52 protein-coding genes and 3 pseudogenes (1 of these 55 only partly in view) are annotated in these 56,415 nt (G+C 62.9%); 32 read left to right on the top strand and 23 right to left on the bottom strand.

Features of this window, described 5'->3' with window-relative positions:
- Positions 1 to 67: 67 nt before the first annotated feature.
- The 4 genes from relA to CW305_RS10265 all read right to left on the bottom strand — a co-directional run bounded on the left by relA (position 68) and on the right by CW305_RS10265 (position 5,767).
- Positions 68 to 2,311, bottom strand: a complete 2,244-nt coding sequence (gene relA, locus CW305_RS10280) for a GTP diphosphokinase (protein ID WP_003303988.1) — start codon at positions 2,309 to 2,311, stop codon at positions 68 to 70.
- A 106-nt stretch (positions 2,312 to 2,417) separates the two neighbouring features.
- Positions 2,418 to 3,770 (bottom strand): 23S rRNA (uracil(1939)-C(5))-methyltransferase RlmD, encoded by a 1,353-nt coding sequence (gene rlmD, locus CW305_RS10275; protein ID WP_104097826.1) that lies wholly within the window; start codon positions 3,768 to 3,770, stop codon positions 2,418 to 2,420.
- Positions 3,771 to 3,855: 85 nt separating this feature from the next.
- A complete protein-coding gene (gene cysM / locus CW305_RS10270; RefSeq protein ID WP_045666620.1) occupies positions 3,856 to 4,758 on the bottom strand; it encodes a cysteine synthase CysM in 903 nt (300 codons plus the stop codon).
- A gap of 115 nt (positions 4,759 to 4,873) precedes the next feature.
- A complete protein-coding gene (locus CW305_RS10265; protein ID WP_104097825.1) occupies positions 4,874 to 5,767 on the bottom strand; it encodes an HTH-type transcriptional regulator ArgP in 894 nt (297 codons plus the stop codon).
- Positions 5,768 to 5,907: 140 nt separating this feature from the next.
- Here CW305_RS10265 and CW305_RS10260 point away from each other — a divergent pair, with 140 nt between their 5' ends.
- The 5 genes from CW305_RS10260 to CW305_RS10240 all read left to right on the top strand — a co-directional run bounded on the left by CW305_RS10260 (position 5,908) and on the right by CW305_RS10240 (position 13,027).
- Complete coding sequence (locus CW305_RS10260) at positions 5,908 to 6,534, top strand: trimeric intracellular cation channel family protein (RefSeq protein ID WP_003283735.1); 627 nt, start codon at positions 5,908 to 5,910, stop codon at positions 6,532 to 6,534.
- A 91-nt stretch (positions 6,535 to 6,625) separates the two neighbouring features.
- Complete coding sequence (locus tag CW305_RS10255; protein ID WP_181063878.1) at positions 6,626 to 9,382, top strand: response regulator; 2,757 nt, start codon at positions 6,626 to 6,628, stop codon at positions 9,380 to 9,382.
- Between the two features lie 71 nt (positions 9,383 to 9,453).
- Positions 9,454 to 11,436: a bifunctional tRNA (5-methylaminomethyl-2-thiouridine)(34)-methyltransferase MnmC2/FAD-dependent 5-carboxymethylaminomethyl-2-thiouridine(34) oxidoreductase MnmC1 gene (mnmC, locus tag CW305_RS10250; protein WP_104097824.1), complete on the top strand. Its 1,983-nt coding sequence runs from the start codon at positions 9,454 to 9,456 to the stop codon at positions 11,434 to 11,436.
- Positions 11,437 to 11,540: 104 nt separating this feature from the next.
- Positions 11,541 to 12,098 (top strand): Tll0287-like domain-containing protein, encoded by a 558-nt coding sequence (locus tag CW305_RS10245; protein WP_014820024.1) that lies wholly within the window; start codon positions 11,541 to 11,543, stop codon positions 12,096 to 12,098.
- Positions 12,099 to 12,271: 173 nt separating this feature from the next.
- Positions 12,272 to 13,027: a sulfite exporter TauE/SafE family protein gene (locus CW305_RS10240; RefSeq protein ID WP_023447116.1), complete on the top strand. Its 756-nt coding sequence runs from the start codon at positions 12,272 to 12,274 to the stop codon at positions 13,025 to 13,027.
- Here the strand turns inward: CW305_RS10240 and CW305_RS10235 are convergent.
- On the bottom strand, positions 13,021 to 13,257 hold the full coding sequence (locus tag CW305_RS10235) for a DUF1127 domain-containing protein (protein WP_104097823.1): 237 nt from the start codon (positions 13,255 to 13,257) through the stop codon (positions 13,021 to 13,023). The two genes, CW305_RS10240 and CW305_RS10235, sit on opposite strands and share 7 nt — an antisense overlap.
- Before the next feature lie 96 nt (positions 13,258 to 13,353).
- Between CW305_RS10235 and CW305_RS10230 the strand changes: the two genes are divergently transcribed.
- Positions 13,354 to 14,208, top strand: coding sequence for a LysR substrate-binding domain-containing protein (locus tag CW305_RS10230; RefSeq protein WP_003303972.1), 855 nt, complete (start codon positions 13,354 to 13,356; stop codon positions 14,206 to 14,208).
- Positions 14,209 to 14,220: 12 nt separating this feature from the next.
- On the opposite strand, the pseudogene CW305_RS10225 reads toward CW305_RS10230, so the two are convergent.
- Positions 14,221 to 14,481, bottom strand: a pseudogene (locus CW305_RS10225) (transcriptional regulator); the annotation flags it as partial.
- 119 nt (positions 14,482 to 14,600) lie between these two features.
- Here CW305_RS10225 and CW305_RS10220 point away from each other — a divergent pair.
- Positions 14,601 to 14,897, top strand: coding sequence for a hypothetical protein (locus CW305_RS10220; RefSeq protein ID WP_046621168.1), 297 nt, complete (start codon positions 14,601 to 14,603; stop codon positions 14,895 to 14,897).
- A gap of 16 nt (positions 14,898 to 14,913) precedes the next feature.
- Here CW305_RS10220 and CW305_RS10215 read toward each other — a convergent pair whose 3' ends face one another.
- Positions 14,914 to 16,245: a DEAD/DEAH box helicase gene (locus CW305_RS10215; protein WP_104097865.1), complete on the bottom strand. Its 1,332-nt coding sequence runs from the start codon at positions 16,243 to 16,245 to the stop codon at positions 14,914 to 14,916.
- 149 nt (positions 16,246 to 16,394) lie between these two features.
- Here CW305_RS10215 and CW305_RS10210 point away from each other — a divergent pair, with 149 nt between their 5' ends.
- A complete protein-coding gene (locus CW305_RS10210) occupies positions 16,395 to 16,829 on the top strand; it encodes an anti-virulence regulator CigR family protein (RefSeq protein WP_046621169.1) in 435 nt (144 codons plus the stop codon).
- 46 nt (positions 16,830 to 16,875) lie between these two features.
- On the opposite strand, the gene CW305_RS10205 is transcribed toward CW305_RS10210, so the two are convergent.
- Positions 16,876 to 17,196 (bottom strand): hypothetical protein, encoded by a 321-nt coding sequence (locus CW305_RS10205; protein ID WP_023447110.1) that lies wholly within the window; start codon positions 17,194 to 17,196, stop codon positions 16,876 to 16,878.
- Between the two features lie 61 nt (positions 17,197 to 17,257).
- Between CW305_RS10205 and CW305_RS10200 the strand changes: the two genes are divergently transcribed.
- The 3 genes from CW305_RS10200 (at position 17,258) to CW305_RS10190 (ending at position 19,269) form a co-directional block, all read left to right on the top strand.
- Complete coding sequence (locus tag CW305_RS10200; protein WP_014820018.1) at positions 17,258 to 18,166, top strand: LysR family transcriptional regulator; 909 nt, start codon at positions 17,258 to 17,260, stop codon at positions 18,164 to 18,166.
- 28 nt (positions 18,167 to 18,194) lie between these two features.
- A complete protein-coding gene (locus tag CW305_RS10195; RefSeq protein WP_003303960.1) occupies positions 18,195 to 18,749 on the top strand; it encodes a peptidylprolyl isomerase in 555 nt (184 codons plus the stop codon).
- Between the two features lie 97 nt (positions 18,750 to 18,846).
- A complete protein-coding gene (locus CW305_RS10190; RefSeq protein WP_014820017.1) occupies positions 18,847 to 19,269 on the top strand; it encodes a DUF6306 domain-containing protein in 423 nt (140 codons plus the stop codon).
- 9 nt (positions 19,270 to 19,278) lie between these two features.
- Here the strand turns inward: CW305_RS10190 and CW305_RS10185 are convergent, their stop codons facing one another.
- The 3 genes from CW305_RS10185 to tcdA all read right to left on the bottom strand — a co-directional run bounded on the left by CW305_RS10185 (position 19,279) and on the right by tcdA (position 22,761).
- Positions 19,279 to 20,409 carry a GNAT family N-acetyltransferase gene (locus CW305_RS10185; protein ID WP_104097822.1) on the bottom strand — a complete coding sequence of 377 codons (1,131 nt, stop codon included), beginning with the start codon at positions 20,407 to 20,409 and terminating at the stop codon, positions 19,279 to 19,281.
- 84 nt (positions 20,410 to 20,493) lie between these two features.
- On the bottom strand, positions 20,494 to 21,783 hold the full coding sequence (locus tag CW305_RS10180; protein WP_104097821.1) for an OprO/OprP family phosphate-selective porin: 1,290 nt from the start codon (positions 21,781 to 21,783) through the stop codon (positions 20,494 to 20,496).
- A 168-nt stretch (positions 21,784 to 21,951) separates the two neighbouring features.
- Positions 21,952 to 22,761 (bottom strand): tRNA cyclic N6-threonylcarbamoyladenosine(37) synthase TcdA, encoded by an 810-nt coding sequence (gene tcdA, locus CW305_RS10175; RefSeq protein ID WP_104097820.1) that lies wholly within the window; start codon positions 22,759 to 22,761, stop codon positions 21,952 to 21,954.
- 127 nt (positions 22,762 to 22,888) lie between these two features.
- On the opposite strand from tcdA, the gene dapE reads away from it, so the two are divergent.
- The 3 genes from dapE to CW305_RS10160 are packed head-to-tail and all read left to right on the top strand — an operon-like array spanning position 22,889 to position 25,265.
- On the top strand, positions 22,889 to 24,037 hold the full coding sequence (gene dapE / locus CW305_RS10170) for a succinyl-diaminopimelate desuccinylase (protein ID WP_104097819.1): 1,149 nt from the start codon (positions 22,889 to 22,891) through the stop codon (positions 24,035 to 24,037).
- Entirely contained in the window at positions 24,031 to 24,837 is an 807-nt protein-coding gene (locus tag CW305_RS10165) for a putative RNA methyltransferase (RefSeq protein WP_023447104.1), read from the top strand. The genes dapE and CW305_RS10165 overlap by 7 nt, the downstream gene beginning before the upstream one ends.
- A gap of 56 nt (positions 24,838 to 24,893) precedes the next feature.
- Positions 24,894 to 25,265 carry a hypothetical protein gene (locus CW305_RS10160; RefSeq protein ID WP_003303949.1) on the top strand — a complete coding sequence of 124 codons (372 nt, stop codon included), beginning with the start codon at positions 24,894 to 24,896 and terminating at the stop codon, positions 25,263 to 25,265.
- Between the two features lie 99 nt (positions 25,266 to 25,364).
- Here CW305_RS10160 and CW305_RS10155 read toward each other — a convergent pair whose 3' ends face one another.
- The 4 genes from CW305_RS10155 to CW305_RS10140 form a co-directional block, all read right to left on the bottom strand.
- Positions 25,365 to 25,574, bottom strand: a complete 210-nt coding sequence (locus CW305_RS10155) for a cold-shock protein (RefSeq protein ID WP_003283763.1) — start codon at positions 25,572 to 25,574, stop codon at positions 25,365 to 25,367.
- A 204-nt stretch (positions 25,575 to 25,778) separates the two neighbouring features.
- Complete coding sequence (locus CW305_RS10150; RefSeq protein WP_104097818.1) at positions 25,779 to 27,614, bottom strand: GldG family protein; 1,836 nt, start codon at positions 27,612 to 27,614, stop codon at positions 25,779 to 25,781.
- Positions 27,615 to 27,623: 9 nt separating this feature from the next.
- Complete coding sequence (locus tag CW305_RS10145; RefSeq protein ID WP_104097817.1) at positions 27,624 to 28,355, bottom strand: ABC transporter permease subunit; 732 nt, start codon at positions 28,353 to 28,355, stop codon at positions 27,624 to 27,626.
- Complete coding sequence (locus CW305_RS10140; RefSeq protein ID WP_104097816.1) at positions 28,352 to 29,275, bottom strand: ABC transporter ATP-binding protein; 924 nt, start codon at positions 29,273 to 29,275, stop codon at positions 28,352 to 28,354. The genes CW305_RS10145 and CW305_RS10140 overlap by 4 nt, the downstream gene beginning before the upstream one ends.
- Before the next feature lie 270 nt (positions 29,276 to 29,545).
- Here CW305_RS10140 and CW305_RS10135 point away from each other — a divergent pair, with 270 nt between their 5' ends.
- From CW305_RS10135 to plsB, 3 genes and pseudogenes are all read left to right on the top strand, one after another.
- A complete protein-coding gene (locus CW305_RS10135) occupies positions 29,546 to 30,910 on the top strand; it encodes a serine hydrolase domain-containing protein (RefSeq protein ID WP_104097815.1) in 1,365 nt (454 codons plus the stop codon).
- A gap of 19 nt (positions 30,911 to 30,929) precedes the next feature.
- A pseudogene (locus tag CW305_RS10130) lies at positions 30,930 to 31,489 on the top strand (GNAT family N-acetyltransferase).
- A gap of 550 nt (positions 31,490 to 32,039) precedes the next feature.
- The gene (gene plsB, locus CW305_RS10125) at positions 32,040 to 34,538 is read left to right on the top strand and encodes a glycerol-3-phosphate 1-O-acyltransferase PlsB (RefSeq protein ID WP_104097814.1); all 2,499 of its coding nucleotides are present in this window, start codon (positions 32,040 to 32,042) and stop codon (positions 34,536 to 34,538) included.
- Between the two features lie 5 nt (positions 34,539 to 34,543).
- On the opposite strand, the gene CW305_RS10120 is transcribed toward plsB, so the two are convergent.
- The gene (locus tag CW305_RS10120; RefSeq protein ID WP_104097813.1) at positions 34,544 to 34,972 is read right to left on the bottom strand and encodes an N-acetyltransferase; all 429 of its coding nucleotides are present in this window, start codon (positions 34,970 to 34,972) and stop codon (positions 34,544 to 34,546) included.
- Positions 34,973 to 35,162: 190 nt separating this feature from the next.
- On the opposite strand from CW305_RS10120, the gene CW305_RS10115 reads away from it, so the two are divergent.
- Positions 35,163 to 35,834, top strand: coding sequence for a DUF4197 domain-containing protein (locus CW305_RS10115; RefSeq protein ID WP_014819999.1), 672 nt, complete (start codon positions 35,163 to 35,165; stop codon positions 35,832 to 35,834).
- A 25-nt stretch (positions 35,835 to 35,859) separates the two neighbouring features.
- Here the strand turns inward: CW305_RS10115 and CW305_RS10110 are convergent, their stop codons facing one another.
- Together CW305_RS10110 and CW305_RS10105 are read right to left on the bottom strand one after the other, a co-directional pair.
- Positions 35,860 to 37,476 carry an ATP-binding protein gene (locus CW305_RS10110; protein WP_104097812.1) on the bottom strand — a complete coding sequence of 539 codons (1,617 nt, stop codon included), beginning with the start codon at positions 37,474 to 37,476 and terminating at the stop codon, positions 35,860 to 35,862.
- Between the two features lie 11 nt (positions 37,477 to 37,487).
- Positions 37,488 to 38,204 (bottom strand): winged helix-turn-helix domain-containing protein, encoded by a 717-nt coding sequence (locus CW305_RS10105; RefSeq protein WP_041013615.1) that lies wholly within the window; start codon positions 38,202 to 38,204, stop codon positions 37,488 to 37,490.
- A 706-nt stretch (positions 38,205 to 38,910) separates the two neighbouring features.
- On the opposite strand from CW305_RS10105, the gene CW305_RS10100 reads away from it, so the two are divergent.
- The 7 genes and pseudogenes from CW305_RS10100 to CW305_RS10070 all read left to right on the top strand — a co-directional run bounded on the left by CW305_RS10100 (position 38,911) and on the right by CW305_RS10070 (position 46,864).
- Complete coding sequence (locus tag CW305_RS10100; protein ID WP_104097811.1) at positions 38,911 to 41,790, top strand: ribonucleoside-diphosphate reductase subunit alpha; 2,880 nt, start codon at positions 38,911 to 38,913, stop codon at positions 41,788 to 41,790.
- Positions 41,791 to 42,282: 492 nt separating this feature from the next.
- Positions 42,283 to 43,530, top strand: a complete 1,248-nt coding sequence (locus CW305_RS10095; RefSeq protein ID WP_101274155.1) for a ribonucleotide-diphosphate reductase subunit beta — start codon at positions 42,283 to 42,285, stop codon at positions 43,528 to 43,530.
- Between the two features lie 107 nt (positions 43,531 to 43,637).
- Entirely contained in the window at positions 43,638 to 44,504 is an 867-nt protein-coding gene (locus CW305_RS23195) for a hypothetical protein (RefSeq protein WP_146067145.1), read from the top strand.
- 176 nt (positions 44,505 to 44,680) lie between these two features.
- Positions 44,681 to 44,824: pseudogene (locus CW305_RS23970) on the top strand (REP-associated tyrosine transposase); the annotation flags it as partial.
- Positions 44,825 to 44,997: 173 nt separating this feature from the next.
- Positions 44,998 to 45,672, top strand: coding sequence for a hypothetical protein (locus tag CW305_RS10080; protein ID WP_104097809.1), 675 nt, complete (start codon positions 44,998 to 45,000; stop codon positions 45,670 to 45,672).
- Between the two features lie 33 nt (positions 45,673 to 45,705).
- Complete coding sequence (locus tag CW305_RS10075; RefSeq protein ID WP_281257274.1) at positions 45,706 to 45,981, top strand: restriction endonuclease; 276 nt, start codon at positions 45,706 to 45,708, stop codon at positions 45,979 to 45,981.
- Positions 45,982 to 46,171: 190 nt separating this feature from the next.
- The gene (locus tag CW305_RS10070; protein ID WP_104097808.1) at positions 46,172 to 46,864 is read left to right on the top strand and encodes a phospholipase D family protein; all 693 of its coding nucleotides are present in this window, start codon (positions 46,172 to 46,174) and stop codon (positions 46,862 to 46,864) included.
- Positions 46,865 to 47,314: 450 nt separating this feature from the next.
- On the opposite strand, the gene gcvA is transcribed toward CW305_RS10070, so the two are convergent.
- Entirely contained in the window at positions 47,315 to 48,220 is a 906-nt protein-coding gene (gene gcvA / locus CW305_RS10065) for a transcriptional regulator GcvA (protein WP_104097807.1), read from the bottom strand.
- Between the two features lie 117 nt (positions 48,221 to 48,337).
- On the opposite strand from gcvA, the gene CW305_RS10060 reads away from it, so the two are divergent.
- The 4 genes from CW305_RS10060 to CW305_RS10045 all read left to right on the top strand — a co-directional run bounded on the left by CW305_RS10060 (position 48,338) and on the right by CW305_RS10045 (position 50,935).
- The gene (locus CW305_RS10060) at positions 48,338 to 49,063 is read left to right on the top strand and encodes an FMN-dependent NADH-azoreductase (RefSeq protein ID WP_104097806.1); all 726 of its coding nucleotides are present in this window, start codon (positions 48,338 to 48,340) and stop codon (positions 49,061 to 49,063) included.
- Between the two features lie 81 nt (positions 49,064 to 49,144).
- Positions 49,145 to 49,495, top strand: a complete 351-nt coding sequence (locus CW305_RS10055) for a TfoX/Sxy family protein (RefSeq protein ID WP_104097805.1) — start codon at positions 49,145 to 49,147, stop codon at positions 49,493 to 49,495.
- A 106-nt stretch (positions 49,496 to 49,601) separates the two neighbouring features.
- The gene (locus CW305_RS10050) at positions 49,602 to 50,297 is read left to right on the top strand and encodes a GNAT family N-acetyltransferase (RefSeq protein ID WP_104097804.1); all 696 of its coding nucleotides are present in this window, start codon (positions 49,602 to 49,604) and stop codon (positions 50,295 to 50,297) included.
- Positions 50,298 to 50,491: 194 nt separating this feature from the next.
- Positions 50,492 to 50,935: a DUF2846 domain-containing protein gene (locus CW305_RS10045; protein WP_104097803.1), complete on the top strand. Its 444-nt coding sequence runs from the start codon at positions 50,492 to 50,494 to the stop codon at positions 50,933 to 50,935.
- 78 nt (positions 50,936 to 51,013) lie between these two features.
- Here CW305_RS10045 and CW305_RS10040 read toward each other — a convergent pair whose 3' ends face one another.
- The 3 genes from CW305_RS10040 to CW305_RS10030 all read right to left on the bottom strand — a co-directional run bounded on the left by CW305_RS10040 (position 51,014) and on the right by CW305_RS10030 (position 53,131).
- On the bottom strand, positions 51,014 to 51,757 hold the full coding sequence (locus CW305_RS10040; protein WP_104097802.1) for a class I SAM-dependent DNA methyltransferase: 744 nt from the start codon (positions 51,755 to 51,757) through the stop codon (positions 51,014 to 51,016).
- Positions 51,758 to 51,922: 165 nt separating this feature from the next.
- Complete coding sequence (locus CW305_RS10035; RefSeq protein ID WP_104097801.1) at positions 51,923 to 52,369, bottom strand: SRPBCC family protein; 447 nt, start codon at positions 52,367 to 52,369, stop codon at positions 51,923 to 51,925.
- A 129-nt stretch (positions 52,370 to 52,498) separates the two neighbouring features.
- Positions 52,499 to 53,131 carry a TetR/AcrR family transcriptional regulator gene (locus CW305_RS10030; RefSeq protein ID WP_181063877.1) on the bottom strand — a complete coding sequence of 211 codons (633 nt, stop codon included), beginning with the start codon at positions 53,129 to 53,131 and terminating at the stop codon, positions 52,499 to 52,501.
- 73 nt (positions 53,132 to 53,204) lie between these two features.
- On the opposite strand from CW305_RS10030, the gene CW305_RS10025 reads away from it, so the two are divergent.
- From CW305_RS10025 to CW305_RS10015, 3 genes are all read left to right on the top strand, one after another.
- Complete coding sequence (locus CW305_RS10025) at positions 53,205 to 54,308, top strand: DUF2855 family protein (RefSeq protein WP_104097799.1); 1,104 nt, start codon at positions 53,205 to 53,207, stop codon at positions 54,306 to 54,308.
- Positions 54,309 to 54,412: 104 nt separating this feature from the next.
- On the top strand, positions 54,413 to 54,799 hold the full coding sequence (locus CW305_RS10020; protein ID WP_104097798.1) for an ester cyclase: 387 nt from the start codon (positions 54,413 to 54,415) through the stop codon (positions 54,797 to 54,799).
- A 182-nt stretch (positions 54,800 to 54,981) separates the two neighbouring features.
- Positions 54,982 to 56,292, top strand: a complete 1,311-nt coding sequence (locus CW305_RS10015) for a methyl-accepting chemotaxis protein (RefSeq protein WP_104097797.1) — start codon at positions 54,982 to 54,984, stop codon at positions 56,290 to 56,292.
- Positions 56,293 to 56,330: 38 nt separating this feature from the next.
- On the opposite strand, the gene CW305_RS10010 is transcribed toward CW305_RS10015, so the two are convergent.
- Positions 56,331 to 56,415, bottom strand: the 3' end of a protein-coding gene (locus CW305_RS10010) for an NAD(P)H-dependent oxidoreductase (RefSeq protein ID WP_104097796.1). The gene runs 698 nt beyond the window's last position; 85 of the gene's 783 nt are visible here — the last part of the coding sequence; its start codon lies off the right edge, out of view — the gene reads right to left on this strand; the stop codon is at positions 56,331 to 56,333.

Below are 56,415 nucleotides of genomic sequence, written 5' to 3'. Positions count from 1 at the left end.
CATCGTAGGGTGGATGACGCTTCAACCATCCACCATGGCGCAGTAGGCGCCGCCGCTGTGCTGCGCCTTACGTGGCTCTTTGGCGCTTGGCTTCGATGATGTTCGGCAGCTGCGAAATACGGCTGAGCAAGCGACCCAAGGCATTCAGCCCCGGAATCTCGATAGTCAGCGTCATCTGCGCGGTGCTGTCTTCCTTATTCGAGCGGGTGTTCATCGACAGCACGTTGATGCGCTCGTTGAGCAGCATCTGCGAGATGTCGCGCAGCAGGCCGGCGCGGTCGTAGGCACGGATCATGATTTCCACCGGATAGGTCTTCTCCGGTACCGGCCCCCAGCTGACCTGGATAATCCGCTCCGGCTCGCGCCCGGCCAGTTGCAGCACCGACGGGCAGTCCTGACGGTGGATGCTGACACCGCGGCCCTGGGTGATGTAACCGACGATGGGGTCGCCCGGCAGCGGCTGGCAGCAGCCGGCCATCTGCGTCAGCAGGTTGCCGACGCCCTGGATCTGCACGTCACCGCGCTTGCCCGGCTTGTACGGTGCCGAACGCCGCGGAATCAGCTCCAGCTGGTCGTAACCGCGCTCCGGCTCGACCAGCTGTTGCGCCATGTTGACCAGGTGCGCCAGGCGCAGGTCGCCAGCACCCAGCGCGGCGAACATGTCCTCGGCGTTCTTCAGGTTGGCTTTTTCGGCCAGCTTGTCGAAGTCCACCGGCGGCAGATCCAGACGGCCCAGTTCGCGCTCCAGCAGTGCCTTGCCGGCGGCGACGTTCTGGTCACGAGCCTGCAGTTTGAACCAGTGGACGATCTTCGCCCGCGAGCGCGAGGTGGTGATGTAACCCAGGTTCGGGTTCAGCCAGTCGCGGCTCGGCGAGCCGTGCTTGCTGGTGATGATTTCCACCTGCTCGCCGGTCTGCAGGCTGTAGTTGAGCGGCACGATGCGCCCGTTAATCTTGGCGCCGCGGCAGTTGTGGCCGATCTCGGTATGCACCCGATAGGCGAAGTCCAGCGGCGTAGCGCCCTTGGGCAGGTCGATGGCATGGCCGTCCGGGGTGAACACGTAGACCCGATCCGGCTCGATATCCACCCGCAGCTGGTCGGCCAGGCCACCGATGTCGCCGAGCTCTTCGTGCCATTCGAGCACCTGACGCAACCAGGCGATCTTCTCCTCGTAATGGTCGGAGCCGGAATTGACATCGGTGCCCTTGTAGCGCCAGTGCGCGCAGACGCCCAGCTCGGCCTCTTCGTGCATGGCGTGGGTGCGAATCTGCACCTCCAGCACCTTGCCCTCCGGGCCGATCACCGCGGTGTGCAGCGAGCGGTAGCCGTTCTCCTTGGGGTTGGCGATGTAGTCGTCGAACTCCTTCGGAATGTGCCGCCACAGGGTATGCACGATCCCCAACGCGGTGTAGCAATCGCGGACTTCCGGCACCAGCACGCGAACGGCGCGAACGTCGTAGATCTGGCTGAACTGCAGGCCCTTCTTCTGCATCTTTCGCCAGATGGAATAGATGTGCTTGGCACGCCCGTCGATGTCGGGCTGGATGCCGGTCGCAGTCAGTTCGTCCCTGAGCTGCTGCACGACGTTCTGGATGTACTGTTCGCGATCGAGGCGACGCTCGTGCAAGAGCTGGGCGATCTGCTTGTACTGCTCGGGCTCGAGGTAGCGGAAGGACAGGTCCTCCAGCTCCCACTTGATATGGCCGATGCCCAGGCGATGGGCCAGCGGCGCGTAGATATCGAAGACTTCGCGGGCGACCCGTTGACGCTTCTCGTCGTCGGCCAGCTTCACCGCGCGAATGGCACAGGTGCGTTCAGCCAACTTGATCAGCGCGACGCGCACGTCATCGACCATGGCCACCAGCATCTTGCGCAGATTTTCCACCTGCGCCTGGGAGCCGAGCACGAGCGATTCGCGTGGGTTGAGACTGGCGCTGATCGCCGCCATGCGAAGCACGCCTTCGACCAGCTTGGCCACCACCGGGCCAAAACGCTGGTTCACATCGGCCAGCTGGATCTTGCCTTCACGCACGCCACGGTAGATAACGGCGGCGACCAGGCTGTCCTGGTCCAGCTTGAGGTCGGCGAGGATCTCGGCGATCTCGAGGCCGATCTGGTAGCTGGAGGTGCCTTCACTCCAGAGGTTCTGCGCCGCATTGGCCTGTTGTTCCGCCTCGCGGGCAAACTCGCAGGCCTCCTTAAGAGCCGCGCGGTCGAGTGCCGGGTCCATCCCCAGCACATGATCGAGCCAGCCATCCAGGTTGATACTACCGTCCGTATTGATCGGCTGAAGCGCTCTGACCTGTACCATCTAAACCTTCCCTTCTGCGCAGCTAATGCGCCATGAACGCCGGCATTCTGCGTGCCGGTCGGTTGAACCACAGGCAATTCGCCTGTCAAGAATGCAGCGTCGAGCGCTAACCCCGCTCGAACAACGCCATGGCCTCGACGTGGGCGGTCTGCGGGAACATGTCCAGCACACCCGCACGCTTCAGGCGATATCCCTGGCTGGCCAGCTCGCGCGCATCGCGCGCCAGGGTGGCCGGATTGCATGAAACATAGACCACGCGCCGCGCCTTCAGCTTCGACATTTGTCGAACGATTTCCAGCGCGCCGTCGCGCGGCGGATCGAGCAGCACCGCGGCAAAATCATTGCGCGCCCAGGGTGCGTCAGCCAGCGGCTTCGACAAGTCGGCCCGATAAAAGTGCGCGTGCGCCAGAGCATTGCGACGGGCATTTTCCTGCGCCCGCGTAACCATCGTCTCTACACCCTCGACACCCACTACTTGAGCGCCCGAGCGCGCCAGCGGCAGGCTGAAATTGCCTAGCCCGCAGAACAGATCAAGCACTGTCTCATCCTGGCCGACGTCCAACCATTCCAGAGCCTGAGCGACCATCGCATCATTGACCGGCGCGTTGACCTGGACGAAATCGCCCGGACGCCAGGCCAGCTCCAGATCCCAGGCATCCAGTCGGTAACCCAGCGTCGCCGCGGGATCATCCGATTCAGGCTCACCTTCGCCCTGCCACCAGAGCTGCGCTCCATTGTCGGTGGCGAAGCTGCGCAACCGTGCCACGTCTGTTTCCGACAAGGCTGCGGTGTGGCGGATCAGCACCGCCTCGGCCGTACCACTGAAGAGTTCGACGTGGCCGATAACCTGCGGCTTGCTCAGATCATGTAATGCGGCCAGCAATGCCGGCAGCAGCGACTGCAAGGGCTGTACCAGAACCGGGCATTCACTGATGGAGACGATTTCCTGGCTGGCGCTGGCGCGGAAACCGATGTCCAGATGCTTGCGCTTGATGTCCCAGCGCACCGCCAACCGAGCGCGACGGCGATAGCCGAAAGCCGGTCCCACCAGCGGCTCGGTCCATACCTCCGGCTGCAGATCGGCCACCCGCGCCAATTGCTCGGCGAGCGTGTGCTGTTTCAGCGCAAGCTGATCGGCGACGGGCACATGCTGCAGGTTGCAGCCGCCACATCGGCGAGCATGCGGACAGGGTTCGGCCCGACGCTGCGCACTGGCCTGGAGCACGCGCTCGCAGCGCGCTTCGACGATCTGACTGCGCGCAGCCAGCACGCGCGCCTCGACCTCTTCGCCAGCCAGCGCGCCTTCGACGAACCAGGTGCGCCCCTCGATGAAGGCAATGCCGCGCCCATCATTGGCCAGTCGCTCGATAATCAGGCGCTGCTTCTTGCCGACCGGCACCTGGGGCTTGCGCTCGCCGCCGCTAGGTTGAAAGCGCAGAGCGCCGTTACGTTTGGCCATCAGCTGAAACCTGCGCTGTTGTGTTCGTTGAAAATGTCATGGGCGACGCAATGCGGCGCGTGGGAGCGCACCGCTGATGCGCGAGTCAATTGGGCGCGTCATACACACCGGTCGACAGATAGCGGTCGCCGCGGTCGCAGATGATCGCCACGATCACCGCGTTCTCGACCTCCTGCGACAGACGCAACGCCGCGGCAACGGCGCCACCGGAGGACACGCCACAGAAGATGCCTTCTTCGCGGGCCAGACGGCGCATGGCCTGCTCGGCCTCGGCCTGCGACATGTCGACGACGCGGTCGACGCGCTCGGCCTGATAGATCTTCGGCAGGTATTCCTGCGGCCAGCGGCGGATGCCGGGGATAGCCGCCCCCTCCATCGGCTGCAGCCCGACGATCTGCACCGCGGCGTTCTGCTCCTTGAGGTAGCGCGAGACGCCCATGATGGTTCCGGTGGTACCCATGGAGCTGATGAAATGGGTGATGCTGCCGTGAGTCTGCCGCCAGAGCTCCGGCCCCGTGCTGTTGTAGTGCGCTTCCGGGTTGTCGCCGTTGGCGAACTGATCGAGCACCTTGCCGCGACCTTCAGCCTGCATCTTCAACGCCAGGTCGCGGGCACCTTCCATGCCCTCTTCCTTGCTGACCAGGATCAGCTCGGCGCCATAGGCGGTCATCGCCGCCTTACGCTCGGCCGTGGAGTTGTCCGGCATGATCAGGACCATCCGATAGCCCTTGATCGCCGCCGCCATGGCCAGGGCGATCCCGGTATTGCCGGAGGTCGCCTCGATCAGGGTATCGCCGGGCTGGATGTCGCCGCGCATCTCGGCACGGTTGATCATCGACAGCGCCGGGCGATCCTTGACCGAACCGGCCGGATTGTTGCCCTCGAGCTTGACCAGAATGGTGTTGCTGGTCTTACCCGGCATCCGCTGCAGGCGAACCAGCGGGGTGTTGCCGATGCAATCGGCAATGGTCGGATAGTGTGTAGTCATGGCGTCGCACGGCAGCGGAAAAGGTTGCCATGATACCGGCAACGCTCGACGACGGGCAGACCGTCTCTGCCTGTCCGGCACGACATCGGCTCACCCGCCGACCCTCCCGATCAGACTATGGCCGCGCGAGGATCTTCGGCGCCGCTTCGATGATCTGCCGCGAAAGGTGCTCCATACGCGGTGATTGCACCTTCCAGGTGTGCCAGTAGAGGGCAATTTCCAGCGGTTCGTCGGCCGCCAGATCGACCACCTCGCCAGTCTGCAACGCATCATGCAGCAACAGTTCCGGCACCATCCCGTACCCCAGCCCGTAGCGAATCGCGCTGAAATGCGGTTCGGCACCGGGGACGAAATGGCAGGGATAGGCGCCGTCCGGCAGCCCGAAGCGGCGCAGCAGGAACGACGACTGCAGGGTGTCCTTGCGCGTGTAGGCGACCACCGGCGCCTTGCGCGCGGCGTTGCGGGTCAGCCCGTTGGCAAAATGCTTCTGCCGGAACTCGCTGGATGCCACCAGTCGGTAGCGCATGCTGCCCAGCGGGCTGGCCGTGCAGCCACGCATCGGCTTGGGCTCAGTGCTGATGCAACCGATCGCCAGACCCGTCTCCAGCAGACTGTAGGTGTGATCCTGGTCCTCGACGGTGAGATCAAGCAAGACCCGCTCGCGGATCAGCACCTCGGCCAGCGCCGGAAAGAACCAGGTGCCCAGGCTGTCGGCATTGAGCGCCGCGACCACGACCAGTGGCGCATCGCTGCGCTCGGCGAGGTCCGCCAGCAGATCGGCCTCGAGCAGGGTGGCGCGTTTGAGGTACTGCAGCAGGCGCTGACCGGTTTCGGTGGGTCGGCAGGGTCGACTGCGCACAACCAAGGCGCTGCCCAGCGCACTCTCCAGTGCGCGCACCCGCTGTGAAATCGCCGGTGGCGTCAGGTGCAGGCGCTGCGCAGCCTGTTCGAAGCTGCCAGTACGGATCACCGTGCGAAACGCTTCGGTCTGCTTCGGATCGAGATTCATGCAACCTGCCGATTAAGAAAATGTTTGGATGGCCTAAAAATACTTAGCCACGACAAATTTAGCCATCATTGCTCCATAATCGCGCATCCCTCGCTGCAGCGCCCCACTGGCGTGCAGCCCAGCCCGTCCGGAGTATCGTCGTGGAACTGCTGCATACCATCTACCTGATCGCCATCACGGCCGAAGCGATGTCCGGCGCCATCATGGGCATGCGCCGCGGCATGGACCTGTTCGGCATCTGCCTTCTCGGCACCGTGACGGCGCTGGGTGGCGGCACCGCGCGGGACGTGCTGCTCGGTCATTATCCGGTCGGCTGGATCGCTCACCCGGAGTATCTGACCTTCACCATCGGCGCGGCGATCGTCACCGGCTTCATCGCCCGCCACCTGCATCACCTGCGCATGGTCTTCCTGCTGGTGGATGGCCTCGGCCTGGTAGCGTTCACCGTGATCGGCTGCGATGTGGCAATGGGCATGGGCGCGCACCCGTCCATCGTCGTACTGGCTGGCGTCATCACCGGCATCTTCGGTGGGCTGATGCGCGACGTGTTGTGCAACCAGGTGCCGATGGTCCTGCAGCGCGAGCTGTACGCCACCGTCGCGCTGTTCACCGGTGTCTTCTACGTCGGCATGCTGTGGCTGGAGATCAATACCACGCTGGCCACTCTGGCAGCATTGGGCAGCGGCTTCCTGTTCCGCGTCCTGGCGATGACCTTCCACTGGAAACTGCCGGACTTCAACGGCAAGGAAATCCGCGGCCTCGACTGAGGCTGCGACGCCACGGCTAGACCTGGCGTGCAGATTCCACCGAGCCGAGTCGCTACACTAGCGCGCTGCAATCAGGATCGGTGGACGGACTGTGCTGAAAGACCTAGGAATTCGTGGCCGCGTGCTGATGCTGACGCTGCTGCCCAGCACCTTGCTGGCGGTGGTGCTCGGTGCCTACTTCACCTGGATGCAGCTGTCCGAGATGCGCCACCAGCTCGACGAGCGCGGCCAGCTCATCGCCGAGCAGCTGGCGCCACTGGCCGCGCCTGCCATGAATCTGGGCTACGACAAACGCCTGCAGCGCATCCTGACCCAGGTGCTGGATCAGGCCGACGTCCGCGCCGTGACCATTCTCGATCCCGAACGCGTTCAACGCGTACACGCCGGCCCGCGAATGCTGACCCCGCCGCCACCGGGCGATCCGGAAGGGCTGACCCGCGTCAGCAGCATGGACCATACGCGCATCCTGATGCCGGTGCTCAGCCGTCACCTCAACCTCGCCGACGAAGCCCGCGGGCCGGAAGAAAAGCTCATCGGCTGGCTGGAGCTGGAACTGTCACACCACAACACCCTGCTGCGCGGCTATCGCAGCCTGCTGACCAGCCTGTTCCTGGTCGGCGCGGGGCTGATCATCACCGCGCTGCTCGCGCTGCGCATGAGCCGCGCCATCAGCCTGCCGCTGCAGCGCGTCAAGGCCGCGGTCGCCCAACTCAAGGACGGCCATCTGGAAACCCGCCTGCCGCCGTTGGGCAGCCATGAAATGGATGAGCTGGCGTCCGGCATCAACCGCATGGCCGAAGCACTGCTCAGCGCCCGTGAAGAACTGCAGCAGAGCATCGACCAGGCCACCGAGGATGTGCAGCAGAACCTGGAAACCATCGAGATCCAGAACATCGAACTGGACCTGGCGCGCAAGGAGGCCCTGGAGGCCAGCCGGATCAAATCCGAATTCCTCGCCAACATGAGCCACGAGATCCGCACGCCACTGAACGGCATCCTCGGCTTCACCCAGCTGCTGCAGAAAAGCGACCTCACTCCGCGCCAGCAGGATTATCTGGGCACCATCGAGCAGTCCGCCGACAGCCTGCTCGGAATCATCAACGAGATACTCGACTTCTCCAAGATCGAGGCCGGCAAGCTGGTGCTCGACAGTGTCCCGTTCAACCTCCGTGATCTGATCGAGGACACACTGACCATCCTCGCCCCGGCTGCACACACCAAGCATCTGGAGCTGGTCAGCCTGGTCTATCGCGACACGCCGCTGTCGCTGCTGGGCGATCCGCTGCGCCTCAAACAGGTGCTGACCAATCTGATCAGTAACGCGATCAAGTTCACCAACGAAGGCACCATCGCCGTCCGCGCCATGGTCGAGGACGACAATACCGATCGCGCCCAGCTGCGCATCAGCGTGCAGGACACCGGCATCGGCCTGACCGATCAGGACCTGCGCGCGCTGTTCCAGGCCTTCAGTCAGGCGGACAACTCCATGTCGCGCCAGCCAGGCGGTACCGGCCTTGGACTGGTCATTTCCAAACGACTGATCGAGCAGATGGGCGGCGAGATCGGTGTCGACAGCATCCCCGACGAAGGCTCCGAGTTCTGGATCAGCCTCAGCCTGCCGAAGGCACGGGACGACATCGAAGACCTGCCGCACCCGGCTTTGCAGGGCCGGCGGATCGCATTGCTGGAGCAGCACCCACTGGCCCGCCAGGCATTGCAGCATCAGCTGGAAAGCCTCGGCCTCGAAGTGCACACCTTCGATACCCTCGACCAGATGCAGGAAACCATCAGCGCTCAGCGCCAGGGCAGCCAGCTGATCGACCTCGCCGTGCTCGGCGTCACCGGCCGCGAAATCGAGCCGGACGCGCTCAGCAGGCGCCTGATGGAGATCGAGGCGCTCGGCTGCAAATGCGTGGTGCTGTGCCCGACCACCGAGCAGGGCCACTACCACGACGCCCTCCCGGAAGCCCACAGCTATACCCAGCTGCAGGGCAAACCCGCCTGCACGCGCAAGCTGCAACGCGTACTGGTGGCGCTGGTACGCCCCAACCAAAGCTATCCGGAACCCACCGCGGCGGCGCCCGATCGACCGGCGCGTGTGCTTTGCGTGGATGACAATCCGGCCAACCTGCTGCTGGTAAAAACGCTGCTCGGCGATATGGGCGCCGAAGTCGTTGCGGTGGATAACGGCCCCGCCGCGCTGGACGCGGTCAAGCAGCATGCGTTCGACCTGATCCTGATGGACGTGCAAATGCCCGGCATGGACGGCCGACAGGCCACCGAAGCCATTCGCCACTGGGAGCACACCAACAACAGCGCGCCATTACCGATCATCGCGCTCACGGCTCATGCACTGGCAAACGAGAAACGCTCGCTGCTGCAGAGCGGCATGGACGACTACCTGACCAAACCCATCAGCGACCGGCAGCTCGCCCAGGTGGTGCTGAAGTGGACCGGCTTGGCCCTGCGCAGCCAGCCGCAGCGTGCAGCGGAGCCGCCGCAGCAGGCTGAACCGACCCTGAAAGTGCTGGATGAGGAAGAAGGCCTGCGCCTGGCGGCAGGCAAGGCCGATCTTGCCGATGACATGCTCGGCATGCTGCTGCAGTCACTGGAAGGCGACCGCCGAACCATTCGCGAAGCCCGCCAGGCAGGGGATCGCCAGGCGCTGATCGAGCGCGTGCACCGCCTGCATGGCGCCACCCGTTATTGCGGCGTGCCGCAGTTGCGCAACGCCTGTCAGCAGAGCGAGACGCTGCTCAAGCAGAACCATCCGGACAGCGAGGCCGCGCTCGATGAGCTGGACGCAGCCATCAGCCGCCTGGAGCAGGAAATCCAGGTCGACGGCTGATCGACCGTGCCGGGTGCCTCATCTGCGCCCGGCGACGCCCATCGCGTTGCACCGTTCTTTCAGGAACCAGCATGAACGACCACCCCGCTTCCGACGCCTTCCAGCATGCCGAACTCGACTGGGACGAGAACGGCCTGCCGCAGTCCCGCCAGTACGGCGACGTGTACTTCTCCCGCGCCAGCGGCATGGCCGAGACCGAACATGTGTTCCTCACGCAGAACGATCTGCCCCAACGCTTCGCCGCGCTACAGGACAACCAGCGCCTGGTGATTGGTGAGACCGGCTTCGGTACCGGGCTGAACTTTCTTTGTGCATGGCATCTGTTCGAGCGCGTAGCCCACCCGCAGGCGCGGCTGCACTTCATCAGCGTCGAAAAACACCCGCTGACCCGCGAGGACCTGCAGCGCGCACTGGCCCTGTGGCCAGAGCTGCGAGAGCAGTCTGAGCAACTGCTGCAACAGTACGTGGCGCTGAATCCGGGCTATCAGCGTTTCGTCTTCGCTGGCGGCCGCGTTGTGCTGACCCTGCTGATCGGCGACGTGCTCGAATGCCTGCCAAGCCTGGATGCGCAGGTCGATGCCTGGTTCCTCGACGGCTTTGCCCCGGCGAAGAATCCGCAGATGTGGCAACCGATGCTGTTCGCCGAGCTGGCCAGGCTTTGCGCGCCCGACGCAACGCTGGGCACGTTCACCAGCGCCGGCTTTGTGCGGCGCGGCCTGATCGAGGCCGGCTTCGACATGCAGCGGGTGCCCGGCTACGGCCACAAACGCGAGATTCTGCGCGGGCGCCTGCGAGCCGCCAACGTCAGCATTTCGGACAAACCCTGGTTCGCTCGCCCGGGCTATACGACGGCCGAACGCCACGCGGTAATTGTCGGCGCCGGCCTGGCCGGCTGCGCGACGGCTGCATCGCTGACCGCTCGCGGCTGGAAGGTGACCGTGCTCGAGCGTCACGCCGCGGCGGCACAGGAAGGCTCGGGCAACCCGCAAGGCGTGCTCTACCTCAAGCTTTCTGCCCACGGCACCGCACTGTCGCGGCTGGTGGTCAGCGGCTTCAGCTACACGCGCCGGTTGCTGAGCAATCTGCAAGCAGGCCAGGACTGGCAGGCATGCGGCGTACTGCAACTGATCTACGACGAAAAGGAGCGCGAACGCCAGGCCGAGCTGGCGGCAGCCTTCCCGGCCTCGCTGGTCCATCCGCTGTCGCGCGAAGCCGCTGAGGCGCTGGCCGGAGTGGCCCTGGCCGAGGGCGGATTGTTCTACCCCGAAGCCGGCTGGGCCAACCCACCGGCGCTATGCCAATGGCTGCTGCGGCGACCGGGAATCGAGCTGCACAGGCATCATGAAGCGCTCGAATTGCGCCGCAACGGGCAATCCTGGCAGGTGCTGGGCGGCCAAGCGTTGTTGGCCGAAGCGCCCGTGGTGATCCTGACCGGCGCGGCGGACGCCGCGCGTTTCAGCCAGAGCGCCTGGCTGCCGCTCAAGCGTATTCGCGGGCAGATTTCCTGCCTGCCGGCGAACACCCAGAGCGGCCAGCTGCGCACCGTGCTGTGCGCCAAGGGCTACGTCGCACCACCCCGAGATGGCACGCACACGTTGGGTGCCAGCTTCAACTTCCAGCAGACCGACGATACCCCCAGCGTCGCCGAACACCAGGCGAATCTGGAAATGCTCGAGCAGATTTCAGCGGACCTGTACGAGCGTCTGCAGGCGGACCCGCAGCGTACTGAGATGCTGGATGGGCGCGTGGCATTTCGCTGTACCAGCCCGGACTATCTGCCGCTGATCGGGCCACTGGCCGAGCCCGACGCCTTCGCCGAAACCTATGCGGCGTTGGGCAAGAACGCCCGTCAGTCGCTACACGCGCCCTGCCCGTGGCTCGACGGGCTGTACGTCAATACTGCACATGGCTCGCGCGGAATGATCAGCGCCCCGCTGTCCGGCGAGCTGCTGGCCGCCTGGCTGGACGACGAACCGTTGCCGCTGCCTCGGGACGTCGCCGAAGCCTGCCACCCCAATCGTTTCCTGCTACGCAAGCTGATTCGCGGTACCTGAGACGTTCCGATGCCCGAGCCGCTGCCTACCGCAGGCTGTGGCTTGCATCGTGCGCCGTCCGCACGGATACTCCCCCCACTATACTTCACATCCTGGGAGGCATCATGAAATCACTGTCTTTGCTGACGCTCGGCTGGTTTGCATTGCAGGCCCACGCCGCGCCTGACGTCGATACCGAGCAGCTGCGCGGCGAGGCTGCCAGCCTGATTCCACCGTTCCAGCAGCAGTTGCTTGGCACGGTCAAGCAGGCGATGGCAGACGGTGGCCCGGCGGAAGCCGTCAAGGCATGCCGTCTTCTCGCGCCGGAAATCGCCAGCCAGCATAGCCAGGCGCCCTGGAAGGTAGGCCGCACGGCGCTGAAGCTGCGCAATCCGGACAACGCGCCAGACACCTGGGAGCGCTCGGTGTTGGAGCAGTTCGCCAAGCGTTCGGCTGCAGGTGAACCGATCGAACAGCTCAAGCATGGTGAGATAGTGGCAGGCGAGTACCGCTACATGCAGGCGATCGGCACCGCTGAGGCCTGCCTGGGTTGTCACGGCGAAAAGATCAAGCCGGAGCTGGTGGAGCTGATCGACCAGCACTACCCGCAGGATCAGGCCCGCGGGTTTCGCGAGGGCGATCTGCGCGGCGCCTTCACCCTCAGCCGTGCCCTGCCACGCTGATAGGCCGTACACTCCGTCGGCGGGTGCGTGGCACCGCTGCGACCCGCCGTTCATCCAAGAAACGCTCGCCAGCGCGAGCGTACCAACGATGGACGATGGAACGCTGACGACGGAGCACGCATGCAAACCGATACGGTCCCTACCATTCCCCTGGCATCCGGCAGCTTTGCCTGATGGACGTTCTACTGCTGGAAGCACTGGGCATCGGCCTCATTCTCGGCCTGTTGCTTGGCCTCACCGGCGCCGGTGGCTCGTTGGTCGCCCTGCCCCTGCTACTCAGCCTGCACCTGCCATTGCGCGATGCCATCGGCGTCAGCCTCGGTGCGGTGGCCATGTCCGCACTCATCGGCGCGATTCCGCGGGCACGGCTCGGCCAGATCGCCTGGCGCCCGGTCATGCTGCTGGCTGTCTGCGGCTTGCCGGGCAACGCTACCGGTCAATGGCTCGGGCAGTTCATACCGGAGCGCGCACTGATCATCGGTTTCTGCCTGTTGGTGCTGTGGTCCGCCTGGCGCATGTGGCGCGGCGCCAACCTGCCGGCCAAGGAGAACGTCGAGGACCGACAGATGGCGCTGCTGGGCATCGGCGTTGGCGTTGGCCTGCTCTCCGGGCTGATGGGTGTCGGCGGCGGCTTTCTCATCGTCCCGGCGCTGCTCTGGTTTACTTCGCTATCGCTGCTCAGCGCCATCGCCACCTCGATGGCGGTGATCGCCGTCGTCAGCGGCGGTGGCTTCCTGCTCTACCTCACCGATGCCGAGCCACCGCTACCGCTGCTCGGTGGCCTGGCGCTGGGCGGTGCCTTCGGCGTGCTGGCCGGTAATCGCCTGGCGCAATACCTCAACAGCAGTCTGCTGCAGCGCCTGTTCGCGCTGATGTTGGTCACCGTCAGCCTGTCGCTGGGGATTCAAAAGCTGGTGCTGGGTCACTGACGATCAGGGTCGTCCCAAAACGGCCGGTTCGCTTCCCATTCGATATCGGCACGGCTGCGGCCGATGTCCTTGAGCACGTCGTCACCGAGCGCGGCCAGCTGGCGCCGTTGGCGTGCCAGTTCGTTCCAGCGCTGCAGCTTGTGCCAGGCCTGTCGCAGCAATCCCGGCGCGGGTGCCCGAAGTGCCTTCGGCAGATGGAAAGATTGCAAAGCGACTTTGTGCATGTTCATCACGACGCCCTCCAGTTGGGTTGGCGTCAGTCTCGCGCCCGGATTAAGATCAATCCAACGAATGTTCCTGATGCCTTGCATCTCGAGGATTGATGAATGGCCAACTACCCGAATATCGACACCGAACTGCTGCGCAGCTTCGTGGCCATCGCCGACCACGGTGGCTTCACCCGTGCCGCAGCCGCGGTGAACCGCACCCAGTCGGCGGTGAGCATGCAGATGAAACGCCTGGAAGAGGATGTGTTACAGCGCCCGCTATTCGAGCGCAACGGTCGGCAGGTCAGGTTTACTGCCGAGGGCCAGATACTGCTGGGCTACGCGCGGCGCATTCTCAAACTGCACGGCGAAGTCATGACCACCCTGCGCCAGCCACACATGGTCGGCGCGGTGCGCATCGGCACGCCAGACGATTACGTCATGCGTTTTCTACCCGGCATTCTTTCGCGCTTCGCCCAGGCGTATCCGCTGGTGCAAGTCGAGGTGCATTGCGAGCCATCGACCCAGTTGTTGCAGCGACGGGATCTGGACCTGAGCATCGTCACCCGCGAACCGGGCACCGAGATCGGCCAGTTGCTGCGCCAGGAGCACGTCGTCTGGGCCGCCGCCCCGGGCTTTGACCTGCATGAGCATCGCCCCCTGCCGCTGGCAACGTTCAATACCGATTGCTTCTGTCGCGCCTGGGTATGCAATGCGCTGGATGCGCGGGAAATCGAGTACCGGATCGCCTATAGCAGCCCGAGCCTGTCGGCGATCATGGCGATCGTGGGTGCAGGATTGGCGCTGACCGCACAGCTGCAGAGCCTGATTCCTGCCGATCTGCAGATACTCGGTGAAAAGGAGGGCCTGCCGCGCCTGCCTCAGACCAGCATCGTGCTGCTGCGCAACCCGCAGCAGCAGTCGCCGGTCAGCGAAACGCTCGCCGGCTACATCGCCGATGGCTTTCGCCTGTGACGACAACGCCGGTCATGGGCGACCGGCCGCCATCTCGTCGAACACTTCCGGCACCAGCGCCGCATCGCCCTTGTCCGCCAGGTGCTGGCGCTGCGCCTCCTGCGGATCGTCAAGGATCGCCAGCAAACGCGAGCCGCGCTCGGTCAGGACGAAATTCTCGCCATTGCCGCCCTCCTCCTCGGGCCGCGAAACGATGAAGCCACCCTCGAATAGCAGACTTTCGTAATCGGCCGCTTCGGCACGCAGACTGTCCAGATTCGGCAGCAGATGTCCGCCTCTCGAATGAGGCGCCTACTGATTGGGACCGTTCACCATGGCGACCGGTTCGTTGTCTGAACTAAAGCGGCTGCGCTGCGATCCACCGTTCAGACCGATTGAACGAGGAGCGAGCCATGAAATTGCTGATGATTGCCCTGACCGCTGCCGCACTGGCCAGCCCGACCGTGCACGCCGCGTGCACCCCGGACGAAGTGAATGCCAAGGCCGAACAGCTGGCCGAACGCGTGAATCAGCTCACCAAGAGCAATCCGGAGCGCGCCAAGGAAATCAATGAGGAGATTCGCCAGATGGAAGCCAAGCGCACCGCCGACCAGTTGGGCGATGAGTGCGAGGCCTATGACAAGCGTCTGACGCAGATCGAGGAAGCGGAGCGCGAGGCCGACATCCCACCGGCCGACGCGCAGCGCTGAGGCTGAAGGCCGACGGTTACTCGGCCGTCGGCTTCTTGCGCTTGAGCGGCGCCATGCCATCCTGGCTCACCACCGGCGGCGGTGACTCGCGCTTGGCGCCGTTCGGGCGCTTGCCGGCGGGTTTGGCTTTCTTCTCGGTGCCTTTCTTCTTCTCGATCTTTTTCTTCTTGGTGCCAGCTGCCTTGCCCGAGGCTTTCAGGTTCTTCGGGCCCATGTAGCTGCCTTTCAGCCCCTTGATCACCCGCCGCTCGAAACGCTGCTTGAGATAACGCTCGATGCTCGACATCAGGTTCCAGTCGTTGTGGCAGATCAGCGAGATCGCCAGCCCTTCGCCACCGGCGCGCCCTGTACGACCGATACGGTGCACGTACTCGTCGCCCGAGCGCGGCATGTCGAAGTTGATCACCAGATCCAGCCCTTCGATATCCAGCCCGCGCGCCGCCACGTCGGTCGCTACCAGCACCTTGACGCCACCTTCCTTGACCCGGTCGATCGCCAGCTTGCGGTCTTTCTGGTCCTTGTCGCCATGCAGCACAAACGCCTTCACGCCCTCGGCAACGAGCCGGCCGTAGAGGCGGTCGGCCTGTACGCGGGTGTTGGTGAAGATCACTGCCTTCTTGTACGCCTCGTTGGCGAGCAGCCAGTGCACCAACTTTTCCTTATGTTCGGTGTTTTCGGCAGTGATGATCTGCTGGCGCGTGCCTTCGTTGAGTTCGCTGACGCGGTTGAGCTGCAGGTGCAGCGGATCGCGCAGCACGCTGGCGGTCATCTCGCGCAGCGCGGCGCCGCCACTGGTCGCGGAAAACAGCAGCGTCTGCTGGCGTTTGGCGCACTCGCCGACCAGACGCTGCACATCCTCGGCAAAGCCCATGTCGAGCATGCGGTCGGCTTCGTCGAGGATCAGCATCTCGACATCCTTGAGGACCAGCGTGCCGGCATTCAGGTGCTCGATCATGCGCCCAGGCGTGCCGATGAGGATGTCCGGCACCTTGCGCATGACTGCGGCCTGGACCTTGAAGTCCTCGCCCCCGGTAATCATCGCCGACTTGATGAAGGTGAATTGCGAGAAACGCTCGACCTCCTTCAGCGTCTGCTGCGCCAGCTCTCGGGTCGGCAACAGAATCAGCGCCCGAACATCGGTGCGCACCACGGCATCGCCAATCAGCCGATTGAGCATCGGCAGTACGAAGGCGGCGGTCTTGCCGCTGCCAGTCTGTGCCGTCACCCGCAGGTCACGCCCTTCCAGCGCCGGCGGAATGGCCGCCACCTGCACTGGAGTCGGCTCGACGAATTTGAGTTCGGCGACAGCCTTTAGCAGGCGTTCGTGCAGGGCGAATTGGTCAAACAAGGGAGCTACCTCGGAGGTCGAAAAAAACAATGGCATAGGGTAACTCGTCTGCCGGGCAAAGGCGCGTTCTGTAACGGTCGCCATGTTTTCCCAGGCAAACACAGGCTAAGCTGAGGAAATAGAAGCGGCTTAATACCCAAGAGGTTCGCATGATGTCCAAAAAGCGAGTGGTACTGCTGACTGGCGCGCTTTCACTGGCGCTACACACCGCTGCCGGCGCAGCGCAGCCGAACAGTGATCACCCTGGCAAGGGCAAGCCCGACCGCGCACAACAGCATCAGCCTTCGGCACAGCAGCCGCATCGCTACCAGGGTCCGTCGGTGGACATCGGTTCGGTCCGCATCACCCTGCGTAGTCATCGCGATCTGCTAGCGCCGGTCTCGTCTCTGCCACCGGGCATCCAGAAGAATCTGGCGCGCGGCAAGCCGCTACCGCCGGGCATCGCCAAGAACATGGACAGCCGCCTGCTGGGACACCTGCCGCGCTACGAAGGCTACGAGTGGAAACAGATCGGCCGCGACGTGGTTCTGGTCGCCATCGCCACGGGCATCGTTTACGAAATACTCGAGAACATACTGGATTGATCGGTTCGCGTTCAGGCAGCCCGCGCGATGAGGGCAGCCTAGCGTCCTACTCTGGCTGGCAGGTCAACTTGATGCGCAGGCGAATCACGTCGCGCTTGAACTTGGACGTCAGTGCCTTGCGCTCACCTGGTTGCAACTCCGTGCGTCGCGTGCGCGGCGCTTCCGGGCCGTTCTGGAACACGGCGGTACACACCGCAGCCGTGCCCCCATAGTTGAGCAGCAGTAGCCCGGCGAGGTCACGATCAATAGTCTGCGGGGTGACGGTGATCTCCGCGCCGTTGAGCTGCTGCTCGACGTCTACCGGATAAGTGACCGCATTGGCCGTGAGTGGCAGCAAGGCGACGAGTAGGTAACCGATTGTTTTCATTTTGACTGGGCTCCTCTACAGAGTGGCCAGCCTAACAGACCTTGCTAAAGGAACCGAAGGAATGAAAGTGCCCCGTGTGACCCTCGATCAGTGGCGCACCCTGCAGGCGGTCATCGATCACGGCGGCTTCGCCCAGGCGGCCGAAGCGCTGCATCGGTCGCAGTCTTCGGTCAGCTACACCGTGGCACGCATGCAGGAACAACTGGGCGTGCCGCTATTGCGCATAGACGGGCGCAAGGCAGTGCTGACCGAGGCAGGAGAAGTGCTGCTGCGCCGGTCGCGACAGCTGGTCACACAGGCCAGTCAGCTGGAAGAACTGGCGCACCACATGGAACAAGGCTGGGAAGCCGAGGTGCGCCTGGTTGTCGATGCCGCCTACCCCAGCGCCAAGCTGATACAGGCCCTCACCGAATTCATGCCGAAGAGCCGCGGCTGCCGGGTGCGCCTGCGCGAGGAAGTGCTCTCCGGGGTCGAGGAAGTGCTCAAGGACGGCACCGCGGACCTCGCCATCAGCGGCCTGGACATCACCGGCTATCTGGGCAGCGAGCTCAGTACCGTGGAGTTCGTCGCCGTGGCACACGCCAACCATGCCCTTCACCAGCTCGGACGCAAGCTCAGCGTGCAGGACCTGCAGAGCCAGATGCAGATCGTGGTGCGTGATACAGGCCTGCGCCAACCTCGTGATGCCGGATGGCTGGGTGCCGAACAGCGCTGGACGGTGGGCAGCCTGGCGACGTCCGTGGCCTTCGTCAGCAGCGGTCTGGGCTTCGCCTGGCTGCCCCGGCATCTGATCGGGCGCGAACTGGCCGAGGGCATACTCAAGCCGCTGCCACTGGTCCAAGGCAGTATTCGCCGGCCACTGTTCTATCTCTACACTAACCACGACAGACCGCTCGGGCCGGCTACCCGGATTCTCATCGAGCTGATCAAGACGTACGATGCTGGCCAGGCCACTCCACTGGCCGGCTGACAGCTTCCCCAACATCAGGAAAGACATCATGTTGAAACGCATTGCCCTCGCCGCCTGTACCGTTCTGCTGGCCGGCAACCTGTTCGCCGCGGAAAACCCTCGCGTACTGCTGACCACCAGCCTGGGCGAGATCGAGCTGGAGCTCGAAGCGGAAAAGGCACCGATCAGCGTCGAGAACTTCCTCGGCTACGTCGACAGCGGCTTTTATGACGGCACCGTGTTCCACCGCGTCATTCCCGGGTTCATGGTCCAGGGCGGCGGCTTCGGCGAAGGCCTGAACCAGAAGCCGACCAAGGCCCCGATCAAGAACGAGGCGGACAATGGGCTGCACAACGTGCGCGGCACCGTCGCAATGGCCCGGACCCAGAACGTGAATTCGGCTACCAGTCAGTTCTTCATCAACCATCGCGACAACGATTTCCTCGATCACGGTGGCCGCGACTTTGGCTACGCGGTGTTCGCCAAGGTCGTACGCGGCATGGAGGTGGTCGACCAGATCGCCCAGGTGCCCACCGGCAACCGCGCCATGATGCAGAACGTGCCGCTGACCCCGGTGAAGATCATCACCGCGAAGAAACTCTGATCCCCGAGGGGCCGGTTCACCGGCCCTTTTCATTTCTGCCGGCACATACCCGGCTGCCGCCAGCGTGAGAAACCCTCAACCGACAGGAGATCGCGACATGACCGAACCACAAAGCCCACTGAACACTCCGGAAGGCGAAGCCCAGCTGCTGCAGGACCTGCTCAGCGCGGAGCGCGCCGGGGCCAAGGTGGCCGGCGACTCGTTGCAACAACCCTGCACACCGGAGCAACGGCAACTGCTCGAGCAGGTCCGCCAGGGCGAAATCGAAAGCTGCAAGTTGCTGCTCAACTGCCTGCAGCATCTGGGGCTGGAACCCAACAAGGAAACCGGCGCCTTCTACGGCAAGGCGATGGCTATCGAATCGCTGGACGAGCGTCTGCCCTTCATCGACAGGGGTCAGCAGTGGGTGATCCGCAAACTGCGCGAGTACCTGCCGGGATGCCAGGACCCGCTGCTGCGTAGCGAACTGCAACGCATGCTGCTGATCCACGAGGAGAACAGCGCCGCCTCCCACGCCTGAGACAAACGACTAGCTGCCGGCCTGCCGGTACGGCAGCGCCTGGCGCGCCGCCTCGGCGTACGCCAGCACCCCCGCACGTTCCTGCTGGAGGAAATCCGCTACCGCGGCGCGCAAACCGGGGTGCTGCAGGTAATGCCAGGAGCGCGTGATCACCGGCTCGAAGCCCCGGATCAGCTTGTGCTCGCCCTGCGCGCCGGCATCGAAGCGCTGCAGGCCGTCCGCGATGGCCTGGTCGATGCCCTGGTAAAAACAGGTCTCGAAGTGCAGACGGTCGAACTCTGCCAGGCAGCCCCAGTAACGGCCGTACAGGCCAGACGCACTGCGCAGGCTGAAGGCCATCGCCACCGGCCTCGAGCCCTGTAACGCCAGCACCACGCGAATCGCCTGCGGCATGCGCTCGGCCAGCAGGCTGAAGAATTGCCGAGTCAGATAGGGCGTCTGACCGCGGACCTGATAGGTGTTGGCGTAGCAGGCATAGACGAAATCCCATTCCGCCTCGCTGAGCTCATGCCCATCGCGCCACTCGAAGCTGATGCCCTGCCCCGCCACCTGTTCGCGTTCCTTGCGCAACTGCTTGCGCTTGCGCGAGGTCAGTGCATCGAGAAAGTCCTGAAAATCGCGGTAACCACGGTTGTGCCAATGAAACTGGCAGCCGATGCGCTCCAGCCAGCCATCCCGCCCCGCCAGCAGCTGATCGGCCCGCGGCTCGCTGAAATTCACGTGGAGCCCCGACAGCTCCTGCCTTTCAAGGCCAGCGGAGAGTACATCGAGCAGCTCACCGGCCGCCTGTACGTCGCCCAGCAGGCGACTGCCGGCGACCGGGGTAAAGGGCACTGCACAAAGCAGCTTGGGGTAGTAGGCGATGCCGGCCCGCTGGCAGGCATCCGCCCACGCCCAATCGAACACGTACTCGCCGTACGAATGAAACTTGCGATACAGCGGCAAGGCTGCCTGCAACGCGCCCTGCGGGTCGCGCAGCAGGAGATGGGCAGGTTGCCAGCCGCTACGCCCACCCACGCTGCCGCTGTCTTCCAGCGCGCAGAGGAAGGCGTGACGAAGGAAGGGCTGATCATCGCTCAGTAGCGCATCCCATTCGGCGGGAGGCAGTTCGGCGAGGCGGTACAGGGTCTGGATAGGCATGCGCGCAGTCTGGCCTGTCCCGCAGGCGAAAAAAAGCCCCGCCAAGGCGGGGCTCAAATGGAGCATCACGGATGAGGTGATGTTTTAGAACACGTACTGGGCGCGCAGGCTGATGGCGTCGCCATCGTCGTCGCCATTGGCGTTGACCACGTCGTCCACGCTGGTCTTCAGGTAGTTGGCCGAGAGCTTGACCGACTCGTTGGCGTACCAGTTGACACCGATGGTGTGGGTCTTCGCACCAGCTTCTGCGCTATCCAGGGCACCGACATAACCGCTCGGTGCAACACCGGTTTCATCGACGGTGATGTCGTCGAAGCGGTAGAAAACTTCCCAGGCACCGATCTGCTTGTTCTCCGGCTTGATCTTGTCGAACTTGCCGCCATCGAGCTTGTAGGAGCGCGACTCACCGGTGAGGGTGTACGCCAGCTGGACGTTGTAGCCGGTGGCTTCGAGGTCTTCGAAACCTTCCATGGCGTCGACGGTACGGGTCAGGTATTCGCCCTGCACCGAGAACGGGCCGATCATGTAGGCCGCCTCCAGGCCCCAGGCCTGATCGGTGCCGTCGGTGCGAGTGCCGCCGAAGGTGGCGCGGTTGCCGTTGGCACTGTCTTCGGTGGTGCCACGCACGGACAGGCGCGGACGAATGCGTTCCAGGTAACCTTCTTCCAGGTCACGCTGACCGAAGCTCGCGCCCAAGTGCAGCACCTGGTCCTTCTCGACGATCGGGGCGATCACGCCACGCAGCACGAAGCTGGTGTTGTTGGCGCCATCTTCGTCCTCGAGCATGTCGACGCCGTCGCCACCATCCTGACGATAGGCACCGGCCTCGCCGTGGAACATGCCGACAGTGGTACGCACGCGGATGCCTTCGCCGTCTTCGTGGTCGTTCAGCCAGGGCGCCAGGTCATAGATCGCCGAGCGCTCGATGGCGGTGATCCACTTGGAGCTGACGGCTTCTTCCAGGCCGAAGGTCGGGTTGATACGGCCAATCGAAACCTGGACCGGCTTCCAGCCGTTGTAGTGGATGGCCAGCTCTTGCCAATCGCTGGAATCGTCGCCAAAGTTGCGGTGGAAGGTGTAGCCCCAATCGGTGAAGGCAACACCGGAAATCTCCAGACGCGCACGACGGAAGTAGGTCTCATCTGCGCGCTCGCCGTTCTGGGTGTAGAAACCATCGAAGCTATCGGCATCAGCCTGCAGGCGGCCATTGATCTTGAACGAGAACTCCTTGTCGGTGGTTCCGACCTCCAGGCCGCCCTTGGTCTTGATAACGAGATCGGCGCCGTCGGTGGTGACGGTACCGGCGAAAGCCTGGGCGGAAACGGCCAGAGCCAGAGCGCTGGCAGCGAAACCGGCGAAGTGCTTACGGATCATCCAAAATTCCCCTTTATGTTTAGCGTCGGAAACACACGAGATGGGCTCTTTGTGTTGGGGGGAATCTTGGCGACGGCGTATGTCAGCCAAATGGCTGATATGTAAAGCTTTCGTGACAACGGAACTTTCCGTGGAGCCGCATCACAGAGCGGCTGCGGCACTTTTTCGTCAGCTGCGAACGTTGCGCTCGCTGGGGCGACGGGCTCCGGCGACCAGCTTGTCGACGGCCCTGGCGGCTGCAACCATGCCGAAACTGGCGGTCACCATGGTCACCGCGCCGAAGCCTCCGGCGCAGTCGAGCTTGACCCCCTCACCAACGAAGCTCTTGCTCTGGCACACGCCGCCGTCCGGCTTCGGGTAGCGCAACTGCTCCGTGGAGAACACACAGGGCACGCTGTAGGTGCGCCCCGGCGTGCGCGAGAAGTTGTATTCGCGACGCAGCAGCGAGCGCACCTTTGCCGCCAGCGGATCGTTGAAGGTCTTGTTCAGATCAGTGACCTGGATCTGTGTCGGATCGACCTGCCCGCCGGCGCCGCCGGTGGTGATGATCTGGATCTTGCGGCGCTTGCACCAGGCGATCAGCGCCGCCTTGGCCGGCACGCTGTCGATGCAGTCGATGACGCAGTCCATGTCTTCGGTGATGTATTCGGCCATGGTTTCGCGGGTGACGAAATCCGCCACTGCATGAATCTGGCAGGCCGGGTTGATGGCGCGAATACGTGCGGCCATCTCGTCGACCTTGGCTTTGCCCACTGCGCCATTGAGGGCGTGAATCTGCCGATTGGTATTGGTGATGCACACATCGTCCAGGTCGAACAGGCTGATCTCGCCTACCCCGCTGCGCGCCAGCGCCTCGGCCGCCCACGAGCCGACGCCACCGATGCCGACCACCGCCACATGCGCAGCCGCCAGCCGCTCGAGGCCGACGCGGCCATACAGGCGGGCAATACCGCCGAAACGCTGATCATCGATAGACATGCCGACTCCCCGGAAAAAACCTGGCGATTATAAGACCTCATGACGCCACGACCACTGCATCCAGCCGTCACCGTAACCGCGCCTTTGCTTTAATATGGCGCCCTTTCCCCGCCGCACCGGAGCCCTGATGACCGCGCCTGCCCTCTCCCCGACGCTCGAACTCGCCTGCGAGCTGATCAATCGCCCTTCGGTGACGCCGCTGGATGAAGGCTGCCAGCAGCTGATGAGCCAGCGCCTGGCGGCCTGCGGCTTCGCCATCGAGCCGATGCATATCGAGGACGTGGAGAACTTCTGGGCCATTCGCGGCAACGAAGGCCCGGTGCTGTGCTTCGCCGGCCACACTGACGTGGTCCCTACGGGCCCGCTGCAGGCCTGGCAGAATCCGCCGTTCAGTGCGCGCATCGACGAGCAGGGCATGCTCCACGGCCGCGGCGCGGCAGATATGAAAGGCAGCCTGGCGGCGATGGTCGTGGCAGTGGAGCGCTTCACCGCCGATCACCCGAATCACAAGGGGCAGATCGCCTTTCTCATCACCAGTGATGAAGAAGGCCCTGCGCACCACGGCACCAAGGCCGTCGTCGAGCGCCTGCGCGAGCGTGGCCAGCGCCTGGACTGGTGCATCGTCGGCGAACCGTCGAGCACCGCCTTGGTAGGTGACGTGGTGAAGAATGGCCGCCGCGGCTCACTCGGCGGCACCCTCACCGTACGCGGCCAGCAGGGCCATGTGGCCTATCCGCATCTGGCGAAGAACCCCATCCACCTGGCCGCGCCTGCGCTAGCGGAATTGGCCGCCGAGCACTGGGACGACGGCAATGCCTTCTTCCCGCCGACCAGCTTCCAGATCTCCAACCTGAACGCCGGCACCGGCGCCACCAACGTCATTCCCGGCACGCTGGAAGCGGTGTTCAACTTCCGCTTCTCCACCGAATCCACCGTCGAACAGCTCAAGCAGCGCACCGCCGCGATTCTCGACAAGCACGATCTGGACTGGAACGTGGACTGGGCACTGTCCGGCCTGCCGTTCCTCACCGAACCGGGCGCGCTGCTCGACGGCGTGGCCAAGGCAATCCGCAGCGTCACCGGCCGTGAGACCACGCCGTCCACCAGCGGCGGTACCTCGGACGGGCGCTTTATCGCCACCCTCGGCACCCAGGTGGTCGAGCTCGGCCCGGTCAACGCGACCATCCACCAGGTTGACGAACACATCCTGGCCAGCGATCTCGACCTGCTGACCGAGATCTACTACCAGACCCTGGTGAACCTGCTCGCATGCTGATCTGCCCGATCTGCCAGGCGCCGCTGAGCGCGCTCGACAACGGTGTGGTCTGCGCGGCCAACCACCGTTTCGACCGCGCGCGTCAGGGTTACCTGAACCTGCTCCCGGTGCAGCACAAGAACAGCCGCGATCCGGGCGACAACCAGGCCATGGTCGAAGCACGGCGACGCTTTCTCGACGGCGGCCACTATGCGCCGCTGGCCCGACGCCTCGCCGAGCTGGCCGCCGAACGCGCGCCGCAGCGCTGGCTGGACATCGGCTGTGGCGAGGGCTACTACACCGCCCAGCTGGCCGAGGCACTACCGGACGCCGAAGGCTATGCACTGGACATCTCCCGCGAAGCGGTCAAGCGTGCCTGCAAACGCGCGCCGCAACTGGAATGGCTGGTGGCGAGCATGGCCCGCGTGCCGCTGGCCGATGCCAGCTGCGACCTGCTCGCCAGCGTGTTCAGCCCACTGGACTGGCAGGAGGCGCGACGCCTGCTCGCACCCGGCGGCGGACTGCTGCGCATGGGACCGACCCGCGAGCACCTGTGGGAGCTACGCGCCCGGCTCTACGACGAGGTACGCGACTACGATGACGAGAAGCACCTGTCGCTGATTCCCGAAGGCATGCGCCTGGCCCACAGCGAAACCCTCAGCTACGAGCTGCAGCTGGACAACGCCCAGGCCCGTGCCGACCTGCTGGCGATGACCCCGCACGGCTGGCGCGCCAGCGCCGAGCGCCGCGCCGCCGTGATCGACAGTCACCTCAGCGTGCGGGTTGCGATACGCTACGACTGGATCGAACGCACGCCCTAGCGTTCGTATATTTGCCTACGACCAAAACCTCGCACCACCACATAAGGCAGTCGCCCATGCGTCAACCCGATATCGAGATCTACCTCAGGGATGCCAGTCAGGAGGCCGTCGGCGAGTGGCTGGCCCAAGCCATTGGCTCATGTTCCGCCTGGCAACAGAAAGGCCAGACCTTCAAGTGCAGCGCCGCCGGCATTCCGGTGACCTGGCTGCCGAAGGCGGTGGGCAAATGGCATTGTCTGCTGCTGGAAAGCGATGCCACCCCCTGGGACGATGACCTCGCCTGCGCCCGCGCGGCGTATCAGGCTTTGGGTGTGGAAATCCGCTGCGCGCCGGGCGGCTGGCAGGAAGAGGAAGCCGTTGAAGAGGCCGACCGCTGGATCCGCATCAGCGATGACGGTGAAGAGGAAATCGTCTGGCGGACCGGCTGATCGGCATCGGCCGTATCGCTCATCCGTGGTGGACCGAAACCACCGGATAGCAAAACAAAGCCCGTCACTTGGACGGGCTTTGTCATTGCGCAACCGAAGTTACACGCCGGCGACGTCTTCGGCCTGCAGGCCCTTCTGGCCCTGGGTTACCGAAAACTCCACCTGCTGCCCTTCGGCCAGCGAGCGGTGGCCGTCGCCACGGATCGCGCGGTAATGCACGAACACGTCGGCGCCATTACCCCGCTGGATGAATCCATAGCCTTTTGCATCGTTGAACCACTTGACGGTTCCGGTCTCGCGCTCAGCCATTACCACTTCTCCAACTCGCTTTTTGTTATTCCTCGGAAGAGGGGTCGACGGTCAGGCCTTCGTGCATTCGGCTCCGGCGCAAATGCGACTCGAACGCGACCGTTGCCGGAGTATAAAACAACGATTTTCGCTGTCAGCCTCTTTTTTCCGCTGCGGATTTGACACCCTCGCCCGCCCCGGCCAATGCCGGAACGGGTGCTCTGTTCAGGCGCTCCGGCGGCGTCGCCATAGCCACAGGGCGAGCACGCCCAGGGTCAGCAGCAAGGGCACCAGAGCGATGTTGGCGAACTTCAGCGTACGCCCCAACGCTTCGATATCGGCATTGAGCTGATAACGCACCTCACGCAACTCCTTGCGGATACGCACCTTCTCCTGCTGGAACTGACGCAACGCCTGCTCCTGCTCAGCCGTCAGCTCCAGCGCATGCTCCGGGTCCGGACTCTGCAGCTCGGCCAGTTGCTGCTCGGTATCAGCCAGGCGCTGCTGCAGCACTTCTTCCTTCTCGCGGAAACGATCCTCGGCCTCGCGCTGCAAGGTTTCTACCATCACGAACGGGCGGGTGAAGCGACCACGCGAACGCACGCTGATCAGCGCATCGGTGCCGGAAAGGTTGTCCAGCGCATTGATCACGAACGCGCCGTTGTCCGCCCACGGCTGCGGAACGCGCTGGCCGAAGAAGTCCTGCACCTGCACCCACATGCGATCACTCAGCAGATCGGTATCGGCGACGGCGATCACGTTGATGTTCTGGCTTTCCTTGATGCCCTCTTCACGGCCTTCGATGCCGTCCGGAAAGGCAGTTTTCGCCGGCCCCTGGATGCGCGCCGCCAGGGTGTAGCGCTCGCCGGTCGGCTCGAGGCCAAGCAGCAGGGTTTCCGGGTTGTCCAGCGTGGCGAAGCGCTCGGCCTCCACCGGCATGGCGTAGTCGGAACTGCCGAACAGCGGCGTGAAGCGCGTCGTCGCGTCCTCCAGCGGCTCCAGAATGCCGGCACTGGCGATGGTGATGTTTTCCAGCGCGGCGGTGGTCACGTCATCCTGATCCAGCGCGTTGCGCGGCAGGCTCAGCCAACCGGCATGCCGCACCGGCCGACGCTCGGCGCCCATGCCCACCGACATGCCGTAAGCGGCATCGGCGACCGCCTTCTTCGGCACCATACGTACGCCCCAGGCCCTGAACAGCGGTTCCAGGTCAGAGACCCGCTCCTCGCCGAACTCGCCCGGACCGATGCCCATGCCCGGATCGATCTCGCTGTGCGGATCGAGGAACACCAGGAGCTTGCCGCCGCGCAGGACGAACTGGTCGATGGCGAACAGCGTCTGCTCGGGCAGATCCTTCGGATGGATCAGCAGCAGCACCGATACATTGGTGGGGATCAGATCGACATCGCGCTGCAGGCTCTCGATATGGAACAGCTGGCGGACTTCCTCCAGCACCATCCACGGCGGCGTCGCCTGCTGCGTGCGCATGTCGAAGCCGCCGGTCAGCTGCAGGCCGGAAAGCACACCCACCACCGGCAGCTCGGCAGTCGCCAGGCTCTGAACCAGGCGGCTGACCTCGTACTCGAGAAACTCCTCCTGATCCAGCGGGAAGAACGGGATGATCTGCGTATTGCCCTCCGCATTGGTGCCGGCCAGCCCGAAGTAGACCTTGTCACCGCCCTGGTTGAGCGGTACCGCCTGCAGGCCGAACTCGGCGGCGCGGTCTTCTTCCTCGGAGAACGGCTGCGGATCGATCACGTGCAGCTTGAGCTTGCCGCCAGAGGCGCGCTGATAGGCACGCAGCATCTCCTCGACCCGACGCGCGTAGTTGCGCAGCGCGACCAGGTCCTTGGCGGTCTCGTCCGAATAGAAGAAATGCAGCTCGATGGGTGACTGCAGCCCCTCGAGGATGCGCTCGGTACCCTCGGAGATGGTGTAGAGCTTCTGCTCGGTCAGGTCCAGCCGGGCATTGGTCAGCAGCGTGCCGGTCAGCCCATTGAACAGCAGGACTGCCAGCGCGATCAGCAGCAGCCCGGCACCGGAATAGATGACTCGTTTCATGGTGACTCCTCAGGCGGCTTTCTTCAGGTCGACGACCACGGCGGTGGCCGCCAGCCAGGCGACGATCAGCGTGACGAAATACAGCAAATCACGCAGGTCGATCACGCCCTTGCTGATGGAGTCGAAACGGATCAGGAAGCTCAGCGAAGCCACCGCGTCGATCAGCCACTGCGGCGCCCAGGCGAAGGCATCCAGCACCATCGGCAGGCCGCTGACGATGAACAGGAAGCACACCACCACCGAGAGGATGAAGGCGATCACTTGGTTTTTCGCCAGCGCCGACATGCACGAGCCAATGGCCAGGAAGGCGCCGGCCAGCAGCCAGCTGCCGAGATAACCGGCGACGATCACGCCATTGTCCGGCTCACCCAGGTAATTGACGGTGATGACCATCGGGAAGGTCAGCAGCAGCGCGATGCCAGCGAATACCCAGGCGGCGAGGAACTTGCCGGTAACCGCCTCGAAGCGGGTGATCGGCAGCGTCATCAAGAGCTCGATCGAGCCGGACTTGCGCTCCTCCGCCCACAGGCGCATGGCGATCGCCGGCACCAGGAACAGGTACAGCCAGGTATGGAAGCTGAAGAACGGCGTGAGGTCGGCCTGGCCGCGCTCGTAGAAACCGCCCAGGTAGAAGGTGAACACCCCGGAGAGCACCAGGAAGATCACAATGAACACGTAGGCCAGCGGCGTGGCGAAATAGCTGCCCAGCTCGCGCTTGAAGATAACCGGCAACTGGGTCATAGCGACTCCCCGCGAGTCAGGTTACGGAACACCTCATCCAACCGGCCGCGTTCCACGTCCAGCTCCTTCACCACCCAGCCATGCTGGGCGATCAGCGCACTGACCTGAGGGAAAATCACCTGCCCCGGCTGCGCCAGCAACGTCAGGCTGTGCTCGGGCTCGTTGAATTCGACACCGGCCACGCCGGGCAACGCGGCCAGGGCAACGTCGTCCAGCGGACCGTCGCTGACCAGCGTGACGGCCTGGTGATATTTCGACCGGCTCTCCAGCTCCAGCGGCGTGCTGTCGGCCACCAGTCGGCCCTGGGCGATGACCACCGCGCGGGTGCAGACCGCACTGACCTCTTCGAGGATATGCGTGGAGATGATGACAATCTTGTCCTGCGCCAGCCCCTGGATCAGCTGACGCACCTGGTGTTTCTGGTTCGGATCGAGGCCATCGGTGGGCTCGTCGAGAATCAGCACCTGCGGATCGTGCAGGATCGCCTGGGCCAGGCCGACGCGACGCTTGAAGCCCTTGGACAGCGTCTCGATGGACTGCCCCAGCACGTTCTCCAGCTCCACCTGGGCGACCGCGGCTTCGACCCGCTGGCGCTTGTCCGTCCCACGGAAGCCGCGGACTTCAGCGATGAACTCGAGAAAACCGCGCACCGTCATGTCGCCGTAGCAGGGCGCGCCTTCGGGCAGATAACCGATCTGCCGCTGGGCCTGCAGCGTCTGGGTGCGAATGTCGTGGCCGAGGATACTCGCCGTGCCCGACGTCGGCGCGAGAAAGCCGGTCAGCATCTTCATAGTGGTGGACTTGCCGGCACCATTCGGGCCGAGAAATCCCAGCACCTCGCCGCGCTGGACCTGGAATGACAGGTCGTCGACCGCGGTGTGCTGGGCAAAACGCTTGGTCAGGTTGCTTATTTCGATCATGGACTCTCACCAGTGCACCAAAGGCCCTGGCGTGCCGCCGCGCGACCCGAGCCAGGTCCTGCAAAAATGCCGGCGGCACTATAAGAACAGCAACCCGACGAATGCAACCAGTCCCTAGACTGAGAGGACTACGCTGTTCATCACCGCTCTGCGCGCAATTCGCTATAAGGCCATGCCGCACGGATCGCAGACGCCCAAAATGCCGGCAGAGATTGAGAGACTTCCAGGCCGGCATGCCGCGACACGCCAAGCCATTAGCAAGGACAAACCATGAAACTACGCAGGTCCAGAGAGCTAGCGAAAGTACATCTCTGCTGTTTGTTTGGCGCCATGGCGTGCTCAGCGTACGCCAGTGAGCCTGCGGAGTTTCCAGACGCACAAACCAGTGATCCAGCGACAATGGGATGGATGGTTGGCTCGCCGCCACCGACTGATCGAATCCTGCGCTTCGAGGATGGCAGTTATTTTCGCTTCCCGCAGATGCGCTGGAGCGTCGCCAACTTTCGACAGCTGATGCCTACCGTCAATGTCTCACGCGGCCTAGGTGAGTCTTCACTACTCGAGCACCAGCCAAGCAACGAGATCGATGCGCTGACATTCGTCCCTCTTGGTGGGGGCGAGCCAATGACCTGGCAGCAATCGCTGCAAGCCAACTACACCGACGGCATCATCATCCTCCACCGAGGGAAATTGGTGTACGAGCGCTATTTCGGCGTATTGAAGCCGGAAGGACAGCATGCTGCCATGTCGATTACGAAAACCTTCACCGGTACATTGGCGGCGCTTCTTGTGGCCGAAGAAAAGCTGGATCCCCAACGTCTGGTCGCAGATTACGTTCCCGAGCTGGCAGCGTCGGGTTTTGCCGATGCCAGCGTACGACAGCTGATGGATATGACCACCGGCATTCACTTCAGCGAGGATTATGCGGACCCCAAGGCCGAAGTATGGGCGCACGCAGCCGCCGGCAATCCGCTGCCGAAACCCGCTGATTACCAGGGGCCACGGACCTATTACGAATTTCTGCAAACGGTCAAACCGGAAGGTCGTCATGGCGAGGCCTTTCATTACCGCACCGCAAATTCCGACGCTCTGGGCTGGGTAATCGCGCGAGTGAGCGGGCGGAACGTCGCACAGCTGTTGTCGGAGCACATTTGGAGTCGATTGGGCGCGGAACAGGATGCCTACATGTCGGTAGACTCCATCGGTACGCCGTTTGCCGGTGGCGGCCTGAATGCCAGCCTGCGCGACCTTGTGCGCTTTGGCGAAATGATGCGTAACGAAGGTCGATACAACGGCACTCAGATTCTGCCGCCGGAAGTCGTGGCAGATATCCGTGGTGGAGCAAATCGAGACGACTTTGCGAAAGCCGGTTATCGACTGCTACCCGGCTGGAGCTACCGCAACATGTGGTGGGTCAGCCATAACGAGCATGGCGCTTTCATGGCCCGCGGGGTCCACGGACAAGCGCTTTATGTAGATCCGCTGGCGGAGATGGTGATCGCACGGTTCGCCAGCCATCCAGTGGCGAGCAACGCGGCAAATGACCCTACTTCCTTGCCCGCCTATGAAGCGGTCGCCAGGCATCTGCTGAACGCCGCCGATAGCGTGCGGAAGGTGCGAACACCCCTGGATTGAACGGCCTGTGATAACAGATATGAGCGACCTTCAGACAAAGCGCCTGCTTCTGCGGCAATGGAAGCCAGCCGATCGCGCACCGTTCGCCACGATGAATGCGGACCCCAGGGTCATGCGGCACTTCCCCGCCCTGCTCAGTCGGGCCGAGAGCGATGCGATGGCTGACCGCTGCCAGGCGCTGATCGAAGAACGCGGCTGGGGGTTCTGGGCCGTCGAGCTGAAAGCCAGCGGCGCATTCATCGGCTTCGTCGGTCTGCATACGCCGTCGGCAACCTTGCCGTTCTCGCCGTGTGTGGAAATAGGTTGGCGCCTGGCGGCTGATTACTGGGGCCAGGATTGGCCAGCGAAGCGGCGTGGGTCGCGCTAAAGACAGGGTTCGGCACGCTCGATCTTTCCGAAATCGTATCCTTCACTACTATCGAGAATCGACGTTCACGCGCCGTGATGGCCCGTCTCGGCATGCGTGAAACGGAGGAGTTCGAGCATCCAGGAGTTCCCGTCGGCCATCCGCTTCGCCGGCACTGCCTGTATCGACTGGATCGCGAACGCTTTGCGGCGCAGTTGGCTGCAGCTGAATGACCGTTCATTCACGATTGGCTGGACTTCGCTGGAAACCCTGTTAGAACGGCACGCGCATAGCCGGACCCTCATCCCCACCCTACGGATATTCTTCAATGCCACCACCACCCGTCTTTTCGCCAGTCTCTTCGTTCATGTTCTGCTCCTCACGGTTGTCGATGACGCGATCAGGCGCCGTTTGAAACAACCTAGCACCGAGCTCATGAACGAACAAAAGGCCAGAACGGCGTTTTCAGGGCTGCAGGAACGAGGCTGAAAGCGGCGCCAGCGCAGCAACCAAGCGGCTTCCAGCTACCCAGACTGCGGCTGAAATGGCGCGTATGGAATTTCCCTATCGGCACGATAGGCGCAGCCTCAAACAGCGCATCCTATCGCCCCATTTACGCCTCACACTCCAGTGTCCGCGTTAGGTCTGCGCAGAGAATCCGGGCGTCGAGTAGCCCTGCCAATCGCTGGCGGTTCGCCGGCAGAGAGTTTTGCCCGCCCTCCCCGCTTGCGGCACACTTGCCGCCTTCGAGGGCATTGCCCCTTCCATAGCCGAATCTGCCGTATGACTCGCTCCCCCCTTCGCCGTCTGATCTTCTCCGTATTGCGCCGCGTGCTGTACTTCTGGGTGCGCTCGGAGACCATCAACCAGTCTGCCTTCACCCTCAAGCTGGACCGCAGCAAGCCGGTGTTCTACGCGCTGCAGCAACCCTCGCTGAGCGATCTCGCGGTGCTGGACGTCGAGTGCAGCAAGGCCGGGCTGCCACGCCCGGTGGCCGATGTGGCGGTGGGCGACCACGCCGAGCCGGCCGCGTTCTTCTTTCTCAATCCGGCAACAAGCTGGTTTGGCCGACGCACGCGTCTGGTGGCGCCGCCAACGCTGGTCCGGCTGGTCGGCGCACTGGAGCACAACGCGGTGGAAAACGCGCAGATCATCCCGGTCAGCGTGTTCTGGGGGCAGTCGCCGAATCGCGAGACCAGCGCCTGGAAGCTGCTGTTCGCCGACAGCTGGGCGGTTACCGGGCGCCTGCGCAAGCTACTCAGCATTCTGGTGCTGGGGCGCAAGACCCGCGTGCAGTTCTCCGCACCGATCCAGCTCAACGAGCTGATCGCCCTGAACAAGGGCCACGAGCGCACCCTGCGCATGGTCCATCGCATGCTGCGCGTGCACTTCCGCAACCAGAAGACCGCCGTGATCGGCCCCGACCTGTCGCACCGGCGCAATCTGGTGAAGGGCCTGGTGCACGCACCGCAGGTCCGGCAGGCGATTCGCGGCGAGGCCGAGCGCGAGAACATTTCCATCGAACGGGCCGAAGCCAGGGCGCTGCGCTACGGCAACGAGGTGGCCTCGGACTACGCCTACACTGCCGTGCGCTTCCTCGAAGTGGTGCTGTCCTGGTTCTGGAACAAGATCTACGACGGCATCCGCGTCAACCATATCGAGCCACTGCAGGAAGCCGTGCGCGGCTACGAGGTGATCTACGTCCCCTGCCATCGCAGCCATATCGACTACCTGCTGCTGTCCTACCTGCTGTTCCGCAACGGCCTGACGCCGCCGCACATTGCCGCCGGCATCAACCTCAACATGCCGGTGATCGGCAGCCTGCTGCGCCGCGGTGGCGCCTTCTTCATGCGCCGCTCGTTCAAGGGCAACCCGCTGTACACCTCGGTTTTCAACGAATACCTGCACAACCTGTTCACCCGCGGCTTCCCCGTCGAGTACTTCGTCGAGGGCGGCCGTTCGCGCACCGGCCGCATGCTGCAACCCAAGACCGGCATGCTGGCCCTGACCCTGCGCAGCTACGTGCGCTCGTCACGCCTGCCGATCCTCTTCGTGCCGGTCTACATCGGCTACGAGCGCGTGCTGGAAGGCCGCACCTACCTGGGTGAACTGCGCGGCGCGGCGAAGAAGAAGGAATCGATCTTCGATATCTTCAAGGTCATCGGTGCGCTCAAGCAGCGCTTCGGCCAGGTCTGGGTCAACTTCGGCGAACCGCTCAAGCTCAACGAATTCCTCGACCAAGAGCAGCCCGGCTGGCGCCAGCAGACCTACACGCCGGACTACCGTCCCGAATGGCTGAACGACGCCACCAATCGCCTGGCCGAGCGCATCGCCCAGCGCCTGAACGAGGCGGCGGCGGTCAACCCGGTCAACCTGGTGGCGCTGGCGATGCTCTCCACCAGCCGCCAGGCCCTGGACCAGCAGTCCCTGGCGCGGATTCTCGATCTCTATCAGGCGCTGTTACGTGCGGTGCCCTACTCGCCGCACACCACGCTGCCGGAAGGCGACGGCAACGCGCTGATCGCGTACGTGAAGAGCCTCGACCTGCTCGCCGAACAGAAGGACGCGCTGGGTAACATCCTCTATCTGGACGAGCAGAACGCCGTCCTGATGACCTACTACCGCAACAACGTGATGCACATCTTCGCGTTGCCGGCACTGCTGGCGAGCTTCTTCCAGAGCAGCTCGCGCATCAGCCGCGAGCAGATCCAGCGCTTCACCGAGGCGCTGTACCCGTACCTGCGTGCCGAGCTGTTCATGCGCTGGGAAGTCGAGGAACTGGAAGCCGTGGTCGACCAGTGGCTGGCGGCCTTCGTCGAGCGCGGCCTGCTCAAGGTGGACGGCAACCACTACGTGCGCCCGGCCCCGAGCTCGCGGCAGTTCGTCCTGCTCACCCTTCTCGCTCGCGTCGTGGTGCAGACCCTGCAGCGCTTCTACATGGCCACCTCGCTGCTGCTCAACAGTGGCCAGCACAGCCTGAGCGCCGAGGAGCTGGAAAACCTCTGCACGGTCATGGCCCAGCGCCTGTCGATCCTGCATGGGCTCAACGCGCCGGAGTTCTTCGACAAGGCGCTGTTCCGCCATTTCATCCAGAGCATGCAGGAACAGGGCGTGGTCAGCCCGGACGAAAACGGCCGGCTCGGCTATCACGAAAAGCTCGCGGAACTGGCCGAGGGCGCGGCCAAGCGCGTGCTACCGGCTGAGATTCGCCTGTCGATCCGTCAGGTGGCGCTGGAGCGTCATCATGACGATTCCGATTCGACGCCTCCCGAGGCTGCCTGACGCAGTCAGTCCCGCTGCCAAGCCATCGCCAGTTCAGGATGGCCGGTGTGCGGGTCCAGCTGTTCGCTGATCGCGGCAAAGCCATGTCGGCGATAGAAGGCGACGCTGGCGGCATTGGCACTGTAGACCGTCAGCTCGAGCCGCTCACGCACGGTCTTGGCCTGCTCGATCAGCGCCGAGCCGATACCGCCGCCCTGGGCGCTCGGCGCCACGAAGATCGCCGCCAGGACGTCCCCGACCAGCGCGACGAATCCCAGCACCTCGCCTTCACGTTCATCGACCCAGATCTGCGCCGCCGGCAGATAGATATCGCGCATGTCATCCAGCTTCGACGCCCAGAACGCCGGGGCGATGAAGTCATGGGCGCGGATCGATGCAGCCAGCCAGATCGCCAGCACCGGCTCCAGGTCATCGGGGCGAAAGGGACGGATCATGCGAGTCGGCTCCATAACGACGGGGCCGCAACCTTAGCGCATCAGTAACAACCTGTCCCCCGCCTGCCTGACCCATACTGCTGGTAAACGCCTGCGCCTTGCCCGGCATTGCTTTAGCATCGGAGCCAGGCCATACGGCAGTTAGCAGCCCGCCGCTTCTGCACCATTCAATGAACATGAGGTTAACGCCATGTTGCGCATCACCACTCTCGTTGCAGGCCTGGCACTTTCCGCCAGCGCTTTCGCTCTTTCACTTTCCGACCTGACCCAGAGCGACGCCAGCGCCGGCCTCAAGGATGCCCTGAGCCAGGGCGCCAAGGTCGCCGTGCAGCAGCTCGGCCGCCCTGGCGGTTTCAGCAGCGATCCGGACGTGCGTATCGAGCTGCCGGGCAACATCGGCAAGGCCTCGCGGATGCTGAAGATGCTCGGCATGGGTGCGCAGGTCGAGCAGCTGGAGAACAGCATGAACCTGGCCGCCGAGAAGGCGGTGCCGGAAGCCCAGCAACTACTGCTCGATGCCGTGCGCAAGATGACCGTGCAGGACGCCAAGGCCATTCTCGCCGGTGGCGATGACTCGGCCACCCAGTACCTCAACCAGTCCAGCCGCGAGCAGATTCGCGCGAAATTCCTGCCCATCGTCAAACAGGCCACCGACCAGGTCGGCCTGGCGCAGCAATACAACGCCGTCGCCGCCAAGGTGCCGGCTGGCATGAACGGCAGTTACGCGAATATCGAAAGCTATGTCACCGAACAGGCGCTCGATGGCCTGTTCACCGTGATCGCCGAGCAGGAAGCGAGCATTCGCAAGAACCCCGCCGCCGCGGCCACCAGCCTGGCGAAAAAGGTGTTCGGACTGCTCTGAGAGATTGGGTCGAGCTGCGCTGGTTTCAGCCAGCCGCTGCGCGGTCCGCCCTGCGCCGCGGCCAGACCAGGCTGAAACGCGCGCCGCCCAGGTCGCTGTGCCCCAGCTGCGAGCGACCGCCGTGCCAGTAGATGATCCGCCGCACGATGGACAAGCCCAACCCGTGCCCGCCAGAGGCGCGGGTACGGCTGTCGTCCAGGCGCAGGAACGGGGTGAAGACCTTTTCCCAATCCGCTTCCGGGACGCCCGGGCCATCGTCGTCCACCTCCAGCCGCACCGTTTGCCCGTCGATGGCGAAGCTGACCTGCACCCGACTCTCGGCATGGCGCATGGCATTGGTGATCAGGTTGCTCAGGGCGCGGCGCAGGTACTGCGGCTCCGCCTCGGCCCAGCAGCTGCCATCGGCTGCCGTTGTGCATTCTCCGCGGCTGACGCCGACATCGGCGCGGAGCGGCGCCAGCTCACCGATCACCTGATCGACCAGCGCACCCAGGTCGACCTGCTGGAAATGCAGGGTCGGCGAGCCGCGCTCCAACCGCGAATACACCAGCATTTCGTCGACCAGCGCATCGAGGTCGTCGATGTCGCCGTCCATGCCTTCCAGGTACTTGCGCCGGGCCTCGTCGGTCTGCGCCTCGGCGCTCATTTCCAGGCCGAAACGCAGGCGCGCGACCGGCGTGCGCAGCTCATGGGCCACCGCGCTGACCATCTCCCGCTGCACCGCCAGCAAACGCTGCAGATGCCTGGCCATACCGTTGAACGCCGCCGCCAGGCGCCCGACCGAATCGGTGCCGACGTCCGGCACGCGGGTTTCCAGATTGCCCGCGGCGATGCGGGTCGCCGCGCCTTCCAGCACGCTCAGGCGCTGCTCCAGCTGGCGCACCAGCAGGTACACGGTAAGACCGATCAACGACAGGCCGAGCAGGCCGATCAAGATCAGCAACTGCGGCGGATAGGGATTCATCTGGTACAGCGGACCGAGCTGCATGATCCAGCCGGTACCGGCGATGGCCGCGAACACACGCACGGCATCACCGCCGCGAGCGAGCGCCATCACCGTGTCGCCCTCGTCCAGCCGCCGACGCTGGTCGTCATCGAGGTTGGCGCTGTCACGCGTCAGCAATTCCAGATCGAAGCCGAAACCACGCGCCTGTTTCAGCTCGGCGAGGCGTCGCGGCTGCTCGGCTTCGGGATAGCGGATCAGCTCGTCGATCAGCAGATAGATGGTCGCGCGCGCCAGCTGCTCGCTGAGCTGTTCCACCTCGCCGGTGAGCACCAGCCGGTCCTGCGCGCTGACCAGGCTGAACACCGTGGTGCTCTGCGGACGGATCTGCTCGACCAGCACCTGGCCGCGCAGCAGGCGCGCCTCCAGTCGGCTTTCCAGGCTGACATCGTCGAGCGTGCGCACCCGCAGCGGAATGCCCAGCAGCCGCCCCCAGAGGTTCGCCGCCTGGCGCCGTTCGATCGGCGTCATGCTGCTCATGTTGTGCGCCATCAGGCGGAAGGTGCCGCTGGCCAGGCGCTCGCGGTGATCGTCCGCGCGGTACTGGTTGAGCAGGTGCAGGCCGCCGGCGCCGAGCAGCGCCACCAGCACCAGCACCCCCAGCATGCCGCCATAGATGCGCAGGAAGATCGAGTTCATGGGCGACGGCGCTACACCATCGCCACGGCAGCTTCGGAAACGAACAGATAGCCCTTGCCGCGCACCGTCTTGATCAGCCGCGGATGATCGGGATCGTCACCGATCTTGGGGCGGATACGCGAAATACGCACATCGATGGAGCGGTCCTGACCGTCGTATTCGATGCCGCGCAGCTCGGAGAAGATTTCTTCACGGGAAAGAATGCGTCCGGGGTTGGAGGTCAGCAGCCAGAGCAGGTCGAACTCGGCGCCGGTCAGTTCGATCTGCTGTTCACGCAGCCAGGCTTCGCGCAACGCGCTGTCGATCACCAACGGGCCGAACTGCAGGCGCTTGGCATTGGTCGGCGCCTCCGGTGGCTGACGACGCAGCAAGGCGCGGATGCGCGCCAGCAACAGACGCGGACGCACCGGCTTGCAGACATAGTCGTCGGCGCCGGTTTCCAGCCCCAACACCTGATCCAGATCGTCGGCCCGCGCGGTGAGCATGAGGATCGGGCCATCGTAGCGGTCACGCACCCGCCGGCAGATCGACAGGCCATCCTCGCCGGGCAGCATCAGATCGAGCACCACCAGATCCGGGCGCTCCTCGATGATGCGCTCGGCGGCGCAGGCGCCATCCGATTCGATCGACACCTCGAAGCCGCCACTGCTCTGCAGGTATTCCTGCGTCAGCTCGGCCAGCCGTCGATCGTCCTCGACGATGAGAATCCGCCACGTCTCTTGCTCCATCCCCGCCCCCTGTCAGACCGTCAGGCCACAAACGAACAGCGCGCATTGTACCCAACGCCCGGCCCGGCACGATGCACAAAAAGCGGGCAGCGGCAAACACAACATGTAGTGTCATTGACCATCATCAAAATATGCCCGGCGGCGCGTATTTCGTCGGCATTCGGCCGAGCGCCGCAGCCATGCGGCCTGCGGCCGGACGCCGCGCTTTCACCCACAATCCGCACACATGTTATCCACAGGTTATCCCAGGCGGCTGCCTTGCATTGGCCCGGAGCCAGCATTATCTTGTCGCTCCTGCGCGCCCTGACCCCTAGATATTGGGCCTGCGCACCGCAACTGACACAATCGAGACATTTTCGAGAGCTGGGCTATCGCCCTGCCTCCCATTGCTCTGCAACACCGTCGGCAGCCTCAGGTCAAGCATTAATGCAAGCCTTCGACAGTCGTCTCCCTGACTTCAAGCGCGGAACTAGCAGCTGTGCTCGGAGCCAAGACAAAACACAACATATTGTGTTGACAGTTTTTCCAGCCTGACTATCCTTCCGGCAACGACTTAGCTCGTCAGCGGCCTAGTCAGGCTATTCCTTGCGATACCACCATGCACCGCGATGCGGGGCATGGCTGACGCAGTAACAACGCCCGGGCTCAACGAAGCCCGCGCAGACAGAACCAGAACCGCGACTAAAAGAGAGAATCCGGAGCCCCCATGCAGAACCCATCCACTCGCGAGAACCCGCTGTCAGCCGATGCACCGGATCTGGCGGCTACCGCCCCGGGCCAGCTGCGCGTGATCAAGCGCAACGGTACGGTCGTCCCCTACACCGACGACAAGATCACCGTCGCCATCACCAAGGCCTTTCTCGCAGTGGAAGGCGGTAACGCTGCCGCTTCCTCGCGTATTCACGACACCGTCGCGCGCCTGACCGAGCAGGTCACCGCCACCTTCCGTCGTCGCATGCCCTCCGGTGGCACCATCCATATCGAAGAAATCCAGGACCAGGTCGAACTGGCTCTGATGCGTGCCGGTGAGCAGAAAGTCGCGCGTGACTACGTGATCTACCGCGAAGCCCGTAGCCAGGAGCGCAAGAGCGCCGCGGCCAACGACATCGCCCAGCCGCACCCGAGCATCCGCGTGACCCGCGCCGACGGCAGCCAGCAGCCGCTGGACATGGGCCGCTTGCAGACCATCATCACCGAGGCCTGCGAAGGCCTGGCCGAAGTCGATGGCGCGCTGATCGAGCGTGAAACCCTGAAGAACCTCTACGACGGCGTGGCCGAGAAGGACGTCAACACCGCCCTGGTGATGACTGCCCGCACCCTGGTCGAGCGTGAGCCGAACTACAGCCAGGTCACCGCGCGCCTGCTGATGGACACCCTGCGTGCCGAAGCCCTGGGTTTTCTCGACGTTGCCGAAGCCGCCACCCATCATGAGATGGCCGACCTGTACGCCAAGGCCCTGCCGGCCTACATCGAGAAAGGCGTCGAGTTCGAACTGCTCGATTCCAAGCTCAAGAGCTACGACCTGGCCAAGCTGGGCGCCGCGCTCGACCACGAGCGCGACCAGCAGTTCACCTACCTCGGCCTGCAGACCCTGTACGACCGCTACTTCATCCACAAGGACAACGTCCGCTTCGAGCTGCCGCAGATCTTCTTCATGCGCGTCGCCATGGGCCTGGCCATCGAGGAAGAGCAGAAAGAAGCCCGAGCCATCGAGTTCTACAACCTGTTGTCGTCCTTCGACTACATGGCCTCCACGCCGACCCTGTTCAACGCCGGCACCCTGCGTCCGCAGCTGTCCTCGTGCTACCTGACCACCGTGCCGGACGACCTGGGCGGCATCTACGACGCCATCCGCGATAACGCCCTGCTCTCCAAGTTCGCCGGCGGCCTGGGCAACGACTGGACCCCGGTGCGCGCACTGGGCGCCTACATCAAGGGCACCAACGGCAAATCCCAGGGCGTCGTGCCCTTCCTGAAAGTGGTCAACGACACCGCCGTCGCGGTCAACCAGGGCGGCAAGCGCAAGGGCGCGGTCTGCGCGTACCTGGAAACCTGGCACCTGGACATCGAGGAATTCCTCGAGCTGCGCAAGAACACCGGTGACGACCGTCGCCGTACCCACGACATGAACACCGCCAACTGGATTCCGGACCTGTTCATGAAGCGCGTCTTCGACGACGGCCCCTGGACCCTGTTCTCCCCGTCCGACGTCCCCGACCTGCACGACCTCACCGGCCGCGCCTTCGAGGAGCGTTACGAGTACTACGAGGAGCTGACCAAGTACGGCAAGATCAAGCTGTTCAAGACCCTGCCGGCCAAGGACCTGTGGCGCAAGATGCTCTCGATGCTGTTCGAGACCGGCCACCCGTGGCTGACCTTCAAGGACCCGTGCAACCTGCGCAGCCCGCAACAGCACGTCGGCGTGGTGCACAGCTCCAACCTCTGCACCGAGATCACCCTGAACACCAACAAGGACGAGATCGCCGTCTGCAACCTGGGCTCGATCAACCTGGTCAACCACATCAAGGACGGCAAGCTCGACGCCGCCAAGCTGGAGCGCACCGTGCGCACCGCTGTACGCATGCTCGATAACGTCATCGACATCAACTACTACAGCGTGCCGCAGGCGCAGAACGCCAACTTCAAGCACCGCCCGGTGGGCCTGGGCATCATGGGCTTCCAGGACGCGCTGTACCTGCAGCACATCGCCTACGGTTCCGATGCCGCCATCGACTTCGCCGACAAGTCCATGGAAGCCATCAGCTACTTCGCCATCCAGGCCTCCTGTGACCTGGCCGACGAGCGTGGCGCCTACTCCAGCTTCCAGGGCTCGCTGTGGTCCCAGGGCATCCTGCCGCTGGATTCCCAGCAGATCCTCATCGAGGCTCGTGGCCAGAAGTACATCGACGTCGACCTGACCGAATCCCTGGACTGGGCGCCGATCCGCGAGCGCGTCAAGAAAGGCATCCGCAACTCCAACATCATGGCCATCGCGCCGACTGCGACCATCTCCAACATCGTTGGCGTGTCGCAGTCCATCGAGCCGACGTACCAGAACCTGTACGTCAAATCGAACCTGTCCGGCGAGTTCACCGTGATCAACCCATACCTGGTCCACGACCTCAAGGCCCGCGGCCTGTGGGACCCGGTCATGGTCAACGACCTCAAGTACTACGACGGCTCCGTACAGCAGATCGAGCGCATCCCGCAGGATCTGAAAGACATGTACGCCACCGCCTTCGAAGTCGAGACCAAGTGGATCGTCGACGCCGCCAGCCGCCGCCAGAAGTGGATCGACCAGGCGCAGTCGCTGAACCTGTACATCGCCGGCGCCTCGGGCAAGAAGCTCGACGTGACCTACCGCATGGCCTGGTACCGTGGCCTGAAAACCACCTACTACCTCCGTGCCCTGGCCGCGACCAGCACCGAGAAGTCCACCATCAACACCGGCAAGCTGAACGCCGTGTCCAGTGGTGGCAGCGAGGCGGCGAACTCCGCCAGCGCCGCTCCGGCTGCCGAGCCGCAGCCGGCTCCGGTGCCGCTGGCATGTTCGATCGATAACCCCGACTGCGAAGCCTGCCAATAACAGAAGTCGCGCGTAGCTGAGCGGCGTCTGCGGCGTTGGCCGCCAAACCGGACCCCATCACGTACAGCTGTACGCTCAGGGGTTCCGGCTCGGCAGCCGCCTAGCAGCCACTCGCACAGCTCCACGCTCGCACCATTGTTGCGACAAGGAAACAGAACGGCCCGCTCCTGCTCGCCAGGAGCCCTAAGCCAACGCAGTGGCTACCCATCGAACAAGCCAGACGCCAACACCAAACCAGTCCCCTCGCCCCTCTGGGGAGAGGGTTAGGGTGAGGGGCAACCCTCCAGACAAACACAAGCGGTCGGACCAGACACCTGACCGTCCCCTCGCCCCTCCGGGGAGAGGGTCAGGGTGAGGGGCAGCCCCACCAGACGATGCAAAAGGCCGGACCTACCTCGGCCCAAACCAAATACCCGCTTTTGCGCGCAAACCAAAAGCACCCAAACACATCCGACCGGCCAAGCCCCGGTCCCCGATCAGGAGCTATCGCACATGCTGAGCTGGGACGAATTCAACGAAGAAGACACTACCACCGCCGCGCCGGCCCCCGCTGCCGCGCAGCCGGCAGGCCAGACCGCAGCCAAGCTGGACAACGACGCCGCCGGTTCCGTAGAAGAAGCCCGCGCCGTTGCCGCCAGTGACTCCGACGCCATCGCCCGCGCCAAGCGCGCGCTGGACGACCTGGACATCCAGGAAGGCCTCAACGAACTGGAAGGCGAATCGGCCCGCGTGCGCGTCGACGAGAAGCGCATGATCAACGCCCGCGCCGACCTCAACCAGCTCGTACCCTTCAAGTACGACTGGGCCTGGCAGAAGTATCTGGATGGTTGCGCCAACCACTGGATGCCGCAGGAAGTGAACATGAACGCCGACATTGCCCTGTGGAAGAGCAAGGACGGCCTCAGCGAAGACGAGCGCCGCATCGTCAAGCGCAACCTCGGCTTCTTCTCCACCGCCGACAGCCTGGTCGCCAACAACCTCGTGCTGGCCACCTACCGCCTGATCACCAACCCCGAGTGCCGCCAGTACATCCTGCGCCAGGCCTTCGAAGAGGCGATCCACACCCACGCCTACCAGTACTGCATCGAATCGCTGGGCATGGATGAAGGCGAGATCTTCAACATGTACCACGAGATCCCGAGCGTCGCGAAAAAGGCCAGCTGGGGCCTCAAGTACACCCGTTCCATCTCCGACCCGACCTTCCAGACCGGCACCCCGGAGACCGACAAGCAGTTCCTGCGCAACCTCATCGCCTACTACTGCGTGCTCGAAGGCATCTTCTTCTACTGCGGCTTCACCCAGATCCTCTCCATGGGCCGCCGCAACAAGATGACCGGCACCGCCGAGCAGTTTCAGTACATCCTGCGGGACGAGTCCATGCACCTGAACTTCGGCATCGACATGATCAACCAGATCAAGATCGAAAACCCGCACCTGTGGGACGCCGAAATGAAGGACGAAGCGACCCAGATGATCCTCCAGGGCACCCAGCTGGAAATCGAATACGCCCGCGACACCATGCCCCGTGGCGTGCTCGGCATGAACGCCGCGATGATGGAGGACTACCTCAAGTTCATCGCCAACCGTCGCCTGACGCAGATTGGCTTGAAAGAAGAGTATCCGGGCACTACCAACCCGTTCCCGTGGATGTCGGAAATCATGGATTTGAAGAAGGAGAAGAACTTCTTTGAGACGCGGGTTATTGAGTATCAGACGGGTGGGGCGTTGAGCTGGGATTGACCTACAGGTCTACCCAAATAAAAGGACTCCTTGCCTGAAAATATTCGGAACATCAAGATAAGAATAAAAACCCCGCTTTATGCGGGGTTTTTATTAGGGGATTAAAAATGCCATATAAACAAAATCCGTTCTCCTTGTATGACTTCCTGGGGTATTTATTACCTGGAGCGCTTTTAATTTCCACAATCCTGGTGGCTCTGGGTCAAACTGAGAATCATGACATACTTATAAAAATCAAACAAACAAAAGACACCTACCTAATACCTCTAGCTCTTATCACATCATATATAACCGGACATATACTAGGAATAATCTCTTCAATAACAATAGAATCGAGCCACCTCCGCAGAAAAGGCTACCCTTCCAAATCAATATTAAATATAGAAGAAAACAGCCCAACTAAAACTGAAACCAAGAGCTTTCCAAGATTAATGGACATTTTCTTCGACGCTCACACTCATCTTGCTCACAACATTATGAGAATCTTTCAAAGTTCTCGAAAAGAGAACAAGATAGACCCAGCCCTCACTGAAAAAATAAAAGAAAAAATCAAGAGCTTTTTTAAGGATGAATACAACTACAACCAAGCAGACATAATCGAAAAAGAACACTTCCACGCCATATACCACTTCTGCGTTGAAAACACTCCAAATCACCTCCCAAAAATACAAAACTATGTAGCGCTATACGGCCTAATGAGAAACACTGCCCTTGCGGCGATTGTCCCGTTTTGGATAGTAATTACGGTATCAATGATCGATTTACACACTGCAATCCAGCAGGATCTCTCCATATCTTTCTCACACTCAAAAGCGGCTATAGCACTTATTTCTATTTTTACCTTTTCGATTTTATATTATGGCTTCACAAAGTTTTACAGGAGATTCTCTTTGGAGGTGATAATGGCTTTCTCAACATGCTACAAGCCTGAGAAAAAATCACACTTATCTTTAAAGAACAAAATGAGCAAATAGCGAGCGAGGTAGCCTGGAAGAAACGCGTGGAAAAGGCTTCGCCGTTTTCCACCCTACGCTCCGGCAATGTCGATGCGTCGGCGGCGTGGGCGGTTGAGATGCCGTAGGGTGGATAACGCTTTGCTTATCCACCGATACGGACCTCCCGCCAACACAACGCTCAAGGATGAGCCGCCATGTCCCGCTACCGCCGCGCCCAAGTGCCGGGCACCACACACGTCTTCATCGTCAATCTGCTCAACCAGCGCAGCGACCTGCTCGTCCGCCATGTCGACCTGCTCCGCGAGACAGTGCGAGCCACACGTTCACGCCCCCCTTTCACTTGCAGAGCGATCCCTTCCACAGCCTCCAGAAATCTGCACTATCGCCGATACAATTTGGCATAGCGCGACGTAGCGCCCTCTGTGCCAATCAAAAACCGCTTATCGCAACTTGCAGACTCAACGATACATACGGCATCAACAGCGCATACAAACCAGACTCAAGGACAACGATGTTCACCGAAATAAAAATCGAGCTCAGCAAGTTTGACTGGAGCGGCGTATCCGGCCTGTCCGACGTGGTAATGGTGCTGCTCACATTGGTTCTACTTGCAGGGTTGAGGCAGGGCGCAAAGAACATTCGCGAATCCTCGATATCACGGGACGCTGACATTCTCCGCTGGGCCATGTCGGAAATGGACACCCTTAAACCGCAGATAAGGCTACTCACCGACGCACACAAGCGGCATAGCTACTGCGGGCTGCCGCACGACCCAGAGACAAACCCGAACGGCTGGACCAGCCAGGAGCTCGATGCTGCCCAGGTCGTTGGGGTCAATCTGCAACGCATCGGCTACATGGCACTTCACAACTTGGTTTCCCGAAACCACTTCATGAATATCTGGGGCCCGATGTATCTCGCCTGCTGGTATGCGTTGGAGCCGTGGGTCAAACACAAACGCAAGGCCCTAAATGAGCCAGTCGAAATCAAGGATGGGGCGTATAGCAGGATCTACTTCGAGCAGTATGCGCATTATTGCGAGACCCATCTTCCGCGCCGCCTGGTTGATAACGAACGTCAGCGTTTTGGCCTTCACCCATTGCAGGAGAGCAAGCTAACCTTCCGGCAACGGTTTCTGGAGAGAATGGGCAAAAACGAAGTGCTGGATGTACGGCGCGATAGATGACACGTCAGCGAGCTAGCGTGGGAGACGCGCGAGCTGTTCGGCATGTTGGCCGCTGAAGACGCAAGCGGCTTTGTCGTGATCTCGGGCCGGTTCACTGAGGATGCCAAGGCGTTTGCTCAGGGCAAGAATCTGCAACTGATCGAAGGTGCCGAGCTGAACCACATGATCCGCAAAAGTCGAGCGACCGCAGCGCGTCAGAACTCGCAACCTGCAGCGGCCTACCAGCCTACATTGGCTTCACCACACCCAACCGTCCAAGCCCATCGCGCAGCACAACCGGCCTGCCCTACGATGGTGCAGCGCGTGTAAAACGAGGAAGCAACGCCGGTAACCTTTTTGGGCTACTCGCAATTCCAAGTGCAAAACACACGAAACGAGATGCCAGCGTAGCGGGGGTTTTGGAAGTAAGCGTGGCACGCCTGATACGGCCCCGCCTTGCGCGGTCCAGACAAAGGGTGTGAAATCGCCCGACTCGCTAGCCACCACCACGGAGGGCCTTGTGGCCAAGTTCCTGAATACCAGCGCAACAAACTATTACTTGGAAGAGATGATCAAGACGGCCAAGGACCGCCTGATTCTGATCAGTCCGTTCCTGCGGCTGAACGAGCGCATCAAGGAGCTGCTGGAAGACAAGGACCGATTAAAAATCGATGTCCGAATTGTTTATGGAAAAAGTGAGCTGCAGCCCGAAGAAGTCAACTGGCTCAAAGGCCTGAGCTACATCCGCACCAGCTTCTGCAAGAACCTTCACGCCAAGTGCTACCTGAACGAAGAGAGCTGCATTATTACCAGCCTCAATCTCTATGAGTTCAGCCAAGTCAACAATAACGAGATGGGAATTTTCATTGACCGGCAGAACGATACCGATCTCTACCGAGACGCCTACGAAGAAGCCCAACGAATAATCCGCATCAGCGATGAGGTGCGCATTTCGCTCGAAGTGGTCGCCAAGGATAGCGAGCCAGCTAGCGAAACAGACGACAGCACAAACAAGCTGACCAGCTCCAAGATGGCGCAAAAGCTTGGGCTCAAGACGCCAGAATTTCTTGAAAAGCTATTAAGCCAAGGGCTTCTTGAACTTCGCGATGGCAAGAACTACCTGACCGACAAAGGTAAGGAAGCTGGTGGCGAGTTTCGCATGAGCCCGAAATTCGGCCCGTACTTCCTATGGCCAGTGACGTTGGAAATCTGAGCTTGCCAACGGCTAGCCGGATACCGATACACGAACTATAAGGCGATACCAAACGCCCCTTCAGTAGGGTGAGCGGAATCGTCGTGGAAGGGGGTTGAGCGGCATGGATGCCGCGAGAGCCGCGATGGGTCAGGGATGGCCCTTCGCGGCGTGCCCCTGGAATGGCGATGAAGCGAAACGGAGCGTAGCGAAGTAACAGCCGAAGGCTGGCCCGAAGGCTGGCCCGAAGGGCGAGCGAAGCGAGTAACGGACCCGGAGCGAAGCGCAGGGCCGCATGCAGGGGCAAGCCCTTTTGGTTCCTTTTGGCGGGGCCGGCCATCCGGGCGACTGCCAAAAGGAACCCGCCCAGCGGGGCGGAACAAATGCCTGAAGCAACTCGGAAACGATCCGAGCAGGTAGAAGTAACGCGTGGAAAAGGCTTCGCCATTTTCCACCCTACGCTGCGGCGAACTAGCCCATCAGCTCACACAACCCACCCGGCACCTTCATCACCCACTCCCTCACCGCCCGAACCGTCGGGTCATCCCTTCGGCTCTCTGGATATACGAGATGAAACGGCTTGCCCTCCATCTCCGGCCCGAACGGCTGCACCAGCCGTCCTTCCCTCAGTTCATCCTCGATCAACTGCCGACTCATCAGGGCCACGCCCTGCGCACCGATGGCGGCGGAGATGGCGTGGGTCTCGTCGGAGAAGACCAGCCCGGCACTCACATCCAGCCCCGACACGTTGGCGAGCTTCTGCCACGACGCCCAATGAATCGGAGCGGACAAGGCAGCTTGCGCACGGAAGTGGATCAACGGGTGTTTGGGCAATTCGGCAATATCCCGCAAGGCGAGGTGCGGGCTGCAGACCGGGACGAAGGTGTTATCGAACAGCTTCTCCGCCACCAGCCCCGACCAGCGGCCGTCGCCGTAGCGGATGGCGATATCCGCCGTGACGCCATCCAACGCCACTGGCTCATGGGAGGTATGGAAGCGCAGATCGATATCCGGATGGGAATCGCGCAGCAGGCAGACCCAGGGCACCAGCCAGCGCACCGCGATGGCGGGTGTGGTGCTGAGGGTGATCGCCTGGCGGCAGGGCTTCGCGCTCAGGCGCTCGACCGTAGCGCTGATGCTGTCGAAGGCCGTTTCCAACGTCTGCTGCAGCTCCCGTCCTGGGTCGGTCAGTTCCAGTTTCCGAGGTTTGCGCAGGAACAGCGCCACGCCGAGGGATTCCTCCAGCGAACGAATCTGGTGGCTGATCGCCGTGGCCGTGACGGACAGCTCCTCGGCAGCCTGCTTGGCGCTCTCGTGGCGGGCGGCGGCTTCGAAGGCCCGCAGCGCAGAAAGCGAAGGTAACCGGCGGTGCGCCATGGCTGAGTTTCTCTCATCTGTAGTTGGAAGAAATGGTCGTTTGTCGCTCGTACAGCCTAGCCCTAGGCTGGATTTACCGCGAACGACAGATGAATTCAATCACAGAGGAGAATCATCATGACGCAGCTTCTGCACCTCGATGCCAGCGCCCGCCCCGGTCTTGCCGGCAAGGACGAGCACGGTTCCCACAGCCGTAACCTCACCCACCGCTTCGTCAGCCAGTGGGCCGCCCGCCGCGCGCAGGACGGCATCGTCTACCGCGATATAGGCCAGAACCCGCCTTCGTTTATCAGCCATGACTGGATCGCCTCGAGCTTCACGCCGGAAGAACGCCGTGAGCCGTGGATGCGAGACACGCTGGCGGAAAGCGACCAGCTGGTCGATGAGCTGATCGCCGCCGATGTACTGGTCATCGGTACGCCGCTCTACAACTTCGGCATGCCCGCGGCACTAAAGGCCTGGATCGACCAGATCGTGCGCCCGGGCCGGACGGTTGAGGTCGACGAAAGCAAGCTGCCCGATCCGTACGTTCCGTTGCTGGCGGACCGGCCACGGCAGGCGGTCATCCTCAGCGCCCGCGGCGGCATCGGCTTTGGTCCCGGCGGGGAGATGGCGCACATGAATCACCTGGAGCCGAACCTGGTGACGGCACTCAATTTCATCGGGATCACCCGCATCCATCAGATCGCGATTGAAGGTCAGGAAACCGGTGGCGAGGTATTGGCCGCCTCGGTGACCGAGGCGCTGCGCCAGGTCGATGCGCTGGTGAAGGAGCTGCAGGGGGCACTCGATGCGCCCCCACTCCATGCGCGGGCAAGGCAGGTGGAGCTCAATCAGGTGTAAGACGGGCAACGCGTGGAAACGGCCTCGCTTTCCACGCTACGCTCCATGGGCATGGCACCCAGTCGAGACAGCGGAGCAGGCATGGCGAGCGACAAAGATTTCGTGCTGTATGTGGCGGAGCAGATTGGCCTGGGAAGCAGGCTGACGTACAGGAAGATGTTCGGCGAGTACGCCCTTTATCTGGATGAAAAGGTCGTCGCGTTCGTCTGCGACAACAGCCTGTTCATCAAGCCTTCGCAGGCCGCCGACACGCTTGCCCCGGACCTACCGCAAGCGCCGCCCTATCCCGGCGCGAAGAACTATCCGGTGGCGGACGAGCTGCTGGACGATGCCGACGAACTCCGTCGCCTGGTGATCGAAACGGCTCGCCTCATGCCAGAACCTGCGCCACGCAAACCGAGGAAGAGAAGGCCAGACGCAGCCGCGACATAGCGGCAGGCAGGATCTCGTATTCCTGATCGCCATGCCGCTTCACCTGGCCAGTCGCACGCCGCCCGGTACAATGCCGCCATTTTCCGTACCGCCCCGGAGCGCCGCCATGTTCACCCTCACCCACCTCGACACCCCGCCGCCGGAATCGCTGAAAAGCCAGGTGCTGCAGATGGTGGTGGATTATCTCGGCGACATCAGCCCGGTCTCGCTGCAGCCCAGCAACCCGCTGTATCAGCTGTATCAGTACGTGGTGGGCTTCGAGGTGCATCGCTATCTGGACAGCATGGACGGCGCGCAGGCGGGCAAGCCGGAGCTGATCATGGCGCTGGATGCTGAGGACCCGGCGGTCCTGCTCGGCTTCACGCTGTATTTGCCATTTGTGGACGATCCCGAAGCCTGCGCGCTGGTCTATCTGGCGGTCGACGCCGGCCATCGTCGTCAGGGCATTGGCCTGGCGATGGTCGAAGCGATGGTGACGCGCTATCCCCATGCCGAGGTGGCGTGCGTTGCAGGCAAGGTGCCGTATTTCAGCGCACTGGGCTTTCAGCCGCTGGCGTCGCGCGGCCCGCAGGTGGTGATGAATACCCGTAACGAGGCTTCGAACGGTCCGGTGGCGGTGCAGGATCTGGAGCCGATCTTCCAGTCCAAGGAAGTTCGGCAGATCTACAGCTACCTGGTGCAGCAGAACGGCCGCAAGGCGATGAACGAGGCGGAGAAACAGCGCGACCGTCTGCTCGATCAACTGGCCCAGCAGGCACGACATCTGGTCGAGGCAGCCTCTGCCGCCAAACGCTTGCACTAGCCGATATCAGTTCCAGAACAGGCGGGATTGGCCGCATTCCCCCAGCACCGCACCGCTGTGCGTAGTCGTTAGCGTGATTGTAATCACTAAAACCGCTTACAACGAGCCGCTCGGAGATGTTTAGGGTTACCGGCCGCGCGATGGCAATTTAATATCGCCGCGCAATTCGCCTTAACACTCAGGAACGAGTATTCATGTTCAAACATTTCATGATGAGCGCTGCGGCGCTGAGCTTCGCCATTCTGACCGGCTGTGCTTCGGTCCCGATGGAGTCACCCGAAAAGGACCAGGCATACAAGACGTTCCCGGCACCGCCGCACGATCAGGCCGGGCTGTACATCTTCCGCGACTCCATGCTCGGAGCCGCCCTGAAGAAATCAGTGAAGATTGACGGTGAAATCATTGGCGAAACCGCCGCCAACACCTATTTCTACCGCCTCGTCACGCCTGGCAAGCACACCCTGGCAACCGAGTCCGAATTCAGCGACAACCTCATCGAACTGGACGCCATCGCCGGCAAGAACCATTACGTGCGTCAGTCGATCAAGATAGGTGTGTTCGTCGGCGGTGCGAAGCTGACCGAGGTATCGGAAAGCGAAGGCCAGAAAGCCGTAGCGAAAACCGAACTGGCCCGCTAACGCTGCAAGCACGACCGCCAGACAGAAGCCCCGCACCTGCGGGGCTTTTTTCTGCCCCTGCCCTATCCGCGCATCCGCTCAGGCCTTCACGCAGACGAATAGCGCGTTCCCTGAAACCTCGTCCCAGGGCACGATCTTCTCGTAGTCATGCTCGAGCACATGCATTTCGAAGTACGGCGCCAGCAGCTCGCTCAGCTCGGCAAAACTCACCGCCACCATCGCGTGTTCGTCGTTCCATACCTGGCTTTGATCCGCCGCGGTTCTGCCGATGCGCAGCCTCAGCAGTTGCTGCTCCCCTTCCCCCGGGTAGTGCCAACCCGAGCTGAAGGTGAACAGGCCGTCCGCATGCCGGGCCGTGTGCGAGACGAATGACGCGTTGTCGATCCGGCGCTTGTCCACGGCGTTGAAGCAGAACAGCCCGCCGGGGGCCAACGCGGCATGCGCGCTGGCGATGCACGACTCGAGTCTGGCCAGCCCGGCGCTGTAGTGGATGGAGTAAAGAAAGCAGGTGATCAGATCTGCCGGCTGCTCGACCGCAAAGCCACACATGTCCTGCAGGGAAAATTGCGCTTCCGGACAGCGCGCGGCGGCTCTGTCCAGCATCGGCTGGTTGATGTCGAGCCCGCCGCTGGTATAGCCGGCATCGATGAAATGGCGGACGTGCGGGCCCGTGCCGCAAGCCAGGTCCAGATGCCTAGTCCCGCCGTTGCCGAACAGCTGCTGCAATCGCTGGACACAGTGGCTTTGCGCCCGGTAGTCGATGTCCGCGCACATGAGGTCGTAGTAACCCGACAAGTCGGTATAGAGAGCATCGCCGGGCATGATGACCTGATGTGTGAGGGGGCTTCAGCGGGCGCGCATCATATCTCAACCACACCTCTGTGTAGTGGCCAGGCGCAATGCGGGACATTCACCGGACGGTGGTGGACCGCTTGCCCCCTCAGGGTGCCCAGACGCTCCACCACCATAGGGCCGGATGGCGCTCGGTCACTCGTCCGGAATCTCCACTTCGACCAGCTTCGCCAGAAGCGTCAGCGACTCCTGCCAGCCGAGGTAGCAGGCTTCGGCCGGGATCGCGTCCGGTATACCTGCCTGGGTGATGTTCAGTTCAGTGCCGCAGGAAACCTGGGTGAGCGTCACCGTCACCTCCATCGTGCCCGGCAAGCCCGGATCGTCGAATGTGTCTTCGTAACGGATTCGCTGGTTTTCCAGCAGCTCCAGGAATTTCCCGGCGAAGCTGTGGCTGGTACCCGTGGAGAAATTCGTGAAGGACATTCTGTAGCGGCCGCCTACCCGCGCGTCGCTCTCGTGCACCTTGCCGATGAAGCCGTTCGGCGGCAGCCATTTGGCCTTGGCGTCTGGGTCCAGAAAGGCGCGATAGACGCGCTCAGGTGTCGCTCGCAGGACGCGGTGGAGGCGGATGGTGCTGGGCATGGCTGTTCTCCTCTGGTGGCGAATCTGCCTTGATGGCCTTGATAGTCGAACGAAGAACAACGAATTCGACGCAACCCTTGAATTCTCCGCCCACCCCGGCTCGCCAGCGCCTGCCCTGGACAATCGAGGTCAAGCCGGCTCGTTCGAGGCCATGAGCGTATGCAGGCACAGGTGCTCCATGCTGGCGGCCCAGGCCTGCATGCGATCCGCTTCGAGCTGCACCAGCATCGCGTAGCGGCGTCCACCCCATACCGAAAGATGCAGCGCTTCCAGGGTTGCTGGCGAGGGACGCACCGGAAGGTCAGTCGCCGCATCGATGACCCGATGCCAGGCGGCCAACAGATCCTCGTAGGCCCGACGCTGATGCTTGGGCTCGGCCACCAGTGTTTCCAGCTCGAGCATATCCGGATGAAACCAGGGCAGCCGTGACTCGACCCCGGCAAGGGCGCGTACCAGTCGGCGGATGCGCTCGGGCCAGGCAAGCGCGGTTGGCGCTACCGCTTGCGCGTTAATCGCCTCCAGCAGCTGCTCGACGCAATAGCGCACGTAGCCCGAGTGCAGCGCGTGCTTGTTGGGAAAGTAGTCATACAGGGTGCCGATGGCCACGCCGGCTTCGAGGGCAACCGCACGGGTCGTCAATCGAGACCAGCCGTCGCGCTGCCATATCCGAACATAGGTGTCGAAAATCGCCTGAACGGTGGCCTTGGCGCGCTGCTGAGTCGGCCGTTTGAGCGGCTTGGCGCTCGGCAATCGTGTGCTCATGAAATCCGAACCCGGCGGTGAAACGAAAGGGATAGAGTCGAAGCCGTCCATTTACGAACCCAAGGTGCCATCGATGAGCGTCATCCGCCAGTTGCAGAACAACAAGAAAGACATGCAGCAGACCCGCATTCAGACCCAACCGATGCCGGAGCTGAAGCCCGGCGAAGCCCTGCTGCGTATCAGCCGGCTGGCACTGACCACGAACAATGTCACCTATGCCGCATTCGGCGAGACACCTCACCTGCGCTATTGGGACTTCTACCCCACGGGCGATAGCGAGTGGTTCCACATGCCGGCGTGGGGCTTCGCCGAAGTCTTGGAGAGCACCGTCGATGGCCTGGCGAAGGGCGAACGCTTCTATGGCTTCTGGCCGATCGCCAGCCATGTCGTGATGCAGCCGGTGCGCGTCTCCGAGCGCGGCTTTTACGACGGCGCCGAACATCGACTCGAACTCACCTCGGCGTACAACCAGTACCAGCGCATCAGCAGCGACGCCGCCTATCGCGCAGAGAGCGAAAACTATCAGATGCTGCTGCGGCCGCTGTTCATCACCTCGTTCATGCTGGCCGATTTCCTCGACGACAACGCCTTCTTCGGCGCGCGCCAAATCCTGATGTCGAGCGCCTCGAGCAAGACCGCGTATGGCACGGCGTTATGCCTGCAGGACAACCCGGCCGTGCAGCTGATCGGGCTGACTTCCGCGGGCAACACGGACTTCGTAAAAGGACTGGGTTGCTATCGCCAGGCGTTGGGCTACGACCAGCTCGCTTCGCTGGACCCGAGCGTGCCCACGCTCTACGTCGACTTCTCCGGCAGCGCCGATCTACGCCGGCAGATCCACAGCCATTTCAAAGATGCCCTGGTGTACGACTGCTTCGCCGGGTCAGCCCAGAACCACGAATACAGAAAGACGGACGCAACGCTGGCCGGTCCGCAGCCTCAGCCCTACTTCGCGCCTTATCAGATCAAGAAACGCAACGCCGACTGGGGTCCCGCCGAGGTGACCCGCCGCTTCAACGAGGCGCAGCTGGCCTTTATCGCCCGGGTGAGCGATGCGCAGCAGCCCTGGATGCAGGTGAACGAGCACGCCGGCATGGAGGCCGCACAGGCGCTGGCCGAATCCCTGATCAAAGGCGACATCAATCCGCTGGAGGGCCACGCCGTGGTGCTCGACTGACCAGGTAATCGGATAACCACAGCGAGCGCGACCGGTCGATGCAGCTGGCGTATATCGAGCCAGTCGCTAGCCTGACTATCGGGCTTTCTTTGCGGGGAACGATCATGACTGGCGACGAGATCGCTGATTGCTACCGGGGCTACATCGCCTGTTTGAACGGCAGGCGCTGGGCGGAGCTGGAGCGCTTCGTCCATGACGAGGTGCACTACAACGGCCAGTTCGTCGGGCTGGACGGCTATCGCCAGATGCTCGACGGCGACGTTCGGGCGATCCCCGATCTGCAGTTCAATATCGGGCTGCTCATCGTCGAGCCGCCCCATGTGGCGGCACAGCTGCGGTTCGATTGCACGCCCACAGGCGAACTGTTTGGCTTTGCTGTGAATGGCAAGAGAGTGGTCTTTACCGAAAACGTCTTCTACGAGTTCCTCGAGGGAAAGATCCGCCACGTGTGGTCGGTGATCGACAAGAAGGCAGTTGCCGATCAGCTCTGAGGGCGATGACGGCTCACATCACATGTGGGGCGAAGACAAACGCGTGGTAATCGCACCCTTTCACTCGCTTCGGCACGCACCGCGTCGGTTCAACGGCTTTCGCTGGCGCGACACGAAGTCGCTCAAGCGCCCGCACTCTTCGCCGATATCGGAAGCACAACTAGATCGATTGGATGCCCTGCATGTTTAACAACCGCTTGAAAAAGGATTTGGAAGCCAGGGATGCCGAGCTGGCAATCCTGCGCCAGCTCATGGGCAAGATGAACGGTGACATGCTCTCGCTCACGCTGGATACCGACTTCAAGATCTGCGCGTTCAATGATCGATTCGCCAGTACCTTGGGCTACTCACACGGGCATCTCCAGGGCCGGCCCCTGGCCGAGATCGTTCCGCCCTACGTGAAGAACCTGCCCTGCTTTCACAACTTTCGCGCCGCGGTGGCCAAGCTCGAGCCGGTCAGCGACGACTATCGGTACCTGCGCGCCGACGGCAGCCTCGCCTGGTTGAAGATCCATTGGTATCCGATCGCAACGGCCGACGGAAAGCTTTCGCATATTCAGGGTTTCGGCAGCGATATCAGCGAGGCCGTGTATCAGGCGAAGGAGAACGAGGCATTCATCACCGCCCTGCTCCGCTCGACCGCGGTGATCCAGTTCAATCTGGACGGAATGGTGGTCACGGCCAATGAGCAGTTTCTCCAGACCATGGGCTATTCGCTCGCGGAGCTCAAAGGCAAACATCACAGTCTGTTCTGCGCGCCGGAAGATGCCGCTTCGGCGGATTACAAGGCGTTCTGGCAGAAACTGAACCGCGGCGAGTACGTCGCCGACCGCTTCAAGCGTGTCGACCGCCACGGCCACGAGGTCTGGCTGGAGGCGACCTACAACCCGGTGCACGACACCGAAGGCAACCTCTACAAGGTGGTCAAGTTCGCCAACGTGGTGACCGATCAGGTCATGCGTGAGGCAGAAGTGCGGCAAGCCGCGGGCGTCGCCTACGACATCTCGCTGCAGACCGACGTCAGTGCCGAGCGCGGCGCCAGCGTGGTGAAGGACACCCTGGTGACGATGCAGAAGATCACCGACCAGGTGCAGTCCGCGACCGATGGCATCGAGGCGCTCGGCAAGCAGTCGCTGCTGATCAGCTCCATCGTCCAGACCATTGGTGGCATCGCCGCACAGACCAACCTGCTGGCGTTGAACGCGGCCATCGAGGCCGCCAGGGCTGGCGACCAGGGTCGCGGTTTCGCGGTGGTGGCCGACGAGGTTCGGCAACTGGCCGCGCGCACGAGCACCGCTACCGACGAGATCGTCAATGTGGTGCAACAGAACCAGGCGCTGGCCGACGAGGCGGTACGCAACATGTTCGCCAGCCGCGAACAGGCGGTGCAGGGCCTGGGGCTGGCCAACCAGGCCGGTGCGGTGATCGTCGAGATTCAGGACGCCGCCAAGCAGGTGGTCAGTGCGGTCGAACGGTTCGCCAAGGAACTCTGACGACGTAACGACAAAGCACGCCCCTGCCCCTGGAGCTGTTACGGCTGTTCGACATGCGCGGCAAAGCCTACCTGCGCTGGCGCTACCTCGGCCCTGAGCGTTAGCGCCGGAATGTCGTAGTCG

This window comes from Stutzerimonas kunmingensis, assembly GCF_002929225.1.
Classification (GTDB): domain Bacteria; phylum Pseudomonadota; class Gammaproteobacteria; order Pseudomonadales; family Pseudomonadaceae; genus Stutzerimonas.
This window is presented reverse-complemented; position numbering and strand designations above follow the sequence as displayed.

Coding starts and splice junctions, on each gene's coding strand:
- relA (WP_003303988.1), bottom strand. CDS start 2,311: ATGGTACAGGTCAGAGCGCTTCAGCCGATCAATACGGACGGTAGTATC.
- rlmD (WP_104097826.1), bottom strand. CDS start 3,770: ATGGCCAAACGTAACGGCGCTCTGCGCTTTCAACCTAGCGGCGGCGAG.
- cysM (WP_045666620.1), bottom strand. CDS start 4,758: ATGACTACACACTATCCGACCATTGCCGATTGCATCGGCAACACCCCG.
- CW305_RS10265 (WP_104097825.1), bottom strand. CDS start 5,767: ATGAATCTCGATCCGAAGCAGACCGAAGCGTTTCGCACGGTGATCCGT.
- mnmC (WP_104097824.1), top strand. CDS start 9,454: ATGAACGACCACCCCGCTTCCGACGCCTTCCAGCATGCCGAACTCGAC.
- CW305_RS10245 (WP_014820024.1), top strand. CDS start 11,541: ATGAAATCACTGTCTTTGCTGACGCTCGGCTGGTTTGCATTGCAGGCC.
- CW305_RS10240 (WP_023447116.1), top strand. CDS start 12,272: ATGGACGTTCTACTGCTGGAAGCACTGGGCATCGGCCTCATTCTCGGC.
- CW305_RS10235 (WP_104097823.1), bottom strand. CDS start 13,257: ATGAACATGCACAAAGTCGCTTTGCAATCTTTCCATCTGCCGAAGGCA.
- CW305_RS10230 (WP_003303972.1), top strand. CDS start 13,354: ATGGCCAACTACCCGAATATCGACACCGAACTGCTGCGCAGCTTCGTG.
- CW305_RS10220 (WP_046621168.1), top strand. CDS start 14,601: ATGAAATTGCTGATGATTGCCCTGACCGCTGCCGCACTGGCCAGCCCG.
- CW305_RS10210 (WP_046621169.1), top strand. CDS start 16,395: ATGATGTCCAAAAAGCGAGTGGTACTGCTGACTGGCGCGCTTTCACTG.
- CW305_RS10205 (WP_023447110.1), bottom strand. CDS start 17,196: ATGAAAACAATCGGTTACCTACTCGTCGCCTTGCTGCCACTCACGGCC.
- CW305_RS10200 (WP_014820018.1), top strand. CDS start 17,258: ATGAAAGTGCCCCGTGTGACCCTCGATCAGTGGCGCACCCTGCAGGCG.
- CW305_RS10195 (WP_003303960.1), top strand. CDS start 18,195: ATGTTGAAACGCATTGCCCTCGCCGCCTGTACCGTTCTGCTGGCCGGC.
- CW305_RS10190 (WP_014820017.1), top strand. CDS start 18,847: ATGACCGAACCACAAAGCCCACTGAACACTCCGGAAGGCGAAGCCCAG.
- CW305_RS10185 (WP_104097822.1), bottom strand. CDS start 20,409: ATGCCTATCCAGACCCTGTACCGCCTCGCCGAACTGCCTCCCGCCGAA.
- CW305_RS10180 (WP_104097821.1), bottom strand. CDS start 21,783: ATGATCCGTAAGCACTTCGCCGGTTTCGCTGCCAGCGCTCTGGCTCTG.
- tcdA (WP_104097820.1), bottom strand. CDS start 22,761: ATGTCTATCGATGATCAGCGTTTCGGCGGTATTGCCCGCCTGTATGGC.
- dapE (WP_104097819.1), top strand. CDS start 22,889: ATGACCGCGCCTGCCCTCTCCCCGACGCTCGAACTCGCCTGCGAGCTG.
- CW305_RS10165 (WP_023447104.1), top strand. CDS start 24,031: ATGCTGATCTGCCCGATCTGCCAGGCGCCGCTGAGCGCGCTCGACAAC.
- CW305_RS10160 (WP_003303949.1), top strand. CDS start 24,894: ATGCGTCAACCCGATATCGAGATCTACCTCAGGGATGCCAGTCAGGAG.
- CW305_RS10155 (WP_003283763.1), bottom strand. CDS start 25,574: ATGGCTGAGCGCGAGACCGGAACCGTCAAGTGGTTCAACGATGCAAAA.
- CW305_RS10150 (WP_104097818.1), bottom strand. CDS start 27,614: ATGAAACGAGTCATCTATTCCGGTGCCGGGCTGCTGCTGATCGCGCTG.
- CW305_RS10145 (WP_104097817.1), bottom strand. CDS start 28,355: ATGACCCAGTTGCCGGTTATCTTCAAGCGCGAGCTGGGCAGCTATTTC.
- CW305_RS10140 (WP_104097816.1), bottom strand. CDS start 29,275: ATGATCGAAATAAGCAACCTGACCAAGCGTTTTGCCCAGCACACCGCG.
- CW305_RS10135 (WP_104097815.1), top strand. CDS start 29,546: ATGAAACTACGCAGGTCCAGAGAGCTAGCGAAAGTACATCTCTGCTGT.
- plsB (WP_104097814.1), top strand. CDS start 32,040: ATGACTCGCTCCCCCCTTCGCCGTCTGATCTTCTCCGTATTGCGCCGC.
- CW305_RS10120 (WP_104097813.1), bottom strand. CDS start 34,972: ATGATCCGTCCCTTTCGCCCCGATGACCTGGAGCCGGTGCTGGCGATC.
- CW305_RS10115 (WP_014819999.1), top strand. CDS start 35,163: ATGTTGCGCATCACCACTCTCGTTGCAGGCCTGGCACTTTCCGCCAGC.
- CW305_RS10110 (WP_104097812.1), bottom strand. CDS start 37,476: ATGAACTCGATCTTCCTGCGCATCTATGGCGGCATGCTGGGGGTGCTG.
- CW305_RS10105 (WP_041013615.1), bottom strand. CDS start 38,204: ATGGAGCAAGAGACGTGGCGGATTCTCATCGTCGAGGACGATCGACGG.
- CW305_RS10100 (WP_104097811.1), top strand. CDS start 38,911: ATGCAGAACCCATCCACTCGCGAGAACCCGCTGTCAGCCGATGCACCG.
- CW305_RS10095 (WP_101274155.1), top strand. CDS start 42,283: ATGCTGAGCTGGGACGAATTCAACGAAGAAGACACTACCACCGCCGCG.
- CW305_RS23195 (WP_146067145.1), top strand. CDS start 43,638: ATGCCATATAAACAAAATCCGTTCTCCTTGTATGACTTCCTGGGGTAT.
- CW305_RS10080 (WP_104097809.1), top strand. CDS start 44,998: ATGTTCACCGAAATAAAAATCGAGCTCAGCAAGTTTGACTGGAGCGGC.
- gcvA (WP_104097807.1), bottom strand. CDS start 48,220: ATGGCGCACCGCCGGTTACCTTCGCTTTCTGCGCTGCGGGCCTTCGAA.
- CW305_RS10060 (WP_104097806.1), top strand. CDS start 48,338: ATGACGCAGCTTCTGCACCTCGATGCCAGCGCCCGCCCCGGTCTTGCC.
- CW305_RS10055 (WP_104097805.1), top strand. CDS start 49,145: ATGGCGAGCGACAAAGATTTCGTGCTGTATGTGGCGGAGCAGATTGGC.
- CW305_RS10050 (WP_104097804.1), top strand. CDS start 49,602: ATGTTCACCCTCACCCACCTCGACACCCCGCCGCCGGAATCGCTGAAA.
- CW305_RS10045 (WP_104097803.1), top strand. CDS start 50,492: ATGTTCAAACATTTCATGATGAGCGCTGCGGCGCTGAGCTTCGCCATT.
- CW305_RS10040 (WP_104097802.1), bottom strand. CDS start 51,757: ATGCCCGGCGATGCTCTCTATACCGACTTGTCGGGTTACTACGACCTC.
- CW305_RS10035 (WP_104097801.1), bottom strand. CDS start 52,369: ATGCCCAGCACCATCCGCCTCCACCGCGTCCTGCGAGCGACACCTGAG.
- CW305_RS10030 (WP_181063877.1), bottom strand. CDS start 53,131: ATGAGCACACGATTGCCGAGCGCCAAGCCGCTCAAACGGCCGACTCAG.
- CW305_RS10025 (WP_104097799.1), top strand. CDS start 53,205: ATGAGCGTCATCCGCCAGTTGCAGAACAACAAGAAAGACATGCAGCAG.
- CW305_RS10020 (WP_104097798.1), top strand. CDS start 54,413: ATGACTGGCGACGAGATCGCTGATTGCTACCGGGGCTACATCGCCTGT.
- CW305_RS10015 (WP_104097797.1), top strand. CDS start 54,982: ATGTTTAACAACCGCTTGAAAAAGGATTTGGAAGCCAGGGATGCCGAG.